This window comes from Prosthecobacter sp., from assembly GCF_044226605.1.
GTDB lineage: Bacteria > Verrucomicrobiota > Verrucomicrobiia > Verrucomicrobiales > Verrucomicrobiaceae > Prosthecobacter.
This window is the reverse complement of sequence record NZ_JBGAGS010000004.1, coordinates 115,344-173,014: the sequence shown is the minus strand read 5'-3', so window position 1 is coordinate 173,014 and position 57,671 is coordinate 115,344. Positions and strand designations below refer to the sequence as shown.

The 57,671-nt window shown below is 60.2% G+C and carries 46 protein-coding genes (1 of these 46 only partly in view); 21 read left to right on the top strand and 25 right to left on the bottom strand.

The annotated features are described in order from the left end of the window. Window positions 1-33 precede the first annotated feature (33 nt). From ACILSO_RS06765 to ACILSO_RS06750, 4 genes are read right to left on the bottom strand one after another with little or no spacing between them, the layout of a single operon-like run. A complete protein-coding gene (locus ACILSO_RS06765) occupies window positions 34-1,050 on the bottom strand; it encodes a carbohydrate kinase family protein (RefSeq protein WP_395736616.1) in 1,017 nt (338 codons plus the stop codon). 34 nt (window positions 1,051-1,084) lie between these two features. After that, on the bottom strand, window positions 1,085-3,052 hold the full coding sequence (locus ACILSO_RS06760) for a hypothetical protein (protein WP_395736615.1): 1,968 nt from the start codon (window positions 3,050-3,052) through the stop codon (window positions 1,085-1,087). Between the two features lie 14 nt (window positions 3,053-3,066). Then, window positions 3,067-4,176 (bottom strand): sialidase family protein, encoded by a 1,110-nt coding sequence (locus ACILSO_RS06755; RefSeq protein ID WP_395736614.1) that lies wholly within the window; start codon window positions 4,174-4,176, stop codon window positions 3,067-3,069. Window positions 4,177-4,195: 19 nt separating this feature from the next. Next, entirely contained in the window at window positions 4,196-4,975 is a 780-nt protein-coding gene (locus ACILSO_RS06750; RefSeq protein WP_395736613.1) for an ABC transporter ATP-binding protein, read from the bottom strand. 277 nt (window positions 4,976-5,252) lie between these two features. On the opposite strand from ACILSO_RS06750, the gene ACILSO_RS06745 reads away from it, so the two are divergent. The 8 genes from ACILSO_RS06745 (at window position 5,253) to ACILSO_RS06710 (ending at window position 19,318) form a co-directional block, all read left to right on the top strand. Further along, window positions 5,253-8,159: a tetratricopeptide repeat protein gene (locus ACILSO_RS06745; RefSeq protein ID WP_395736612.1), complete on the top strand. Its 2,907-nt coding sequence runs from the start codon at window positions 5,253-5,255 to the stop codon at window positions 8,157-8,159. 4 nt (window positions 8,160-8,163) lie between these two features. Next, window positions 8,164-9,108: a tol-pal system YbgF family protein gene (locus ACILSO_RS06740; protein WP_395736611.1), complete on the top strand. Its 945-nt coding sequence runs from the start codon at window positions 8,164-8,166 to the stop codon at window positions 9,106-9,108. 10 nt (window positions 9,109-9,118) lie between these two features. Further along, entirely contained in the window at window positions 9,119-9,976 is an 858-nt protein-coding gene (locus ACILSO_RS06735) for a MotA/TolQ/ExbB proton channel family protein (RefSeq protein WP_395736610.1), read from the top strand. A 51-nt stretch (window positions 9,977-10,027) separates the two neighbouring features. Then, window positions 10,028-10,456, top strand: a complete 429-nt coding sequence (locus ACILSO_RS06730) for an ExbD/TolR family protein (protein WP_395736609.1) — start codon at window positions 10,028-10,030, stop codon at window positions 10,454-10,456. 12 nt (window positions 10,457-10,468) lie between these two features. Further along, window positions 10,469-10,945, top strand: a complete 477-nt coding sequence (locus ACILSO_RS06725) for an ExbD/TolR family protein (protein WP_395736608.1) — start codon at window positions 10,469-10,471, stop codon at window positions 10,943-10,945. Window positions 10,946-11,022: 77 nt separating this feature from the next. Then, on the top strand, window positions 11,023-13,161 hold the full coding sequence (locus ACILSO_RS06720) for a prenyltransferase/squalene oxidase repeat-containing protein (RefSeq protein WP_395736607.1): 2,139 nt from the start codon (window positions 11,023-11,025) through the stop codon (window positions 13,159-13,161). Further along, complete coding sequence (locus ACILSO_RS06715) at window positions 13,052-16,282, top strand: site-specific DNA-methyltransferase (protein WP_395736606.1); 3,231 nt, start codon at window positions 13,052-13,054, stop codon at window positions 16,280-16,282. Before ACILSO_RS06720 ends, ACILSO_RS06715 begins: the two co-directional genes overlap by 110 nt. 6 nt (window positions 16,283-16,288) lie before the next feature. Beyond that, on the top strand, window positions 16,289-19,318 hold the full coding sequence (locus ACILSO_RS06710; protein ID WP_395736605.1) for a DEAD/DEAH box helicase family protein: 3,030 nt from the start codon (window positions 16,289-16,291) through the stop codon (window positions 19,316-19,318). A gap of 130 nt (window positions 19,319-19,448) precedes the next feature. Here ACILSO_RS06710 and ACILSO_RS06705 read toward each other — a convergent pair whose 3' ends face one another. The 3 genes from ACILSO_RS06705 to ACILSO_RS06695 form a co-directional block, all read right to left on the bottom strand. Beyond that, the gene (locus tag ACILSO_RS06705; protein ID WP_395736604.1) at window positions 19,449-20,339 is read right to left on the bottom strand and encodes an N-acetylmuramoyl-L-alanine amidase-like domain-containing protein; all 891 of its coding nucleotides are present in this window, start codon (window positions 20,337-20,339) and stop codon (window positions 19,449-19,451) included. A gap of 7 nt (window positions 20,340-20,346) precedes the next feature. Continuing rightward, window positions 20,347-20,940, bottom strand: a complete 594-nt coding sequence (locus ACILSO_RS06700) for a TPM domain-containing protein (protein WP_395736603.1) — start codon at window positions 20,938-20,940, stop codon at window positions 20,347-20,349. 68 nt (window positions 20,941-21,008) lie between these two features. Then, a complete protein-coding gene (locus tag ACILSO_RS06695) occupies window positions 21,009-21,824 on the bottom strand; it encodes an SDR family NAD(P)-dependent oxidoreductase (protein WP_395736602.1) in 816 nt (271 codons plus the stop codon). Between the two features lie 15 nt (window positions 21,825-21,839). Between ACILSO_RS06695 and ACILSO_RS06690 the strand changes: the two genes are divergently transcribed. Then, window positions 21,840-22,196, top strand: coding sequence for a cupin domain-containing protein (locus tag ACILSO_RS06690; protein ID WP_395736601.1), 357 nt, complete (start codon window positions 21,840-21,842; stop codon window positions 22,194-22,196). Between the two features lie 3 nt (window positions 22,197-22,199). Next, on the top strand, window positions 22,200-22,691 hold the full coding sequence (locus tag ACILSO_RS06685) for a fused DSP-PTPase phosphatase/NAD kinase-like protein (protein WP_395736600.1): 492 nt from the start codon (window positions 22,200-22,202) through the stop codon (window positions 22,689-22,691). Window positions 22,692-22,744: 53 nt separating this feature from the next. Here ACILSO_RS06685 and ACILSO_RS06680 read toward each other — a convergent pair whose 3' ends face one another. Next, on the bottom strand, window positions 22,745-24,184 hold the full coding sequence (locus ACILSO_RS06680) for a Gfo/Idh/MocA family oxidoreductase (RefSeq protein ID WP_395736599.1): 1,440 nt from the start codon (window positions 24,182-24,184) through the stop codon (window positions 22,745-22,747). A gap of 118 nt (window positions 24,185-24,302) precedes the next feature. Between ACILSO_RS06680 and ACILSO_RS06675 the strand changes: the two genes are divergently transcribed. Continuing rightward, entirely contained in the window at window positions 24,303-26,138 is a 1,836-nt protein-coding gene (locus ACILSO_RS06675; RefSeq protein WP_395736598.1) for a sialidase family protein, read from the top strand. 9 nt (window positions 26,139-26,147) lie between these two features. Here ACILSO_RS06675 and ACILSO_RS06670 read toward each other — a convergent pair whose 3' ends face one another. Beyond that, a complete protein-coding gene (locus ACILSO_RS06670) occupies window positions 26,148-27,806 on the bottom strand; it encodes a sulfatase (protein WP_395736597.1) in 1,659 nt (552 codons plus the stop codon). Between the two features lie 205 nt (window positions 27,807-28,011). On the opposite strand from ACILSO_RS06670, the gene ACILSO_RS06665 reads away from it, so the two are divergent. The 6 genes from ACILSO_RS06665 (at window position 28,012) to ACILSO_RS06640 (ending at window position 36,374) form a co-directional block, all read left to right on the top strand. Then, window positions 28,012-30,444, top strand: coding sequence for a DUF1592 domain-containing protein (locus ACILSO_RS06665; RefSeq protein WP_395736596.1), 2,433 nt, complete (start codon window positions 28,012-28,014; stop codon window positions 30,442-30,444). Between the two features lie 29 nt (window positions 30,445-30,473). Beyond that, window positions 30,474-31,850 (top strand): DUF1552 domain-containing protein, encoded by a 1,377-nt coding sequence (locus ACILSO_RS06660; RefSeq protein WP_395736595.1) that lies wholly within the window; start codon window positions 30,474-30,476, stop codon window positions 31,848-31,850. Next, window positions 31,847-33,097: a hypothetical protein gene (locus ACILSO_RS06655; RefSeq protein WP_395736594.1), complete on the top strand. Its 1,251-nt coding sequence runs from the start codon at window positions 31,847-31,849 to the stop codon at window positions 33,095-33,097. Before ACILSO_RS06660 ends, ACILSO_RS06655 begins: the two co-directional genes overlap by 4 nt. 9 nt (window positions 33,098-33,106) lie before the next feature. Beyond that, window positions 33,107-34,366: a hypothetical protein gene (locus tag ACILSO_RS06650; RefSeq protein ID WP_395736593.1), complete on the top strand. Its 1,260-nt coding sequence runs from the start codon at window positions 33,107-33,109 to the stop codon at window positions 34,364-34,366. A gap of 223 nt (window positions 34,367-34,589) precedes the next feature. Further along, window positions 34,590-36,029, top strand: coding sequence for a PLP-dependent aminotransferase family protein (locus ACILSO_RS06645; protein ID WP_395736592.1), 1,440 nt, complete (start codon window positions 34,590-34,592; stop codon window positions 36,027-36,029). An 87-nt stretch (window positions 36,030-36,116) separates the two neighbouring features. After that, the gene (locus ACILSO_RS06640) at window positions 36,117-36,374 is read left to right on the top strand and encodes a hypothetical protein (RefSeq protein ID WP_395736591.1); all 258 of its coding nucleotides are present in this window, start codon (window positions 36,117-36,119) and stop codon (window positions 36,372-36,374) included. Between the two features lie 29 nt (window positions 36,375-36,403). Here the strand turns inward: ACILSO_RS06640 and ACILSO_RS06635 are convergent, their stop codons facing one another. Beyond that, window positions 36,404-36,853, bottom strand: a complete 450-nt coding sequence (locus tag ACILSO_RS06635; protein WP_395736590.1) for a hypothetical protein — start codon at window positions 36,851-36,853, stop codon at window positions 36,404-36,406. Between the two features lie 20 nt (window positions 36,854-36,873). Between ACILSO_RS06635 and ACILSO_RS06630 the strand changes: the two genes are divergently transcribed. Then, window positions 36,874-37,035, top strand: coding sequence for a hypothetical protein (locus ACILSO_RS06630; protein ID WP_395736589.1), 162 nt, complete (start codon window positions 36,874-36,876; stop codon window positions 37,033-37,035). Between the two features lie 39 nt (window positions 37,036-37,074). Here ACILSO_RS06630 and ACILSO_RS06625 read toward each other — a convergent pair whose 3' ends face one another. Beyond that, complete coding sequence (locus ACILSO_RS06625) at window positions 37,075-38,811, bottom strand: ABC transporter ATP-binding protein (RefSeq protein WP_395736588.1); 1,737 nt, start codon at window positions 38,809-38,811, stop codon at window positions 37,075-37,077. A gap of 70 nt (window positions 38,812-38,881) precedes the next feature. Here ACILSO_RS06625 and ACILSO_RS06620 point away from each other — a divergent pair, with 70 nt between their 5' ends. Next, complete coding sequence (locus tag ACILSO_RS06620; protein WP_395736587.1) at window positions 38,882-39,646, top strand: RDD family protein; 765 nt, start codon at window positions 38,882-38,884, stop codon at window positions 39,644-39,646. Here ACILSO_RS06620 and ACILSO_RS06615 read toward each other — a convergent pair whose 3' ends face one another. After that, window positions 39,647-39,997 carry a hypothetical protein gene (locus ACILSO_RS06615; protein WP_395736586.1) on the bottom strand — a complete coding sequence of 117 codons (351 nt, stop codon included), beginning with the start codon at window positions 39,995-39,997 and terminating at the stop codon, window positions 39,647-39,649. Between the two features lie 78 nt (window positions 39,998-40,075). Then, on the bottom strand, window positions 40,076-41,638 hold the full coding sequence (locus ACILSO_RS06610) for a glucose-6-phosphate isomerase (protein ID WP_395736585.1): 1,563 nt from the start codon (window positions 41,636-41,638) through the stop codon (window positions 40,076-40,078). Window positions 41,639-41,723: 85 nt separating this feature from the next. Here ACILSO_RS06610 and ACILSO_RS06605 point away from each other — a divergent pair, with 85 nt between their 5' ends. After that, complete coding sequence (locus tag ACILSO_RS06605) at window positions 41,724-42,095, top strand: Dabb family protein (protein ID WP_395736584.1); 372 nt, start codon at window positions 41,724-41,726, stop codon at window positions 42,093-42,095. A gap of 1 nt (window position 42,096) precedes the next feature. On the opposite strand, the gene ACILSO_RS06600 is transcribed toward ACILSO_RS06605, so the two are convergent. The 6 genes from ACILSO_RS06600 to ACILSO_RS06575 form a co-directional block, all read right to left on the bottom strand. Then, a complete protein-coding gene (locus tag ACILSO_RS06600; RefSeq protein WP_395736583.1) occupies window positions 42,097-42,843 on the bottom strand; it encodes a HesA/MoeB/ThiF family protein in 747 nt (248 codons plus the stop codon). A 274-nt stretch (window positions 42,844-43,117) separates the two neighbouring features. Further along, window positions 43,118-43,957, bottom strand: a complete 840-nt coding sequence (gene ispE / locus ACILSO_RS06595; RefSeq protein ID WP_395736582.1) for a 4-(cytidine 5'-diphospho)-2-C-methyl-D-erythritol kinase — start codon at window positions 43,955-43,957, stop codon at window positions 43,118-43,120. Between the two features lie 5 nt (window positions 43,958-43,962). Then, a complete protein-coding gene (locus tag ACILSO_RS06590) occupies window positions 43,963-44,628 on the bottom strand; it encodes a polyphenol oxidase family protein (RefSeq protein ID WP_395736581.1) in 666 nt (221 codons plus the stop codon). Between the two features lie 81 nt (window positions 44,629-44,709). After that, entirely contained in the window at window positions 44,710-45,156 is a 447-nt protein-coding gene (locus ACILSO_RS06585) for a MarR family transcriptional regulator (protein WP_395736580.1), read from the bottom strand. 231 nt (window positions 45,157-45,387) lie between these two features. After that, entirely contained in the window at window positions 45,388-46,929 is a 1,542-nt protein-coding gene (locus tag ACILSO_RS06580; protein WP_395736579.1) for an MFS transporter, read from the bottom strand. A gap of 126 nt (window positions 46,930-47,055) precedes the next feature. Next, window positions 47,056-48,777, bottom strand: coding sequence for an SUMF1/EgtB/PvdO family nonheme iron enzyme (locus ACILSO_RS06575; RefSeq protein WP_395736578.1), 1,722 nt, complete (start codon window positions 48,775-48,777; stop codon window positions 47,056-47,058). Window positions 48,778-48,948: 171 nt separating this feature from the next. On the opposite strand from ACILSO_RS06575, the gene ACILSO_RS06570 reads away from it, so the two are divergent. Continuing rightward, on the top strand, window positions 48,949-50,058 hold the full coding sequence (locus ACILSO_RS06570) for a YhcG family protein (protein ID WP_395736577.1): 1,110 nt from the start codon (window positions 48,949-48,951) through the stop codon (window positions 50,056-50,058). Between the two features lie 16 nt (window positions 50,059-50,074). Here the strand turns inward: ACILSO_RS06570 and ACILSO_RS06565 are convergent, their stop codons facing one another. The 6 genes from ACILSO_RS06565 to ACILSO_RS06540 form a co-directional block, all read right to left on the bottom strand. After that, window positions 50,075-51,055, bottom strand: coding sequence for a tRNA dihydrouridine synthase (locus ACILSO_RS06565; protein ID WP_395736576.1), 981 nt, complete (start codon window positions 51,053-51,055; stop codon window positions 50,075-50,077). A gap of 812 nt (window positions 51,056-51,867) precedes the next feature. Further along, entirely contained in the window at window positions 51,868-52,755 is an 888-nt protein-coding gene (locus ACILSO_RS06560; RefSeq protein WP_395736575.1) for a hypothetical protein, read from the bottom strand. 29 nt (window positions 52,756-52,784) lie between these two features. Next, window positions 52,785-55,730, bottom strand: coding sequence for a kelch repeat-containing protein (locus ACILSO_RS06555; protein WP_395736574.1), 2,946 nt, complete (start codon window positions 55,728-55,730; stop codon window positions 52,785-52,787). Between the two features lie 187 nt (window positions 55,731-55,917). Beyond that, the gene (locus ACILSO_RS06550) at window positions 55,918-57,036 is read right to left on the bottom strand and encodes an iron-containing alcohol dehydrogenase (protein WP_395736573.1); all 1,119 of its coding nucleotides are present in this window, start codon (window positions 57,034-57,036) and stop codon (window positions 55,918-55,920) included. Then, on the bottom strand, window positions 57,036-57,533 hold the full coding sequence (locus tag ACILSO_RS06545; protein WP_395736572.1) for a hypothetical protein: 498 nt from the start codon (window positions 57,531-57,533) through the stop codon (window positions 57,036-57,038). Before ACILSO_RS06545 ends, ACILSO_RS06550 begins: the two co-directional genes overlap by 1 nt. Window positions 57,534-57,553: 20 nt before the next feature. Beyond that, window positions 57,554-57,671, bottom strand: the 3' end of a protein-coding gene (locus ACILSO_RS06540; protein WP_395736571.1) for an aldehyde dehydrogenase family protein. Its footprint extends 1,313 nt past the window's final position; only the last 118 of its 1,431 coding nucleotides appear in the window; the start codon falls outside the window, past its right edge — the gene reads right to left on this strand; the stop codon is at window positions 57,554-57,556.

Sequence of the window (57,671 nt, the reverse complement as noted above, 5' to 3'; positions counted from 1 at the left end):
GCCACGCAGTCGGCGCGTCCTCGCATCACCCCCTCAGCCCATCTCCCGATACCCCAGCCGCTCCACCAGTGCCAGACACTCCGCCACTGGCTTCACTCCCTGCGAGGGCGTTGGGTCCGTGAGACACATCGCCGCGCTGCACGTGGCCAGCTTCAGGCGCTCGGAAATGGGCCACCCCTCATGCGTGCCGTGCAGATATCCGGCGGCAAACGCATCTCCCGCTCCCGTCGCTCCGGCGATGAATCCCTGCGGCAAATTCAGCGACGAATGAAAATGCACGCCGCCTTTCCTCTCTGCCACGAAGGCTCCCGCTTCAAAGTGGATCACCACCTCACGCTTCACGCCTCCCTGCAGCAGGATGTCCGCCGCCTTCTGCAGACGTCCCAGGTCCACCGACCCGCTCCTCAAATCCATTCCCGTGGCGCTGCCTGCCTCGATCTCATTGAGAATGAGAAAATCGGTGTAGGGCAGGGCGGCTGCCGTGATCTGCCGAAACTCCGGACACGATGAGCTGACCAAATCAACGCTCGTGAGCAATCCCGCTCCTTGTGCCGCCTCCAGCACCCGGCTCGCCACCGTCCGGCCATCCTCCAGCAGGCGGTCCATCTCGCTGAGAAGCATCAGGTAGCCGAGGTGAAAAATCTTCGCCTGTGTGCTGCTGAAATCAAAGTGCTCCTCCCCCAGCAGCGCGTTGGCGCCCAGCTGATGAAAAAACGTGCGCCTGCCGCTGCTCTTCACCGTCATCGCATCCGTATAGCTCGTGGGTGCCAGGTCCGTTTGCCGCAGATGTTTGATGTCGATGCCCGCCACCTCGCAATCGCGCAGGATCCATTTCCCGTTCAAATCCGCTCCCACGAGTCCGGCTGCAGACAGCGGATAGCCGCAGCGCATGGCGGCCAGATCTTTGAGCACGTTGTAGGGTCCGCCGCCATTGGAAGACGTCTCGCTCTGAATGAAAGCCAGCATGTCCTGCTCCGGCCACGCATCGATCAGCTTGACGTGGTCGATGATGAAATTGCCTCCGGCTAAAATCCCTCTGCGTGTCATCATATGGGGAAGGGGCGGTCAGAGAGTCGCAGCAGCCTCAGGGTTTGGTGCGCTGGTAGTACCCGGCGCTTTCATTCATGACAGTGCCGTCAGCCTTGGTGGTCCTGGACTGGAAGTCGATGCGGTCGGGCGAGACGATCCGCCGGGTGCCGCTGTACTGCAGTTCTGCAGGCGCAGCCCCGGCCTTTTTGAGCAATGAATAAGTCTGGGTTTTCGCGTCCCATTCCACCTCGGTTTGTTCGTCCGCCTTCAGGGCTGAGGAGCGGACTTCGAAGTATTTCTGCATGGCGGGATCGTAGTAAGTCATTACGGCGTCCACCTCCGGTTTGTTATTCGTCTTCGGCGTGCCGCTCGTGCTGAAGCCGGCAGGGAGATGAACCTCCCGCCAGAGGCCGGTGCCATCGTTCGTCCAGAAGTAGCGGACCGTGATCTTGTCCGCCTTGTCTTTGCCAGGCCCGGTGGTCCAGTGCATCGTCCAGTCTCCAATGAACGGTGCCAGGGCACGCATGGCATCGGTGCTCGGCCCGGTGGCTCCAGCCTTCGGCGTCTGGTACTCGTCTGCCAGCACGGCAGGGAAATCGTAGGGCAGGCCCGGCGTGAGCCGTTTGGCAAGGAGCAGCGCTTCGTCCCATCGATCATCACGGGAATGGTAAATCGAAACCTGCCGCTGGTCGGCTCGCTCAAGGGTGGCGGAAAAGGAGTGCGCTTTGAACTCGATGTGCGTGAGCCGGGCGCGGAACGGCGGCTGATCGCGCAGCTTAAAAAAGTCGGAGTAGATCACGTTTGGCGGCAGCTGCCCCGCGGCGGAAAGGGAGGGCGCCTGCGCACTCGTGCTGCTTGTTTGAGAAAAGAAGGTGCGTGTGCCCGTCGCGACTGCGGCGGTGAGCACGGATTTCGCCGAGGGCGGCGGCAGCGGGAGCGGCGGCACTTCCTTGGAGCTGCGGGTATAGCTGCCGCGCTTGGTGCTCAGCACCTTGCCGAGGGCGTTCTTCGTCACCGTTTTCCATTCGATCCGGTCTTCCGCCACAAACTTGGCCGTGTTGACGCGAAGCTCTCCGTTGGCACCCGCAGGCAGCGTGCTGGTGAAGGTCTGGCCCGCCTCACTCCAGGTGCTGCGCAGAGCCATGGAAGGGTCGGCTGCTGGGTCGGCAGTGAGGTAGCCCTGGGCCCTGGCATCGAAAACGATGCGGGCAATGTCGAGCGATGGAAGACTGCCGCCGCCGGGACGGTGAAAGGTCAGCTCCCTCCAGATTCCGGTGCCATCCGCCAGCCACTGGCAGTTCATCTGGATCGTCGCGGTCGGATCATCCTCCAAAGATCCCCTCCACGCGCCAATGTAGCGCCCCAAAACCGCAACCGCCGCTGACTTGGGCTTCGCCTTGGCCGCACGTTCCGCATCACCCAGCAGCACATCTTCCAGGGCTGCGGGAAACTCATAGGTCTCCCCCCGCCGCAGCCCCTCCGCGATGGCTTTGACCTTGTCAGAGCTGAAGGTGCCGCTGGCAAGATGCAGCTCTGAATCCACCCCCTGCAGCACGATCGAATACCCCGTTTCTCCAATGCCCAGATCCAGCACGATGGCACGAAAAGGATGGTCCTGGCCAAGTTCAAGCAGTCCGCTCGGCGGTTGATTTCTCCGCTCCGGAGCCGGCACGAACACTCCGAAGGGCCCTGTCGGAGTCGGCAGCGAGCGCAGCACGTTTACGGTTTGCTCCAGTCCAAGAAAGTCCACCACGCATTGGGGGAAGGCATAAAAGTGGTCGGACTTCAGCTGGGCGGCAAACTGCTGCTCCAGCGAGGGGCCGGAGCTGATGCACTCAAAGCTTCGGGTGCTGCCATCCGTGGAGCGCAGGGACAGCTTGTAACCGGTCAGGCTTGTGGAAACGCTGGAAACCTCCGCCACAAAAGGCCTGCTCTGCAGCAGCGTGAAAACACCGTCCGCAGCGGATGCCTGCCCATTCACGAAGATCGTGACGAGGGAGAAAATAAAGTCAGGCAGGCGCATGGGGCATCCTTTCTTCAGTACAAGATCACAAAACGTTCTCCCTCCGCGTAGGCGGTGCTGAAGCCCCAGACCGGCACGCCGGCTTTCACACCGCGTTCAGCCGTGGGCTTCCCCGCCGCATCCAGCACCACCCACCCCAGCTGACCGCCTTTCTGCCAGCCGGTGCCGATGCTCCAGCTCACCAGAGTCTCGCCGCGGGAATTCACCGCGAGCGCGGGGTGCCGGGCCTTTTCTTCAGAGACCGCCAGCGCTTCGGAGGTGGCATCCAGCAGCGCAGTGTACACCCGGCCTTCCGCTTCCCACGCCGCACGAGTTTTCGCCCCGGCTGCCACCACACTGGCACTGCTCATCGGGCACATGTTGATGGCCCACGGCCCGACATCCCGGTGCTGATGCGTCGCTCCGCCGTCCGTGGAAGTCATGAGCACGATGTCCCGCTGCCCCATGCTGCGCGCGGCACGGTAAAGGGTGAGCAGTTCGCCGCCGGGACTGACGAAAGTCTTGAGCGAGCAGCACGCGCAGACTCCGGGGTCATCCGCATTGGCAATCTGCGGCTTGGAAAAGGTTCCCCCGTTGTCCGTCGATTTGAGGATGAAGACCCGCCGGTTGATTTCTCCGGGTGCCGCGCCCGCCGGTGCACCATGCCACACCACAAACACCTCGCCCTTGCCGCTGGCGGCGATGGAGGCCCCGCCGTCCAGGCCCTGGGTGTCCGAGCGCAGGTCACGCTGGTTCTCAAACGATGCCCCCCGGTTCAAAGACCGGCTGTAATGCAGCGCAGCAGGCTGGTTCTTCCCCCCGGGCCCGTTCCACACCACATGCAGAGACTCGTCTTTCCCGACCGCAATCTGCGCCCCGCGGATCGTCCCCATCGCCACCGCGCTGCCCGCCTTGCTGTTGATCGTTCGCGGCTTGCTCCACTCCGGTGCGCCGGCCTTCTTGCTGGCGTAGCGCACATCACCACCCCGCGGATCTCCTTTCAAATAAACGAGGTGCAGCGTGCCGTCACGCGTGGCCACCACTTGCGGCTGCACCCCTCCCTCCGGCACACGTTCCAGGCCGACCTCCGCCCCTCGGGCAAAAAGCGGAATCAGCAGCAGCAGGGCAAGGATGCGTTTCTTCATGGCTGGAGTTCGGGTGGAATCAGGCAAGACGGAGGGAATAACGCTCGCCATGGCGGCTTAACTTCACCGGCGCTCCATAAATCTCGCTGAGGTTGCCGCTGTGCAGCACCTCTTCCTTGGTACCCGCCGCATGCACCTGCCCGTCCTTCAGCAGCAGGCAGTGGGAGATGCTGGGCAGGATCTCCTCCACATGGTGCGTCACCATGACGAGGGAAGGGGACTTCGGCTTCACCGCCAGGGATTGCATCCACTGCAGGTAATGCTCCCGTGCCACCGGATCCAGGCCCGCGCAGGGCTCGTCCAGGATCAGCACCTGAAATTTCGCCATCAGCGCGCGACAGATCAGCACCTTCTGCTTCTCCCCTTGGGACAGCGGCCCCCAGTACGCCTCCCGCAGGTAGGTGCACCCCACCTGCTTGAGCAGCCGCGCCGCCTCCCGCCGCACGCCTGGCGGTGGGATCTCGATGAGGTTCAGCTTGGCCTCACGTCCGCTGGAAATCACGTCGATCACCGGCTCGCTGCTTTCCAGGTAGGTCGTGAGCGTATTGGTCACCAGCCCCACCCGTCGGCGGACTTCGCGCCAGTCGTCATCGCCAAACACACTCTCGCCGATCCGCAAGGTGCCGCCCGTGGCGCTGTCGTAGCCTGTGATGAGGTTGATCAGCGAGGTCTTCCCGCACCCATTCGGGCCGAGGATGCACCAGTGCTGGCCGGGCTCCACCCGCCAGGAGATGCCTTTGAGAATGGGACGGCCGCGGCGGAAGGTGAGATCAGTGACTTCAAGAACAGGATTTGACATGCGGCCAGACTGTTGAATAACCAACGCGGAATGTCGAACGAGGAGTGGTTTTGTACGCTTCGTCATTCAACGCGGTCAGATTTTGTCCTTTTGATTTTTCTCCCGTGACAAAAATGACCATCCTGCTAATCTCATGTCTCTTTTTCGAAAAATGTCCGTCTTCCCAGCAGACCAATCTCACTGCCCAACCATGATCGATGTTTCGCGCCAGTCCGGGCTTGCGCGCGTCCGTCGTTTCCGTGCTCTTCGTATTGAGATGGAAAGCACCCTGCATACCATGAGACCTATTTTCTGCGCCGCCTTGGCTCTGGCCGTTTCCACGCCTGCGTTTTCCCAGGCTCCTCCGCCTGCGGCCCCCGCAGCTCCAGCCGCCCCCGGAGCCCTGAACATTCAGCAAGAAACCGAGTCATTGGTCAATGCCGCCGGTGCCTTGTTTGCCGAGGCCAAGTATCAGGAGGCCCTGGCCAAGCTCGCCATCGCCAAGAAGAACCTGAACAACAAGCCATTCGAAAGCATTCTTTTCACCGAAGGCGCCTGCTACTACAACCTCAACGACTACCCGAAGGCGATTGAGGCCCTGGAAGCCTACGTGAAGGAGTTCCCCACCGGTGGCGCGATCATCGATGTGCGCATGGCTCTCGGCCGTTCCTACATCGCCAGCAAGCAGGAAGCCAAGGGCATCGAAGTCCTCACGGACGTTGTCCGCAACTCCCCGGAGAAAAAAGCCGAGGCAGGTCTCATCATTGCCGACACTCTTAACAAGCAGGGCAAGCAGGAAGAATCGCTCAAGATCCTCACCAACGTCATCGAGGGCGGCATCCGCAGCGCGGAATCCATCCAGGCGGCCATGCTCGCCGCCAACATCTACGTGGCCACCGGCAAGCTCGATGAAGCCACCGCCCTGATGGACAAGGTGCGCAACTTCGCCTCCGGCGGCGACAGCATCGCCCAGATGAACAACATCTACCTCAAGCTCGGCGATGAGATGATGGAAAAGAAGGCCTACAAGGAGGCCCTCGGCGCCTACCAGCTTGTCCGCAAGAAGGCCGAAATCTCCCGCATTCAGGCTGATCAGATCGCCAAGCTGGAAGGCCAGCTCAAGACCGCCAAAGGCGTGCGCAAGGATGAGATCGAGACCAAGCTCAAGGCCAACCGCGAGATCATGGCCGAAATCGAGAAGCGCACCGACTACGACGCCTCCCTCTACTACCGCCTCGGCCGCTGCTACTACGAAATGGGCGCTCCCACTGAGGCTGGCCCGGGAGATCCTTCTCGCCTCTGGCAGGCCATCCTGGCGTTCGAGGTCATCGTCAACGAGTACAAGCAGTTCCCCCAGCGCGACAAGTGCATGTATGGCTTGATCACCGTCAATGCCGCCCTCAAGCGCATCAAGGAAGTGGGCGAGGAATGCACGACTTTTGTTGATCAGTTCCCGGACAGCGAAATGGTCGGTGAAGTGTCGATGATGAAGGGCATGATCCTTTATCAAAACAAAAAGCCTAAAGAGGCGATCGCCGCTCTCAAAGACGCCATGCGTGCCCCAAAGGCTGACAAGGAGCGCCTCAGCTTTGTGATCGGCAGCATCTTGTTCGAACTGCAGAGTTTCGACGAATGCCGTCAGAACTACGAAACCCTGATCCAAAACTACCCGCAGACGATTTACAAGGACGATGTCCAGTACCGCATCGCTCTGACCTACTTCTACCAGAACGACTACAAGAGCGTGACCAAGGCGCTCAAGACCTACATCAAGGAGAACCCCAAAGGCAACTACGTGGTGGATGCCCGTTACCGTCTGGCCTTCATTGACTTCCAGGGTGGCGACAAAAAGGCCGCCGAAGCGGAACTTCTGAGCATCGCCAAGGATGCTCCGAACGATCAGAACATCGGCCAGGTGCATGCCCTTCTCGGGGACATCTACAATCAGCGGACCGATTACGAAAATGCGATGATTCAGTTCGCCGCCGCCGTGGACAAGGCCAAGACTGACGATGTCCAGAATTACTCTCTCGACCAGCTGACCGATCTCTACGTCGGTGCAAACAAGTGGACGGAACTGGCAGAAACTTGGCAGCGCTACTACAACACCCACAAGGACAACGAAGACCTTTCGCTCAAGGCCATCCTCTGGATCAGCCGTGCACAAATCAAAGATGGGAAGATTGAGGATGCCAAGAAGCTTCTGGCCGAACACATCAAGACTCGTATTCCAAATGTCGCCAATCAGCAGGTCGAAGGTCTGATCCAGCAGCTGGTCACCATCAGCGCACCGAAACGCCGCCGCCCTGTCGCTGCCGCCGCTCCCGCACCAGCACCAGCACCAGCGCCCGCAGATGGCTCCAAGCCTGCCGAGCCCGCCCCGGCCGTGGCCGCTGCTCCACCTCCCGCTCCTGAGCAGACTTTTGAAGAAGTTGAAAAGCAGCTTGAAGAGCTTCTTTCCCCTCCGCAGGCCGCCATGAACGGCACCGCGCAAATGCGCATCCTCTTCGCCAAGACCTGGCTGGCCAAGACCATGAAGCTCCCGGAAAAGGCGGAGAAGTACTTCAACATCATCATCGAAGTGGCCAAGCCCGACGACCTCAGCCCCATGCTGCTGGCCACCGTGGGCGACAGCGCCCGCAAGAAAGGCGACCTTGCCAAGGCCGAGGCCTGCTACACCCGCCTGAACGATCTCTTCAAGGACAGCGAATACGCCGACGGCGCCGCCGTGGGCAAAGGCGAAATCGCATTTGAAAAGGGCGAATACGACAAGGCGCTGGAGCTCTTCCGCGCTGCTCTCTCCGACTACCCCGGCAGCTCCCGTGTGCTCGATGCCACCCAAGGCGAAGCCAAGACGCTCGTTAAGCTCAAGAAGTATGACGAGGCCAAAAAGATTTTTGAGCAGATCGCCAACACCAAGGAATGGCGCGGCCATGCCACCGCCAATGCCCTCCGCATGCTGGGAGACATCGAAGCTCTCCAGGGCAAGCACGCGGCTGCCATCGCCTACTACCAGCGTGTCTTCATCGCCCACCAGAAGTGGAAGGACGAAGTGGCCAAGGCCTACCTTAACTGCTCCAAATCCTTCATTGCCCTTGCCGAAAAGGACAAGGCCAAGGCAACGCTCCAGGAGATGCTTGATCGCAAAGATCTTCAGGAACAGCCGGAGGTCAAAGAGGCTGAAAAGCTCATCGGCACCCTGTAATTTTATGCGAACCCAACCCACGACCTCCATGCGCTCGTTCGCCCGTTTCATTCTCGCTTTCGCTTTCGTCGCCGCCAGCTCCGCCTTTGGCCAGGCCATCGTGCTCAAGGACGGCAACCGCGTCTTCTCCTCCGAATTCTCCATCCAGCCGGACGGCAAGATCGTCCGCACCGTCCAGATCGGTGAAAACAAGGCCACCAGCGTTCTCGACAAGAAGAACATCGAGTCTCTCGAGTGGCCCTATCCCGCCGAGCTCACCGAATCCGCCGACCTCCTCGCCAAAGGCAAGACCGATGAAGCCATCGCGGTGCTGAAGAAGGGCAAGGACTTCTTCGAACACTTCGAAGGCATCGAGGGAAACTGGTATGTGGACATCTACTTCGCCTACATCGAAGCCTTGAATCAGGGCGGCAAGTTTGACGACGTGGTGAAATCGCTGCCCGCCCTGCGCGCCCTCAAGCTCAGCGACGCCCAGAAAATGCGCCTGCGCATCATTCAGCTCGACATCGAACGCCAGACCAGCACCGACTACATGGGAGTCATTGTGGAGGCCCAGGGCATTCTCAAGGAAACCGACGACTCGGCCATCTGCGCCTCTCTTTGGGCCATCATCGCCGACGTCCACACCCGGAAAAAAGAATGGGAAAAGGCGCTGCTCGCCTACCTGCGCATTCCCGTTTTCTACGGCACCCAGATGCAGCGCGTTCCGGAGGCTGAGCTCAACGCCGCCAAAACCCTCGTCAAAATGAAGCGCTATGAAGACGCCAATGCCTTCTTTGCCCGCATCATTGAATCTTATCCCGGCTCCACGGTGGCAGATGCCGCAACAAAGGAAAAAGCCGCGATTGCCGGAATGAAAAATGTGGACGAGGAAGCCGCCGCGGAAGGCGATGCCAAGCCAAAGGAAGGTGAACCCGCCAAAACCACTGAGACAAAACCCAAAGCCTGAATAATCTCCCATGCAAACCAACACTGCCACCACCATGACCCGCCATATCTCCAACGGCCCTGCCCGCGCGTTCCTTTGCGTCCTGCTGGCCCTCGGTGTCTTCACCTCGTTCAACATTTTCGCTCAGGAGCCCGCGCCCGCTGAAGGTGCCGCCGGCGGCGAACCCGCGCAGCACTCCCTGATCGACCGCTTCATCGAAGGTGGCTGGGTCATGTACCCCATCACCGCCTGCTCCATCGCTCTCGTCTGGCTTACCGTTGACCTCTGGATGCGCACTGGCATCAAGAAGATGGCCCCTCCTGCCCAGGTCGCCCAGGTGCAGGACCTCTTCCGCGCCGGTGACTACGTCGGTGCCTACCAGTTCTGCAAAGGCAATCCCTCCGCCTTCACCAACACCACCCGCGTCGCCCTCAGTTTCCTCGGAGATGGTCATGACGCCACGGAAGGCGCTCTTTTCTCCGAGCTCAACAAGGCCAATGCCTCCATCCAGACCCGCATCAACTACCTCTCCGTTATCGGTGTTTGCACCCCCATGATCGGTCTCACCGGCACGGTGACCGGGATGATGAGCGCTTTCGCCACTCTGAAAACCAGCGGTGCAGGGGACCCCGCCAAGCTCTCCGGTGCTATCGGTGAGGTGCTCATCGCTACCGCCTCCGGTCTCTTCATCGCCGTTCCTGCCTTCATGTTCTTCTACTTCCTGCGCAACCGCCTCCAGGTTTCCATGAGCGGCCTTCAGGAAATCTGCACCTCCCTCTTCCGCAAGATGCCCTACTCCCACCTCAAGGACGCTCACGTCGGCGAGGAAGAGTTCTACGCTGCCATTCCAAACTGGGTGGCCGGCGAAGGCGCTGCAGCAGCGGCATGATTCCCCTCGGCATTCTTTTCCCTTCTTATCAACCCTTGACCTTCTAACAATATGGGCGGCGGCGGCGGCGGTGGTGATGGCGAACCGGAGTTCCAGATTGCTCCGATGATTGACGTGCTCTTGGTGTTGCTCATTTTCTTCATGAGCATCACCTCGGCGCAGGTGTTGAGCATCGACAAGGAGATCCAGCTCCCCGTCGCTGAAGACGCCAAAAAGAAGGAAAAGAATGTCATGAATGAGGCCGCGATCAATGTTCGCTGGACCAATGGCAAGGCCCTCATTCTCTTCGAAAACAGCACCTACGAAAACACGGAGCCCCTGGTGGAAAAACTCCGCGGTCGCAAGGAGTCCAACGCCAAGTACCGCGTCGTCATCCGGGGAGACAAGCGTCTCCCCGCCATCGAAATCCAGCGTGTGATGAGCGTCGTCGCCCAGGCCGGCATCGACGACATCTCCTTCTCCGCTCTGAACAAACAATAATTCTTCCGACTCATGTCTCACGGCCCCAAAAAGCCCCGCGAAATCGAACAGGAGCAGCTCGCCGTCGGTTTCCAGATCGCGCCCATGATCGACGTGGTGTTCGTCATCATGCTCTTCTTCATGGTCATGGTGGGTTCGGTCAAAGTCGAGCGCGAGCTCAAGAGCCAGCTCCCAGGCCTCGCACCACCCAGCGCAGACGCCCCTCAGGAGCTGCCCGACGAAATCACCGTCGGCGTGGAAGAATCCGGTGCCGTCACCCTCAATGACGAGGAATTCGACACCGGTCGTCCCGACAAAAAACTGCCCACCTTCACAGACACCCTCAAGCGTCTCAAGCAGGAGGCAGACAACCGGAACGCCAAGGTCATCGTCACCATCCAGGCTGAAGAGCAGGCCACCTACGAGCGCGTCATCGATGTGCTCAACGCCCTCGCCGTCGCCAAGGTCGCCAACGTGACCTTCACCGTCGGCAGCGATCCCGGATTCTAATTTTCTTTTTTTCATTGGGTCCCCCCAATAAACGGCACGGCTGTTCCGTCGTGCCACCCTGAAGAATTATCTCGCTCATGAATCCCTCGCAGCCCGGCAGCCCGCAGAATCCCCAAAACCCACAGCAGCCCCAGCCACAGCCCCCGCACCCCGGAGCCACACAGCCGCTGCCCCCAGGTTACGCGCCGCCCCCCGGTTATCCGCCGCAGATGCCAGGCTACCCTCAGGGCTACCCCATGCCGCAGGGTTACCCACCGCAGATGCCCGGCTATCCTCAAGGCTACCCCATGCCCCAGGGCTACCCGCCGCAGATGCCCGGCTATCCTCAGGGTTACCCCATGCCGCAGGGCTACCCACCGCAGATGCCCGGCTACCCGCCAGGCTACGTGCCCACCATGCCGATGCCGGCCATGATGCCCCCGCCCGCGCCAGCCACCGGCGCGGTTACGGCCTCCGCTCCAGCCCCCGCCCGGCCTGCCAGCACCGCAGTGCCCGTCGCCATGCCCGTTCCCGCTGCCGTGGCCCCCGCCATGCCAGCCCCTTCCGGCGCAGCTCCCGTCATGCCCGCGCCCAGCGCGCCCATCGCAGCCGCCGTCCCGGCACCCACCGACGACGCCGCAGCCCCCGCCTTCGAGCATCATGAAGGCGAAGTCTATCACCCCCCGGCCCTCACCCACATCGAGACTGGCCCTCCGCCCAATAAATTCGTCCAGATGTGGCGCAAGGCCGGAGCCAGCTCCCTCCTCCTGAGCATCCTCATTCACGCCGGCCTCGGCGTCCTCGCCCTCTTCATCGTCTTCCAGACCGGCGTCATGGACAAGCAGGTCGACTTCCTCCCCGGCGGCGGCACCGCCCAGGGCGCCAAGGCCAGCGCCGATCTGCAGCACAAAGTGCAGCAGAAGAAGCGCAGCACCATCAACAAGGCCATGCCCATGAAAAAGCTGGTCAGCACCAGCATGAGCTCCACCATCTCGCTGCCGGAAGCCCCGCCCGACGCACTGGACATGCCCGACGTCAGCGCCATGATGGGCGGCGGCGCTTTGGGAGCCAGCGGCGGCTTTGGTGCCGGCGGTGCCGGTGGCGGCTTTGGCAAAGGCATGGGCCTCGGCGCAGCCAATGGCTTCGTCACCCTGCCACCCTCCATGCGCAGCCGCTGCTCCACCCAGGAGCGCTTGGAAAAACTCCGCCAAAACGGCGGCTCCCCCGAGTGCGAGGCCGCAGTGTCCGCCTCCCTCGAATGGCTCAAGACCAAGCAGAACCCAGACGGCTCCTGGGGCCGCAACAGCAAGTGCGCCTTCACCGGCCTCGCCCTCCTCTGCTACCTCGGCCGCTGCGAGACCCCCGAGTCCCCCTTCTACGGCGACAACGTCACCAAGGGCATCATGTTCCTCCTTGAAGCCCAGAAGAAAAACAAAAACAAGCTCTTCAGCCAGGCCGAAAAAGGCAATGCCCCCGTCTACGAGCACGGCATCGCCACCTACGCCCTCGGCGAGATGTACACCCTCGCACGCCTTGGCAGCAAATCCCTCCCCGGCATGCGCGAAGCCTTCGAGCAGGGCGTCAAAATCATCATCGACAATCAGCAGGACAGCGGCTCCTGGGTTTACGACTCCGAGACCGGCTTCTACGCCGGCAAAAAAAGCCGCGAAGACCTCTCCGTCGCCGGCTGGCAGTTCCAGGCCCTCAAAGCCGCCAAAAACACCGGCCTCAAGATCGACGGCCTCCACAGCGCCATCACCAAGATGACCAAATACCTCGAGGACAAGCAGACCAAGGACGGCGGCTTCGGCGTCGCCAACCGCGACGCCCACTACAATCAGTGGTCCCTCTCCGGCGTCGGCATCCTCGGCCTCCAGACCATGGCCAAAGGCAAGACCACCCCCATCAAAAAAGGCATCGCCTTCCTTCGCGACTTCATCACCGCCGAGCCCCTCGACTGGAACAAAAACTGCAACCTCTACTGCTGGTACTACTACACCCAGGCCTTCTTCCAGCAGGGCGGCGACGACTGGAAGTTCTACAATCAGCAGTTCCTCCCCCAGATCCTCTCCGCCCAGCAGCCCGACGGCTCCTTCAAGCGCGGCCGCCCCAACTGGCCCTCCGGCGATGCCGCCGACGAAATCTACCGCCAGTGCCTCTGCACCCTCCAATTGGAAGTCTTCTACCGCTACCTCAAAGTCGGCGACCGCGAAGAAGCCAACTTCTTCGACAAGTAAGGGCAGGATAAGGCAGGGGCTTGTTCCCGAACTGCCACTCTTAACAGGCTCGTCACGAGCGCGGCGCAAAAAGACGCAGATCTCCCACCTCCGCTCCGCAGCGCCTAGCCCGTGTGGTTTTGGCGAAGAAGGTTGCGTCGCGCTCGATTCCTTCCTGCGGCATATCCAATCCGAGATTTGGCATGTGGTTGGGCAAATGGATGACGCAGGACTTTTCATCCTGCCTGCGGAACGCCTTGCCATTTCCCAGCCTCTCCGCTTTGATCCCTCCCAACTCATGCCCGATACCCTCAATCCCCGCTCCGGCCCCAAAGAGCGCCGTTTCTTCGATGCTATCCGCGATCTCTTCGTGGGGGCGAAGGTCGATGGCGAGTCCGGCTACATCAATCTCATGCAAATCAAAGCGGGCTACTTCGAGCGCATGGTCGAGCCAGCTCTGCACAAAGATGTCGGTGAAGCGGTGAAAACCTTCCCGGATTTCCGCGAGGAGCTGTTTGACAAGCTCAATGCGTTCTTCTCCCGCTATTTCAGCAAGAGCGGCTCCATCTGCTTCGCCTACACCCCGCAGCACATGAGCGTGTATGAGAAGGTCTATACCGATGAACAGGACGTGGTGCTGTTCTGGAAGACTCACATGCTTTACTATGTGAAGACCGACCGCCTCTTCCGCGATCTCAAAGCGGACATTGACGGCACCACCTTCTTCTTCGACTGCACAGCGCTCCAGCACAAGAAATCCAATGAGAAGAGAGAGCTCGTCTATGCCTTTGAGAAGATCGAGAATGACGGCGTAGTTCGCCTCGTCGTCACCTATTCCGAACGGGGGCGCATCACCAAAACTGAAGACATTCTCAAGGCTCTGAAAAAGGAAGGCAAACTCGTCAAGGAAGCCGTGCTGGAAAAGGCCATGCGCGTCTTCGCGCGCCAGAGCGAGGTGGACTTCTTTATCAACAAGGATGCCCGTGGCTTCCTGCGCGAGCAGTTCGACCTCTGGATGTATCAATACGTCTTCAAGGACGAAACGCACTGGGACGTGCGCCGCATCGCCCAGCTCCAGGCACTCAAGAGCATCGCCTTCCGGCTCATCGACTTCATCGCCCAGTTTGAGGATGAGTTGGTGCGCATCTGGAACAAGCCCAAGTTCGTGCGCGGCTCTCACTACGTTATCACGCTGGATCGCATCGCTGAGCGCGCGGGCGGCCTGGACTTGCTGGGAGACTTTCTCAAGCACGCCAGCATGAAGGACCAGGTGCAGGAATGGCAGACACTGGGTATCGTAGGCGCGGACTTCGATGCCAAAGCCATCCTGGAAGGTAAAGGCAAGGACCGCAGCCTCGCCGCCTCATGGCGCTCCCTGCCGCTGGACACCCTCCATTTCGGCAAGCCGCTGGAACTCCGCCTCCTCAGCCTCTTCGACGATCTCGACAACCAGCTTGATGGCCGCCTCATCAAAAGCGAAAACTACCAGGCGCTCAATACGCTCAAGGAAAAGTTTAAGGGGCGGGTGAAGTGCTGCTACATTGATCCGCCGTATAACACGACAACGGAAACATTGCCCTATGCCGACAACTTCCGGCACGCGTCATGGTTGTCGATGATCTATGACCGCCTGGACATGGCGAAAAGTTTCCTCGGCCCCAAAGGCGTGATCTATTCAAGTATTGATGCCAATGAGCGCAAAGCACTCGAAGGCGCGATGGAAAAAGTGTTCGGTGCTGCAAACCGAGTGGAAGAAATTATCTGGGTGCAAAACACCACCAAGAGCCAGTCGCCGACTTACTCGAACAATCACGAATACGTTGAAGTCTTTGCCCGCGATCTGGAAGCCGTAAAACAGGACGTAAGGATGTTTCGCGAGCCGAAGCCCGGCTACGCGGAGCTGATGGATCTCGTCGAAAAGATAAATCCGGACTATCCCAGCATCGAAGAAATAGAAAAAGCGATCCGCGCCGTATTTGAAGAGCACCGGTCATCTTTCCGTGAAGACTTGGAAGAGCAAGGCATCGAATACGATAAAACCCTCGACTTATGGAAAGGGCTCTACAACTACAGCAATGCAGAGTATCGCGACGCAGACGGCAAATTGGTTGCCGAGAAAGACGCGAAAGCCAAGAAGGCCAAGATTTGGATCTGGCGTGAAGACAATCCATCGATGCCACTCGTTTCAGCAGGCTCAAAGAAAGCGAGTGTGCGTGACCCGAATGATCCGAACTTCCGGTTCTACTCACCACCGCATCCCAAAACCAAGAAGGGATGCACCGTTCCTAAACGTGGCTGGGTTTGGGCGCGCAATCCACTCAAGGGTTTCTCGTCATCATTCAAAGAGATGGATGACGATAACCGCATTGTGTATGGGCCTGATGAGAAAAAGATTCCGCAATCCAAGAAATTTCTCCACGAGGTCGAAACCAACGTCAGCAAGTCTGTAGTGATGGATTATACTGACGGTGAAAAACAGCTCACCGAACTGACAGGCAGCACAAGGAGCTTTCCCAACCCGAAACCGACCACACTCGTTTCGAGGTTTATCCTTCAGACGGCAGACGAGGGTGAATGGGTGATGGATTTTTTCGGCGGCTCTGGCACGACTGGTCACTCTGTCGCAGAAGCGTACCACACTGACCGCATTCGTCGAAAATTGCTGATGGTAGAAGCTGCCGACTACTTCGATACCACACTGCTGCCTCGCATGAAGCGAGTATTTGCTGCGATCACTTGGAAAGGCGGAAAGCCGCTCGCCTTGAATGGAGCTGGAATGTTTTTCAAAGTAGCAGCCCTTGAACAATACGAGGAAGCCATCGCCAGAGCAGTCTATGCCGCAGAAGAGGGCGATCTTTTCCGCAACACCAAGACTGACCTCTATAGCCAGTACGTCTTCTTCCGCGACGAGAAGATGGCGCGAGCCATCGAGCTGGATTACGCCAAGGACGAGGTGAATATCCATCTCGACCGGCTGTATCCCGACATTGATCTGGCCGAGACGCTCTCCTGCGTCACCGGCAAGTGGATCAAGCGGGTGACTGCGGAAGAAGTGGAGTTCGCCGACGGTAGCAGGCAGAGCCTGACCAAGCCGGACTGGCGTCTGCTCAAACCGCTCATCTTCTGGGGGGCCATCGTCTAGCACGCCATGCCGCTCAAATCCCTCGAACATCTGGCCGAGAAGGTCGCCTTTGAGGCCCTGCCGCCGAACTGGAACACGTTCGAGCTGGCGCGCTTTTCCCCCGGCAAGAAGCTGTGGGACTACCAGCAGAGTGCGCTGCGCAAGGCGCTGGCGGTGCTCTGGCAGTACTATGATGACTTTGCAGACTTCGCTCCCGGCGAGGTTGCCACCGTAGCTGCGAAGCGCTGCGAGCGGCTGGCAGAGCTGTACGAAGACAAGATGCATCTCACGCCCAAGGAGCGCCGAAGCCTGAATCTGGACCTGAAGAAGGTGAAGCGCCCGTTGCTGGAACTCATCCATGACTTCTTCCCACTGAATGAGGAGGAGCCGATGCTGGACTTCCAAAGCCTGTGCAATCGAATGGGCTTCTGGATGGCCACGGGCAGCGGCAAAACCATTGTGCTGGTGAAGCTGTTGGAACTGCTGCACCTGCTGATGCGGCGCGGAGAAATCCCGGTGAACGACGTTCTCTTCCTGACCTGCCGGGAGGATTTGATCGAACAGTTTCAGAAAACCGTGTGGGACTACAATCACGCGCCAGACTGCCCCGTCCATATCGAGCTGCGGGAGCTGCGCGAGTATCCCGAAGCGAAGCGTGAAAGCCCCGGTGGTCTGCTGGGGCGTGACTCCACCTTGCGGGTGTATTTCTACCGCTCCGACAACGTGAGCGATGAGCACAAAGAGCGCATCGTGGACTTCCGCAACTACGACAACAACGGCCGCTGGTATGTACTGCTGGATGAAGCGCACAAGGGCGGTGCTGAGGACAGCAAGCGCAAGCACATCTACAGCATCCTGAGTCGGGCAGGCTTCCTCTTCAACTTCTCCGCCACTTTCACCGACACGCTGGATGTGGCTACGACGGTCCACAACTTCAACCTCGCGGAGTTTATCAGCCGTGGCTATGGCAAGCACATCGCCATATTGAAGCAGGAGCTGGACGCCTTCCAGAAGCGCGGGACGGGGGACTACAGCGACGAGGAAAAGCGCAAGGTGGTGGCGAAAAGCATGCTGCTGGTAGCCTTCACAGCAAAGAAGGTCCGCGAATTGCGGAAGGTGGCTCAGGAGTCCACGCTCTACCACCACCCCATGCTGATGGCGCTGGTCAACAGCGTGAACACCGAGGATGCCGACCTAAAACTCTACTTCGAACAGATTCTCGCAATCGGGCGTGGTGATGTGCCTGCCAAGGTCTGGAAGGAAGCAAAGGCGGAGCTGTGGGAAGAACTGAGAGACGAGCCTGAGTTCCTCTACGAAGACAAACGCACGGTGCAGATCGCCAAGGAAGAACTGGAAGCGCTGACGGTAAACGACGTGTGGCGCGACGTGTATAACTGCGAGTCTGAAGGCGGGGAGATCGAGGTGCTCGCCCGCCCCGGCAACAAGCAGGAGATCGCCTTCAAGATGAAGACCTCGGCAAAGCCCTTTGCCCTCATCAAAATCGGCGATGTGTCTGGCTGGCTGAAGGAGAAGCTGACGGGATTTGACTACATCGAGACACTCGAAACGGAGAGCTTCTTCAAAGACCTCAACGCGCTGGATTCGTCCATCAATATCCTGATGGGTTCACGCAGCTTCTACGAAGGCTGGGACTCAAACCGGCCGAACGTGATCAATTTCGTCAACATCGGCATGGGTGATGATGCGAAGAAGTTCATCATGCAGTCCGTGGGCCGTGGCGTGCGTGTGCAGTCCTGGCAGGGAGCACGGCGGCGTTTTGAGGAGTTAAGCGAGGAGTTCGAGAACAAAGACCTCTTCCGCCGCATCAAGCCCGCGACGGTCTATCCCGAAACACTCTATGTGCTGGGCACGAATCGCGATGCGCTGAACGTGGTGCTTCAGGAACTCAAAAAGGAGAAGCCGGACACTCAGCAGCTTCTGCAGCTGGAGGTGAATCCCCAGGTGGCGCAACGTCTGCTCTTGGTCCCGCAGTATCGCGAGATGGGAACGCCGCTCATTGAAGAACGTGTGCCGTCGAAATTTGAAGTCAAGGACACGGACTTTGATCTGCTGGAAGCCTACAACGATCGGGCGTCAGATGATCGCGTGCTGCTCCTTACGCATGGGGGCACGCCGAAGAAGCTCCAACACTTCCGCAAAAGCATGGCGGACTCAGACACCTACTTCCTCAAGCACAGCAACCGGGAGTATCGCAACATGGAGGTCATGGTTGGTCGTGTAATGGATTACTTCGGCCTGCGGCAGAAAGAACTGGAACGGCTGCGGGAAATCGGTGAGTCCGACATCGTACACTTTAAGCACATGGCGGTGGACAAGGAGCACGCGGCGGAGATTCAGCAGCGCGTGGACAAAGTGCTTTTCTCACAGACACCCGCAGGCCAGCAGCAACGCAAAGACATTGAGACGCGCTATCAGCAGGGAGAGTTTGACTTCGGCGAAGCCGCACGGCTGATGGAAGACGCTGGTCTGACAGGCAGGCAGAAATACAACGAGGATCTCGCGCTCGAATACATCACCAATCATTACTACCTGCCCGTGATGTATTCGACAGGGAGGAAACTCGAGTACATTCGCCACATCATCGACACCGAGAGCGAGGTGTTTTTCCTCAACAAACTGCGTGAAGCTGTCAAAAAACAAGACTGCCCCCTACGTGATCTGGAATGGTGGATGTTCAGCAAGCTGGACCAATACATCGACACTCCTTTCATTCCCTACTACAATCCGAAGGACAACCGCGTTGCCAGGTTTATTCCAGACTTCATTTTCTGGGGCCGCTCTGACAAGCGCTACACGATCCTCTTTGTGGATCCCAAAGGCATGGAACAAATTGATGCCGAGCGCAAGATCGACGGCTTCAAGCGCCTCTACGAGAATGCCGACGGAACACCGAAACTGTTTCGGCATGGTGAAATTGAAGTCCAAGTGCGCCTCTCTTTGTTCACCAAAGATCGCAACCGAAGCCCAGAAGGCTCCTATCGCCGCTTTTGGATGGACAGTGTGAAGCAGCTATGCCGGGAAGCATTTGTTGGGTAAGCATGTGGACTGCAGTGCAGTTTGGCCCGCGTAGCCTTCCTATCTAATCCGTTTTTGCTGGGTTATTAGTATTCTTGGCAATAGCACTTTCCCCAGTCTATTGCGGCGGGGGATTGGTCCCGCCGAGCCCTCACCTCGGCCTTCCCACCACGATCCCCGCATGGCTCTTGACCGAGTACAAATACTCATGAATCGTCTTATCAACGACCACCTTCTTATACGTCGCTGACGCATGCATGAACCGGCAGGCCCCATCCCCCGTCCGTAGCGCCAGGCCCACGTGCGAGCAGTACACATGCGCGCGATTCGTCACGATCCCGATGATATACCCGCTCTGAATCTTCCCCTCGCACGCCGCCACCTGATCCTTCGGAATGAAATCAAACGGCACCTTCTCCAGCCTCGCCTCCAACTGCCTCAGTTGCGGCACCAGGGCAGGGGACGCCCTCAAATAACGATACAGCTTCGGATTCAGCGACATCTCATCATTCGCTCTACCCGTCAGCCTCACCACCGGCCCCACCTCCCGCGTCACATAGCGAATGTTCCCCCGCGCCGCATTGTCCGTGAACCACTCATCCAGATAGTGAATCCGGTCCAGATAGTTCCCACGGCACACCCCGCCGCGATACCGCGTCTCCTCAATCTCCCGCAGCAGATCCGACGGCCCATAGGCGCTCTTCCGCCTCCCAATCATCCGCGCCAGCCCCAGCGACACCTCAAAAAACGTCCAGCAGTCCAACCCCAGAAAATTCACCGAAGGCGACTCCACCCGGTCATCAATCTCCAGCGTCCAGCCCACATACGGCGTCCCCCGCAGCGCCAGCCCGAACTGCGCCACCCGCGCCCCCATCGGCAGCGCCGCCCAGTTCTCCGCCATCGCCCGCGCCACCACCTGCTGGAACTTCTCCACCCCTTTGAAAGTCACCGACTGCGGCAAATGCTCCGCAGCCCGCAGCAAAGAGGAAGAAGAGCCCCCGCCCAGGAGGCCCAGAAGTAACCAGTCACGACGTGTCAGCATAACCCTATCAATACAGGTTTTCCGCCATACCTAAAGCCTCTTCTCCCGCCGCACACGCATTCAGCCACAGCGACTCCTCCACCAGCCCGAACTGCTTCGGCAGCAGACGGCACATCTCCACCAGCTGCCGGTCCAGCTCCCGCGCAAACGACTCAATCGCCTGCGCATACCGCTTCCGCCGCAGCGGCTGCTCCGCCGCCTGCAGGCACGACTGCAGCGGCACCTCCTGCAGAAACGGCTCCAGCCCATAGCCCACCATCGTGATCGCCTGGTCAGAGCCCGTGTCCACCAGCAGCATCACCAGCCGGTTCTCGCCCCCTTTCTCCACCGCGCTCGACAAGCTCCCGCGATTAAACAGCCAGAACGCATACGGCACCAGCGGCGCCTGCTGCGGCACATCCATCAGCACCACCGCCACCCCCAGCTGTGGAAACCGCCGCTCCACATCCTCAATCACATGCAATGCCCGCCTGTGAGCCAAAGGCCCCAGCACCCCCGCAGTATCCGCGATCGGCCCCTGCAGCGCCGGCGCAATCCCAAACGTCCGGTCCGCCAGTTCCAGCGAAAACCCGCACTGCCGGCAGGCAGCGTCAGTTTCCATCGCAGGAGCTCGGCAGGCAGGACAGCGCACACCTCACTGTACAACGCAACGCACCCGCTCCGCAACGATCATTCCTTCGCCATGCGCCTCTTCAGCATCCACCGCAAAAACCTCCTCGGCACCAGCCTGAACAGCCTTCCCGCAATCGAAACCCCCAGCCCCGGAAACACACAAGCCCGCCCCTCCTCCAGCGCCCTCAGCGCCTCCCCCACCACCTGCTGCGGCGGGATCCGCAGCAGCCCCTGACCCTCCCGGTTTGTGTCCCCCCCATCCTCACGCTTCGCCGTCTTGCTAAAATTCGTCGGCGTCGGCCCGGGGCACACACAGCTCACCGTGATCCCCCTCGGCGCCAGCTCAACCGCCAGCGCCTCCGAAAAACTCGTCACATACGCCTTCGAAGCCGCATACACCGCCAGCTCCGGCATCGGCAGCGTGCTCGCCAGCGAGCTCACATTGATGATCCCCCCCGGCCGATCCATCCGCGTCAGCATCCCATGCGTCAGCATCGTCAAGCCCGTCACATTCAAATCAAGCTGAGTCCGCGTCTTCTCCTCCGCCGAACTCATGAAGCTCCCATAATCCCCCATCCCCGCATTATTGATCAGCAAATTCGGCTTCACCCCGTTTGCCTCAAGGAACTCAAAAACATTTCGGATACCCGAATCTTTTGCCAGATCCGACACACAAGTCAGCACCTTCAACCGCTCCGGCAGCTCCCTTTTCACCCCCTCCAGCGCCTCCGCCCTCCGCGCCACCAGCACCAAAACCTCCGCCCTCGGCGCCAGCTGCCGCGCAAATTCCGCCCCCAGCCCCGAGGACGCCCCCGTGATCACCGCCCGGCACTTTTCCAAAGAAAATCCATTCGCTTCCATTAGGTGCAGCATTACCACACTCCCTGCATGACCATCAACCAGCTTTCCACGCAGAATCCCTTCACCACCAAGGACGGCAGCACCATCCGCAGCATCCTGGACCGCACCAACGCCCCCGTCCAAAACCAAAGCCTCGCCGAAGCCGTCGTCCCCGTAGGCCGCCCCACCGAACGCCACTACCACAAGCTCAGCGAAGAATTCTACTTCATCCTGGAAGGAAGTGGAACCATGGAGATTGATGGAGAAATGCGTGGCATCACGTCCGGCGATGCCATCCTCATTCCCCCCAACTCCTGGCACCAAATCACCGCCACCCAAACCCTCCGCTTCCTCTGCTGCTGCGCCCCGCCCTATTCGCACGAGGACACCTATTTCGAATCATAGCCCATGCCCTCACCGATCCGCCCGTGGTACTGGCCTGAGCGAGGCCAGCCTGAACGCACCGAGCCCTTCACCTGGATTGTCGAAGGCGTCATCGCAGCGTCTTGGTGGCCGGATCCGTATGTGTTTGATCTTTATGATGAGCACGGCATACGGGCCGTGGTGAACTGCTGCGAGTTTGACAACCGCGAGGACGTGCCGCCTCACCTGGCCTACCATCACATTCATGTTCCGGACTATGGTGTGCCTACGGATGAACAGATCGAGCGCTTCATGACGCTGATGGACGTGCACCAGGCTGCCCGTGAGCCCGTGGTGGTGCATTGCGTGGCAGGCTGCGGCAGGACAGGGCAGTTTATCGTGGCATGGTGTGCCAGAGCGGGCTTCATCCCCGCGGGCAGCGATCCGGTGCAGTGGATCCGTGCCCGGCGGAAGTGCTGCCTGGAAACCCGCGAGCAGGCAGACTGCGCCAAGCGGTGGATGAGGAAGTTTTGCTGAAGCAGAGGCCTCTGGACGGCAAAAAGCGCAGTCCAGAGGCGCGATGTATCCTTTTATGCCAGCTTGTAGCATTCTGCCCACTCGGCGCGCGGAGCCGGGCCTGCGAGGCGGGCATTGGCGGCGTCGTTGTTGATGAAGCGCTTGGTGGCGGGGTCGAACTGGAGATCGACGTTCATGTATTCGGCGATGGTGCCCAGATTGAGCACCTGGGTGAGCAGGCCGCCGACGCTGAATGGGGACTCGGTTTTGCCATTGCCCATGCAGGCCTGAATGAAGCTCTGGAAGTGGTTGTACTTCGGCGGGTGAAGGGCGAGGGCATCTTTAAACTCGATCATCTTGCTACGCGGATACACGAGGGAATGACGGTCGTGGGAGCCGCGCTGGACGAGGTAGTCGCCCTGCTTGCGATGGAGGAGGGAGCCGGTGGCGCCGGGATTGGGGATGACGACTTTGCCATCGGGGCCGGGATCGCCGAACTTTTCAGGGATCTCGATTTTGGTATCGCCGCCAGCTTTCCAGTGGAGCTCCACGGCGGGGAGTTTTTCGCCACGGGCGGGGAATTCAAAACGAATGTCGGAGCTCAGCGGATAGGCTACCTGATTGTAGTCCGCGAGTGCGAGCGGGGTGATGCGGGTGGGCAGGCCGAGCTTGAGGTGGTCATGGGCGAAGTCGATGATGTGCGCGCCCCAGTCGCCAAACATGCCGCCGCCATACAGGTGGAAGCCGCGCCAGTTGAAGGGGTGGTACATCTTGCTGAAGGGCTTCACCTCCTGCGGGCCGCACCAGAGGTCCCAATTGAGCGACTCGGGCTTCGGCTCTTCCGCTGGATAGCCTTTGACGAGCGCGCGCTCGGCGGCGTTCATGAACCAAAGGGAAGGGGACTTCCAGGCGTCGATCTTCACGATGTCATCGACGATGCCCGCCGCGAGCATCTGCTTGAACTGCTCGGCTCCGGCGGAGGTATGGCCCTGATTGCCCATCTGCGTGACCACCTTGAACTTCTTTTCCGCACGCATGAGGATTTCCGCCTCTTCAAAGGTGTGTGTCAGCGGTTTCTCCACATACACGTGCTTGCCCAATGCCATGGCATGAATGGCGGCGGTGAAGTGGGTGTGGTCTGGGGTGACGACACTGACGGCGTCGATGTCCTTGCCCATCTTGTCGAGCATCTCGCGGAAGTCGCTGAAGCGTTTCACGTCCGGGAATGCCTTCAAGTTTTTTTCCAGGCCCTTGGCGGCGACGAAGTCCACATCGGTGAAAGCCACCGGCGTGGAGGCGCCTCCCTCGGTGAGGCCGGGAATGACACTGCCGGCACGCCCACCGATGCCGATGCAACCCAGATTGATGCGGCGGCTTGGCGGGAGCTGGGGATTGTCGGCAGCGCGAGCGCTGGTGAGGTAGGCTGGGATGAAATTGAAGCCAAGGCCTGCGGCCACGGATTGTTTGACGAAGTTACGGCGGGACGAACTGGGGGAATTTTGAGGTGTTTTCATGGTGGTTCGGAAAAAGGACCAGATCATCATGCTAGATGTCCGGATGGAAAAACGCCAGTATGAAAGCGTTCTCGCAGGTCTAATTGAGCGCACCTGCGCGTTTCGCACCACCCATCTCATGATGAAACACCTGCTGCCACGTGCCTTTTGGGGACTGTTTTTGTTCGACGTTATAGCGATCACAGTGGCAGGAGCCGCCGATCCGCCGCGCATGTTGTTTTTGGAAGATGCCGGACACGATGCCACTGCGCCCAGCGGCACTCGTTCTGGTTATGCGATCCTACGCCGTGAGGATGGCAGCTTCTGTTTTTACAATCCCTACACGCCAAGGGCCGAGCCTCTGCGCCTGCCAGACGGCAAAGGTGAGAGATACACGCTGCTGCCAGCGCTGCCGGAGAGCCTGGCCAAGTCCAAAGCTCTCGTCACCAGCGGCATCCTCAACAATGCTCAAACTTTGCTGGCTGCCGATGGCACTGTACGCAGTCTCACAGTGAAGTCGGAGCGCCTTTCCAAGGAAGACGCTGCACGCATCGGCCTGCCGATGTATCTCGACATGTGGTATCAGCAAGGGAATGTGGATGCGGTGGGTGCTCCGGTGCGTACCTGGCGTGGCTATAATGGCTCGCAAATGGAATACCAGCGACTGGCCAGCGGACGGCTGCTGGTCCCGCATGGCAGCTTTCTTCCACACTCGAAAGCGGCTCCGCCCACGGGCCGCCACGAGACGGTGATCGAATATTCGGACGATGGCGGAGCAACGTGGCAGCTGAGCGCTTCGCGGCTGACCTCTCCCTGTTATGATGGCTTCAACGGTGCGAACGAAGGTGCCTGCGAGCCATGCTTTGAGGAAAGGCGCGATGGCTCCATCTGGATGCTGATGCGGACGCAAGCTGGCTGTCTTTACGAGTCCTTTTCCAAAGATGGAGGCAGCACCTGGTCGGTGGCCGCACCTTCGCGCTTTCGCACTTCCACGGGCCCTGCGAATCTGCTGCGCCACCGGGACGGGCGGCTCGTTTTGACCTGGAACAACTGCGAGCTGCCACCGAAGCACGATGGTGTGGGAGTCTACGGCGGGCGCGACGCATTGCACATTGCGATCTCGGATGATGACGGCCGCACGTGGCAGGGCTTTCGCGAGATCTACCTTGATCATCGCCGCAATGACAATCCCGCTGCTTCGGGAGATCGCGGCACGGCCTATCCGCTCGCGGCCTTTGATGAGCAGGGGCGCATCATCGTGCTGGCAGGTCAGGGCAAAGGCGGGCGCAATCCCATTGTGGTCGATCCTGCCTGGATCACCGAGACCGCGGCTGAGTCGGACTTCAGCGACGGGCTGGCGCAGTGGAGCACCTATCAGCACATCGGCCCCGCAAAACGCTGGTGGCGTGCGCGCCGCACTGGCTGTGAGCTCATCGAAACACCGGACGAAAAAGGCTCCCGCAGTCTGCATGTGCGCCACGCCGCCTCCACGGAGGCGCCCAGCGAGCCTGACACAGCGGTGTGGAATTTTCCCAATGGCTGGCGTGGTGAACTCACCGCACGCATCCGCCTTCCTGGCGGATCGCAGGGCGCGATCTTCTCCCTCAATGACCGCTTCTTTGATCCCTCCAACACACTCGGTGAAGACGCCGCGGTGTTTCAGGCAAAGGTGACCACGGGCGAGGCAAAGCCGGATGAGTGGCACACGCTCTCTATGCGCTGGGACCTCGCACGCGGCCAGTGCGAATATCGGCTGGATGATGCGCCGGTCTCCACGCTGCCGCTGCACTCGCGCACGCTGAATGGCGTCAGCTATCTGCGCATCCGTGCCGCTGCCGCCACGCCGGATGCTCAAGGCGTGATCATCCGCCACGTGAAAGCCCACATCGACGATCCCAACGCCCCGGTGGTCACTCGCGAGGATGTGGACGCATGGCAGCAGGAGTATGTGAAATCAATCGTGCCGCGCTGGTGAAGGCGGGGGTTACTTGGACATCTTGCGCTGCTGCCTGCGTGTCAGCGGAGCCGGTGCGGGATAGGGGGTGCCAAATTCGCCAAAGGGCTGCGCGAGCGGGGCGAGTGCTTGTTTGAGCTTTGCTTTCATGTCCGCGAGCACGGCGGCATGCGCCGGGTCGGCGGCGAGATTTTGAGTGTCCTGCGGTTCGGGGCCGCTCTTCATTTCGAAAAGCTGATCGGCATCAAACTGGAAGGGGAAGTCGTCGATGGACTTCATGTAGTTGTTGCCTTGCGTGTGCCAGCGCCAGGAGTTGCGGGCAAACTGCCACTGCTCGGGAGTGAGCGTCTTTTTGAACTTCTCGAAAAACTGCTGCGCCTTGGGTGTCAGGCGCGGGAAGTCTCCGGTGCGCTCTGCTTCGGCGATCTTTGCCTCCACATCGGGCGGATAACGCAGGGCGACGTATTTCCAGGCGTCGGTCACCACCGCGCGAGTGTGGCCGTTTTCGAGCAGCAGGGCGTCGCGCCAGGGCGCTTTGTCATCCGCGAGCACAGGCAGGATGCTGCGGCCATCCAACTTCATGCTGGCGGGCGGAGTGATGCCGCAGGCGTCGAAGATCGTCGGTGCAAAGTCGGTGTTGGCCACGATGCGGCTGCAGACGGAGCCTGCCTTGAAGCGCTGCGGCCACAGCATGAGCAGCGGCACGCGCGCTCCGCCTTCATAGAGGGTTTCTTTGCCGCGCTGGTTGTTGTCTGAAAAGACAATGACGAGCGTGTTGTCCAGCAGCTTCAGCTCTTCGAGGCGCTGCACCACCGCGCCGATGCCGCAATCAAGCCAGTGCATGCCAAACTGCTGCGCCGTTTTGGCCCCGGCGGCTTTGGCGGTGTCGTAGATTTCATTGCGCGAAGGCATCGGCACCTTGGGCGCTTCTGGCAGCAGGCCGCCCTCCGTGACGCGGCCATACTTGGCATAATCTTCCAGCAGAAGCTGCGGTTTGATGGGCAGGTGCAGCAGATGCGTGGAGAGATACAAAAAGAAGGGGCGCTGCTGGTTCTCGCCGATGAAGTTCAGCGCGCCCTGCACCTCCGCCTCCATGTTGTGGCTGAAGTCTTCGCCGTACAGGTCGATGCCCCTGAACTGCGAGGTGCGGAAGTCGATGGGCGCAGCGACGGAATCAAACCCACGTTCTTTGATGCGCCCCGTCAGCCACGCGCTGCGCTGCTTCAGCCAGGCATCTGCTTCGGAGCTAAAGACGCTGCCATCCTTGCCCTGGTAGCGGGCGTATTTCTCCGCCTCCAGGTGATATTTGCCGACGAAGCCGGTGCGGTACCCGGCCTTCTGCATCACGTTGGGCAGATTGGGCAGATCGGCCTCCAGCGAGATGTGGCCGCCTGCTTCATCATCCTCGGCGGCGTCAGCGTCCGCCGACGGGTGCTGCGCGCGGGAGGCGTAGCGCCCGCTGAGGCAGGTGTAGCGGCTGGGCACGCAGAGCGGAGTCACGGCATAGGCTCGGGTGAATTTCACCCCACGCTCTGCGATGCGATCCATGTGCGGCGTGAGACCCGTGCCGCCGTAGCACTGGCCCATGTAGGCGAAGTCCACGTTATCAATGACAATGAAGAGGACATTCGGGCGGGTCTCCGCTGCGACGGATGAGACAAGAAACAGAAAAAGGAAGAGCCATCTCATGGGGGTATGGGTGTGGGGCTGGGCGGCTTCTTCAACGAGCGCGCCGCCGCCTTGTTTCAAAGGTGTACACAGGCCTGCCTTCGGCGCTGTTTTGCGCCCGGCGGGCCGCGTGGGCCAGGGGCGGCCGACATGCCTTTACCCCCGAGAATTCGTGGGTCGTGCATAAAGGCGGTACGGGCTGCGTTTGTTTCACACTGACCTCCCTATGACCCGTTTTGTTTTCAGTCTTTCAGCCATCCTCGGCCTTGCCGGTGCCACCCGCGCAGCAGAGCCGTTTGACGTTTTTTTGGACAAATACTGCATCAACTGCCATGGCCCCAAGAAGGAGAAGGGGGATCTGCGGATCGACCAGCTCTCGCGCGATTTCAAGTTGGGGGCGGACAGCCACCACTGGGCGGAGATGATCGAGCAGGTGAACTCCGGCGAGATGCCGCCGAAGAAGGAGAAGAAGCCGACGCAGGAGGAGATCTCCGCCTTCGTCACCAGCCTGGACTCGCGGCTGAAGGAGGGCAGGGCCGCACGCATGGCGGCGCGGCCAGCGGTCGCGCATTACCGCATGAGCCGGAAGGAGTACCAAAACACGGTGTATGATTTGCTTGGCGTGCGTTACGATCCTTCCAAGCCGGGGGAGCTGAACGAGGACACACGATGGCATGGCTTTGAGCGCATCGGCTCTGAGCTGACGCTTTCGCCATCGCACGTGGACCGCTACTATCGCGCGGCGGAGCAGGTGCTTGACCGCGCCTTTCCTGCTGCCGCAACCAGCGAGCCTCGCCTCGTGCGCAAGACCGCGGCGGATCTGCGCTACAACGGCGGGAAAGATCAGCAGGCGGCGCTCGACCGTTTTGGCATCAAGCGGCCGCTGCGTTATCTGCTTTTCCCGGGCACGGTGCAGAATGCGCTCTCGCCAAACTGGTTTGGCAGGACGGGGCCGGAGCACAGCGGACTTTATAAAGTGCGCATCCAGGCCAGCGGCATCCGCCCGCCCGATGGCCAGCCGGCGCATCTGAGCATCGGCAAGAAGACGGGAGAGGAAACGGTGGACGGACTCATCGAGTTTGATCTCACCGCACCGGAGGACAAGCCGCAGGTGTATGAGTTTGAGGTGTTTCTTGAAATGCCAGTGTCGCTGGATTTCTGCGTGGTGGCCACCGATGTGGTGGACCGCCGCAGCGGCGCCGCCTTTCGCAATGCGCTCGGCAGCCGGGGTGGCTACATTTTCACACACAGCAGCGAGACTCTGCTGCTCAACCCGAACGCTCCGCAGATGTTCGATGACAAAGGGAATGGCGTCTTCTCGACGGTGCTGCTGGACTGGATCGAATGGGAAGGACCGCTCGTAACGCCTGCGGAAAAAGCGCGGCGTGCAGGTCTGGTGCCCGAGGACAACGCGACGCCTGAAGTGGTCGCCGAGCATCTGCAGCGCTTCGCCGAGCGCTCCTGGAGGCGGCCCGTGAAACTGGAGGAGCTGGAGGATTACCTGAAGTCCTACCGTGACGAACGCGAGGCGGGCGAGAAGATGGCAGACGCCTACCGTGTGGCGATGCAGGGGGTGCTGACCTCACGAAACTTTCTCTATCTCGTCGAGGGCGATCCAGCACCACGCGAACAACTGACCGAGTGGGAGCTGGCCACGCGGCTTGCGTATTTTCTGTGGAGTTCGATGCCGGATGATGCCCTCTTCACTGCGGCCAAAGGCGGCACGCTGAATGGTGAAGGGTTGAAAAAGGAAGTGGGCCGCATGCTGACGGACAGCCGGATCAACCGCTTCATCGACGATTTTTCACGGCAGTGGCTGCAACTCCATCGCGTGGGCATGTTCCCGCCGGACAAGAAACTCTACCCCACCTACGATGCGTGGCTGGAGACGAGCATGGGCGAGGAGCCGGTGGAGTTTTTCCGCGAGATGCTGGTGAAAAATCTGCCCATGAATGCCTTCCTGGATTCCGACTGGACCATGGCCAATGCGCGGCTGTGCGATTTCTACGGACTGCCAGAGCCAAAGACGAATGGTTTCCAGCGCGTGGCGCTCAAGCCTGAAGATCATCGCGGCGGCCTGCTCACCATGGGTGCATCGCTCGGGCTGACTTCGGATGGAACACGCCACCGTCCGGTGCATCGCGGTGTCTGGCTCAGCGAAGTGATCTTGGGCAAGACGCCCCCGCCACCTCCCGCCAACGTGCCTGCCATCGAGCCTAATCCGCCGACCAGCGCCAAGGCCACTCTGCGGGACAAACTGGAGGCGCACCGCGATAATGCGAACTGTGCCGCCTGCCACGCAAAGATCGATCCCCTCGGCCTCGCCTGGGACAACTACGACGCCATCGGCCAATGGCGCACCCATGAGAAAGTCGCCGCAGGAACAGGCGCCGACCCTCTGATCAATCCTGCCGGTGCCATGCCTGACGGCCGCGCCTTCAAGGACTCGAACGAGTTCAAGCGTCTGCTCATCGAAGACCGGGACAAGTTTGTGCGCGCCTTCATTGAACATCTTTGCACTTACGGCCTGCGCCGTGTACTCACGATTGATGACGAGGACGACATCAACGCCATCGCGGCCGAAGCGAAGAAAGACAAGTCGGGCGTGAAAGACATTGTGCGCGCGGTGGCTTTGTCTGACCTCATGCGCAAACGTTAACAAATTCTGTCACTCCACCACTCCATCCTATGAGCAACTACCTCTCCCAATCCTGGCTGATTGACCGTCGGCATGCCTTGCGTGCGCTGGGCAGCTTTATCTCGCTGCCTTTTCTTGAGTGCATGGTGCCGCTGCGGGCGGCGGAAGCTGCCACGGTGGCACCGAAGCGCAGCGCTTTCATCTATCTGGCGAACGGCGTGCATTCGCTGAACTACCAGATCACCACGCCGGGGAAGGACTACAAATTTTCGCGCTCGCTCGCGCCATTGGAGAAGCATCGGCAGGTCGTCACGCCCATCAGCGGGCTGCATCATCCGGGCAGTCTGAGTCATCACCATAATTGCATCAACATCTGGCTGACAGGAGGAAAGCTGGGGCCTTCGGATCGCAACACGATTTCCGTGGACCAGAAGATGGCGGAGATCACGGCGCAGCATACGCGTTATCCGTCGCTGGAGGTGGCCATCACCCAGGAGTCGCTGGCATGGACGGCAGACGGCGTGCGTCTGCCGGCGATGCGGCGCTGCAGTGAGATTTTTGCGTCCATGTTTGCCGAACCGAAAGGCGGCGTGGCAGCGCAGCGGCGTGCCCTGCGCCGCAAGGGCAGCGTACTGGATGACAATCTGGCGGAAGTGCGCCGGCTGGAGAAAAAGATGGGCACTGCGGACAAGGGACGCATGGAGCAGTACCTCACTTCCGTGCGCGAGGCGGAGATCCGCACGCGGCGTGCGGACGCATGGCTGGACACACCGCTGCCTGTGATCTCCGACGCAGATCGCAAGCGCACCGATCGCGACATTCCCGACACCAAGGCGGGTGATTATTTCCGCACGGTGTATGACCTCATGGTGCTCGCGTTTCAAACGGATGTGACACGCGTGGCCACCTTCAGCCTGGGTGGCGAGGGGCAGGCCATCGCCATTCCTGAAATCGGCATCACGGAGTCGCGCCATCAGCTCAGCCACCACGGCGGCGACCTGGGCTACATGGAGAAGCTCACCAACTACGACACCTTTGCCATTGAGCAGTTCAGCTACTTCCTCACGCGGCTCGAAGAGACCAAGGACCTTGACGGCAAGTCCCTGCTCGGCTCCACCATGTCTCTCTTTGGCAGCGGCATGTCCTATGGCCACAGCCATGGCAATGCCAATCTCCCGCTCGTGCTTGCGGGTGGCTCGGACCTCGGTTTGAAACATGGAAGCCACCTCGACTTCAACCTGAAGGCCGCCGGCTTCCAAGGCTACGCGCTGGGCGCGGACGGCGGACTCACCACCGCGCACTACCAGACCTGCAGCCGCCCGGTGAACACGGATGCCCACATGAGCAACCTGCTGCTCCTCATGGCCCAGCGCATGGGCGTGGAGACGGACACGTTTGGAGACAGCAACAAGGTGATCGCGCTATGATGAAATACGTTCTTGGGTCTTTGTTCCTGGTTCTGGGTTTGTGTGTCAGCGCAGAGGAGCCTTTCCGCCCCGAAGCCGGGAAGTTTCCAGCGGTTGAGAAGGCGCACACCTACCGGGGTGAACTTGTGTTTGTGGATCACGCCAATCGGCGCGGCAGCCTGCGTGTGCAGGGGGCGGGCGGAACGTATTTCCGCAATGCTCCGCATCCCTTCGCGCTGCTTCCGTATGCCGTCGTGCGTTATCACGGCGCGCCGGCGGATCTGAGGGACATTCCGCTCGGCACCGTGCTGCATGTGAAGGCTTTTCTCCCGCCAGACCCCAAGCTCTCCGCCGTGCCGGTGCTGCCGGTGGACAACAAGGATAAGATCGCGGGCTACAGCGGCACCGGTGTGGCACCGGCCGAGAATCATGTGCTTCTGCTCGAAGACGAAGCCAGCCACTGCCAGCGCGAAGGCCTGGTGTGGAAGCTGAAGGATGTGGACATCAAGAACAACGAAGGCATGATCGTGGCAAGCTGCGAACCCAAGGACGGCGGAAACGCCAAGCCGACGACAGAAAACCTGACCTTCGATGCAGCCACGCGGATCTGGCGCGGCCGCGAATGTCTCAGCGTTGCTGATTTGGTCGCGGAAGGCCTCTGGCCTGCGAGTGGCAAGAAATCGCTGGATGGCCAGGCCGTACAGCTTGGCATCACCTGGAGGCCCACGCCGGATGGTATCTTCACCCGCTTCCACATTTCGGACCTCTGGCTGGATGATTCCGCCATGCAGCGTGCCACGCTGGTGCAGACTGAGACGCACAAGGCCTTCATTCGCAGCCGCTGGATGCCCGCCTTGGTGGACAACGTCGAGTATGGCAAGTTTGGCCGCGCCACGGTGACGGCGACTTTGTTTGGAGGCATGGACACCTCCCTCTACGCCGATTTTCAGAAAGGCGGGCAGGTGCTGGCCAACGGTGCTGAGAACACGCTGAAGCATGCTGGCGGAGCCTATGGTCCGGCGCACATGGCGTCCAAAGGGACACTCCTTAACGTCACGAAAGCAGCAGTGGAGCCGCCTCTGGGAAGCAGCGGCATCCAGATCCAGTTTGAGACGGATCTCGTCATCGAAGGACTCCGCCCTGGCAGAGTCTTCCGCGTGCGGCCCGCGGGCTGGCCCCAGGTGCAGGTGCCCCGTGAGGAGTATGTGGGCGACGGCTCCAACGCGGAGGACCGCTTTCCGACACCCATCATCTTTCCCAAGTACTGAGACGAGCGCATGAGATTCATCCTGCTGAGTGCCGTTTTAGGCCTGCTCACCCTCGACGCAGCCGGTGCTGACGAAGCGTTCCGACCTGAGGCGGGGAAGTTTCCGCCGCTGGAGAAAGCCCATTCCTACCGGGGCGAGCTGGTGTTTGTGGATCACGCGAACCGCCGGGGCAGCCTTCGTGTGGAGGGAAGCGGGGTGTTCCGCCGGAATGATCCGCACCCTTTTGCCATGCTGCCTTATGGCATGGTGTGCTATCATGGAGCACCGGCGGACCTGCGGGACATCCCGCTTGGCACGGTGCTGCATGTGCGGGCCTTCCTGCCGCCGGACCCGAAGATTTCCGCAGTGCCGGTTCTGCCAGTGAACAACAAGGAGAAAGATGCAAACCACAGTCGTGGCACTGGCATCGCCCCCGCTGAGAACCATGTGCTCCTTCTCGAAGATGAGGTCAGCCATTGTCTGCGCGAGGGCAACGTCTGGAAGCTGAAGGAAGTGGAGATCAAGAACAACGAAGGGATGATCCTCGCAAGCCGGGAGGCGAAGGCAGGTGGAGATGGCAAGGGCAGCGAGGAAAGTCTGAGCTTTGATGCCGCCACGCGAATCTGGCGCGGCCGCGAATGTCTCGACGTCGCTGATCTGGTGGCGGAAGGACTCTGGCCTGCCAGCGGGAAGAAATCGCTGAACGGCCAGGCCGTGCAGCTCGGCATCACCTGGAAGCCCACGCTCGGCGGTGTGTTCACCCGCTTTCACATCTCGGATATCTGGCTGGATGACACAGCGGTGCAGCGTGCCGCCCACAACCAGACCGAAACGCACAAGGCCTTCATTCGCAGCCGCTGGATGCCCGCGTGGGTGGACGCCGTGGAGTATGGCAAGTTTGGCCGCGCCACGGTGACGGCGACGTTGTTTGGCGGCATGGATGCCAGTTTATACGCTGATTTTAAAAAGAGCGTCCCTGCACTGATGAATGGTGTGGAGAACACCCTGAAGCATACCGAAGGGGGCACGGCAGGACCTGCGCAAATGGCCGCGCGAGGCACCATCCGCGATGTCACCCAGGTGCCTGGAGAGGTGCCTCTGGGCAGCAGTGGCATCCAGATTCGTTTTGAGACGGACCTTATCACCGAAGGCATGCGTCCTACAAGAATTGTGCGCGTTCGTCCTGCCAGCTGGCCGGATGTACACCTGCCGAGGGAAGAGCACCTCGACAGCGGAAGCTTCAGCCTCGAAGACCGCTTCCCGACACCTGCCATCTTTCCGAAGTATTGAGGCGTTTCGGGGATCCGCGTTTTAGACCAACTCTCAAAATCTTGTCACATTGCCCGGACGGCGGAGCGGCCCCATTGGCCCCATTGGCCCCATTGGCTGCGTTGGTCGCTTGCCTGTTATTTTCAAATAGCAGACGGCGCTCCCGCCTTGCCACTGGGGCCGCTGCGCTCGACGGTCAAAATGACAATCTTTCCGAGAACTGGTCTAAGTCATTGCAGCCGCTTTGAACCTGCTGTCTTCCTTCCGTGTGACGCAGGAGCCGCTTTTCAAACAAGTCGCAAATACGGTGGAGAAAATGATCCACGATGGAGTGCTGCGGCCGGGCGAGCGGACGCCCTCTCTGCGGGCGGTGTGTGATCAACATGGCGTGAGCATGAGCACTGCGGTGCAGGCGTTTGTGGAGCTGGAATCGCGGGGGCTGGTGGAGCCGCGGCACAAGTCGGGCTTTTTTGTGAAAGCGCCGCCCAAGGTGATCATGGATCTGCCGGGACCTCCGCGTGTGCCGATGTCCGGGAGTCTGGGCAACCGCCATGCCAGCCTGTTTGATGCGGTGGTGGCAGGCAACGTCATCGCCCTCGGGGGCGCGGTGCCGAGTCCGGAGATCCTTCCTACGGCGAAGCTCAACCGCATGCTTTCTGAGAAAGCGCGGAATGCCGGCGCCCGTGGCGTGATGTATGATCTGCCGCCCGGCTCAGAAATGCTGCGACGTCAGATCAGCAAACGCATGACGAAGGGCGGTGCGGTCGTCGCGCCTGCAGACATCATCACCACCTGCGGAGCCACGGAGGCGCTGATGCTGTGCCTGCGTGCCGTGACCAAGCCGGGGGATGTGGTGGCGGTGGAAACTCCGACTTACTTTGGCATTCTGCATGTGCTTGAAGCGCTGGCGCTGCGGGCGCTGGAGATACCCACCGATGCCCGGACCGGCCTGAGGCTGGATGTGCTGGAGAGCGTATTGAAAAATCAGCCAGTGAATGCCTGCATCGTTCTCCCAGCCTTCAGCAATCCGCTTGGAGCCTCCATGCCGGACGATGCCAAACAACGGCTGGTGGGCATGCTGAAGGCGAGGGAGATTCCCTTGATCGAAGATGATGTGTTTGGCGAACTGCCTTTCGGGCCCAAGCGAGGCCGCACCTGCAAATCGTTTGATGACTCGGGGCTGGTGCTGTTTTGCAGCTCCTTTTCAAAAACACTGGCACCGGGATATCGGGTGGGCTGGGTTGTGCCGGGGAGATACTACCATGCGGTGCGTATCGCGAAGCTGACACACACCATGGCGACGGCCACGCTGCCCGAACTCGCGATCGCCAGCTTTCTGGCGGATGGAGGGTATGACCACTGGCTGCGGAGCGCGCGTGCCATTTACAAAATGAACGTCATGCGAATGCGGCGTGCGATCCTGGAAGAGTTCCCGGCAGGAACGACGGTCACGACGCCGCAGGGTGGATTTCTGGTGTGGGTCACCATGCCCGTCACGGTCAATGCGCTTGAGCTTTATGACCGCGCTCTGGCCAAAGGAATCAGCATCGCGCCCGGGCAGTTGTTTTCCTTGGAGCCACGCTACGCAAACTGCATTCGCATTTCCTGCGGAGAGCCGTGGTCTCCGCGGATTGAGGGAGCCGTCCGGACTCTGGGCAGTCTGGCGAAACGGCAGGTGAAATGATATCTGCCGGCGTTCAGCCATCTGTACTGTTCGTCAATTTGACCATCTGTATCTTTTGGCTTCTTGGGCGCGTGCGAGTGTGGCGGCATGAACCCTCCATTAACTCCCTTGTTTGCAGTGATGAGTCCCGAAGGAATGCTTGGCCTTAAGGTGATCGGTGTGCTCGGATTGATCGCCATTATTCCTGCCGGTGTGATCTTGTATCGGAATCAAGACCGGTGGTTTGGCCGCAGCAGCGACACTCCGAGCGAAACCAGCGGCAGCCTGGTTTACGGTCTGGCGCAGACGTGGCTGGTGTATGTGGGCCTGCTGCACCTCATGCTGTGGCTTGCCTTCGGCCTGTAAGGTGGAAACCAACGAATCGGCGGTGCAGATCAGCGCCGGTCGATATCCCAGCCGCTACGACCGAACTCGTAGGGTTCGTCGAAGCGGCCCTTGCCGGGGGTCCAGGTGGTTGGGAAAGCCAGCTTCACGTCTTCGTGATATTTCGAAGGATGCTCGGAGAACTGAAAGGGGACACCGGGCGAATCTAGAATCTCTCTAACCGGAGTGCTGAGCACCGTGGGCTGCACCTCCCATTTTTTGCCATTCGGGTAGTAGAACATGCGCGATGAGCGCTGAAAGTAGGCCTCATACCGCGGATAGTACACATAGTTTCCCGAGTTCCCGAGCCGCGGAGCGTGGGCAGACAGTCCGCCTGGATAACCGTAGCCCGGAGCGGCAAGACCGAACTTCGCATTGCAAGCCGCAAGCAGGAACACCAGGCAAAGCATGAAGAAGTGGCGGAATGTCAAAGACGGGCCGTTAGCAGGAGTGGAATTCATGCCTGCTCTTTAGCGGGAATTTGACGCCGGGCAATCGGGAGGTGGGCAGCATCGGCACTGATGGAACGGACCGCCCGATGTACTTCCTCTTTGGAACCGATGGCAAGATCATTCAAAAAGGCACGACTGCCATGGGAGGTGCCGCCGGGGCGAAGCTGGTGAAGGAATGGACGGGCAAATAAGCCTGCTGTCCCGCGCCTTTTCCGACCAGCCACGCAGGTTCACGCCGCATTTGCTCCTGCCGCGATGAGGGAAGTGCGGCAAAGACGCGCATACATCCCCTCCTCGGCGATCAGTTCGTCGTGGGTGCCCTGCTCGATGATGCAGCCGCGCTCAAGAACGTAAATGCGGTCGGCGTTGCGCACGGTGCTGAGGCGGTGTGCGATGACGAAGCTGGTGCGGTGGGCCATGAGATGCTCCAGAGCTTCCTGGATCTGGCGCTCGGTCTCGGTGTCCACACTGGCAGTCGCTTCATCGAGGAGAAGGATGGGGGGATTGCGCAAGAGCGCACGGGCGATGCTGATGCGCTGCTTCTCACCCACGCTGAGCTTCACGCCGCGCTCGCCCACGTGTGTGTCGAGCAGGTTGGGCAGGCGTTTGACGAAGGCATCTGCATTGGCGCTTTTCAGCGCCTCCCAAAGCTGCTCGTCGGTGGCATCCCGGCGTCCAATGACAAGGTTTTCGCGCACGGTGCCATTGAACAGGAAGCTCTCCTGCGTGACGTAGCCGATGTGGCGGCGCAGCCAGGCTTTGTTGAGTTCATGCACCGGAGCGCCGTCAATGGTGATGACGCCCTCATCGTACTCGTAGAAGCGGGTGAGGAGATTGATCAGCGTGGATTTGCCGGCACCGGTGGGGCCGACCAGCGCGATGGTCTGGCCGGGATGCGCATCGAGCGAAACACCATGCACGGTGGGGGTTTTGCCTGCATAGCTGAAGCCCACGTTTTCATAGCGCACATGGCCGGAGATGGATGCGAGCTCGCGTCCTCCCGTGGTGTCGGCCTCGGGTTCGGCATCGAGGATGTCAAAGACGCGCTCTCCGGCAGCACGCCCGGTCTGCAGAATCTGATTGAGCTGATGCAGGCTTTCGATGGGGTCGTAGAAAAACTTCACCAGAAGCAGGAAGGCGGTGAGATCCCCGGTCTGGATTCTTCCGGCCATGAGCTGGCGTGCCCCCACCCAAAGCACGATGACCATGCCGACGCTGGTGAGGAAATTCATGCCGGGACGGTAGATGGACCAGATGCGCATGACGTGGAGCGTGGCCTTGCGCAAGGCATCGCTGGCGTTGTTGAAGCGGCTGTGCTCCTCGCGCTCCATGGCATAGGCTTTGATCTGGCGCATGCCGGAGACATTGTCCTGAAGCAGGGAGTTCATGGCGCTGCTGGCCTTGCGGACCTTGCGGTGGCGGTCACGCGAGGTACGGGTGTAGATCAGCGCGCCAGCCATGAGGAAGGGCAGGGGGATAAGCGCATAGAGGGTGAGCGTGACATCCGCCTGCAGCATGAAAACACCGACGACAATGATCTGGAGGATGGAAATGAGCCCCTGTTCGATGCCATCAATCAGCACGCGCTCGACGGAGGGGATGTCCTCGGAGACCGTCGTCATGATGTCGCCGGAGGGCCGGTTGTCGAACCAGCGGAGCGGGAGGGTTTGCAGGCGCTGGTAGATATCGCTGCGGAGGTCATAAATGACCTTCTGCTCAAAGGTGTTGTTGAGCTGAATGCGCAGAGAATTGAACAGGTGCTGGGCAAAATAGGCGGCGAGCGCCCAGAGGGCGAGGGGTGTCAGGCGGTCCCATTGTTTTCCAGGCACCACGACATCCAGAACTTCGCGGGTGATGTGCGGAAACACGATGACCATCATTGTGCCGGTGATGGCGCAGGCGATCTGGGCGGAGCCGAGCCAGGGGTAACGACGGAGGTAGGAAAAGACGCGGGCGATGGTTTTCAAATGGGAAGGGAGCTTGATGCGGGCTGGTTAGCAGCTATCTAGCATACGACCTACAGCAAACGGCATATTCATGAAATACCATCTGGCACGCGGCGAGGAGCAACTCGGCACATTCAACGACCTGGATGTGAGCGCCGGATTGAGGGCTGGCAGGTTCAAGCCCACGGACCTCTGCTGGACGGAAGGCATGGCGGACTGGAAGCCGCTGGGAGACCACCTGCAGGAGTTGAATCCGGAGGCCTCCCCCCCGGTCCTGGAGCCAAGCGCCATCTCGGCCCTGCGCGCCGAAGTGCGGATGGACCGCGTCATACGCCTGGAACTGGCTTCACGCGGGCAAAGACTGGCGGCGAAGCTGATCGATTCTGTGCTTCTGCTGGCACCCTTGTGGATTATTCTGACGATGTTTTTCAATCCGGCATTTATTGAGGAATACCGGAAGCTTGAGGACAATCCCACAGAGCTGATGAACTCCATTCAGCGGCGCTCCGAAGAGGTGCGAACCTCAGGGAATGTGGTGCTGCCGGTGGCGAGCCTGGTGTTTGACACCGCCGTCATCACCAACCTGGTGCTGCTGAGCCTCAGGGGCCAGACCATTGGCAAACTCATCCTGGGAATCCAGGTGGTGCGGTTTCCAGAGGGGTTTCCTGCCGGCTTCGTGAAGGCTGTGCTGCTGAGGAGCCTGGTTTTTGGCATTCTGATCTTTGCAGGGATCGTTTCCTTCGGCGGGCTGGGGCTGCCTCTGCTGCTGGCAGACGCGCTTATGATCTTCCGTCAGGACCGCCGCTGCCTGCACGATCTGATCGCCGATACTTTGGTGACGAAGCGCAACCGCTGATTAGTTGGCAATGCCCGGCTTGCTGTTGTGCTGGTGCCGGTCGAACTCCCTGGCGTTTTCCCGCTGTTCCGGCGACTGGGTGCGCTGCTTTTCACGGAAAGTGTAGGTGGCACCAAGCACGAAGCAGGACACGTCCACCACCAGAATCGCCATGGCAACGACGATGCCGTAACGCTTCAGGGCTTCATCGATGACTTTGTTCCGATTGACTGAAAACGTTTCCGATTTGGAAAACATGGACTGAAACAGCCGCCGCCAGCCTCGTGGCTCCCGAGCAATGCTGAACGACCAGATGAACAGGGCGGTCAAGATGACGCAGGCAATTTGGTAGTGGATGGGAATTTCGCGCATGAAGTGGTTGCCGCGGACAGCAGGCTTCGCAGGGGCGATTTATAGAATGCCCTCGATATGTGTGCAATCAGCGATTTATCACGGTGCCGCAAATTGATCCTGCGCGGGGGTGTCACCCACATGGATGATCCGAGCCTGGGCGTTTGCCGCCAGATGATTGAGCATGTGGAAGGCGTCCTCCGCGTCGATTCCGAGTTTGGAAGCCACTTCTTCCGCAGAACGGCCGGTGCCGGAGAGAGCGGAGCGCACCTGGGCGAGCTGAGTGAGGAAGTCAGTGGCGGCCTTTTTGCCGGCCTCCACCCCCGGCTGGTGGTAGGCATTAATATGAACCAGGCTGGCGTAGAAACTGACGGCGCGCTCAAACAAGGCAATGAGCATGCCGAGACTGAAGGCATTGAGTTCCTGGATGTGGAGGGTGATGGACTCACGCCCCTTTTCCGCCAGGGCCTTGCGGGTGCCGCGGAGGAATCCCTGCAGGTAGTCGCCAGTGGTGAAGCCTGGATCGACTTCGATGGAGGCAGCCTCCCGTGACCTGCCCACCTCAATGAAGGTGGCAAAGAAGTTGTTCACCCCATCGCGAAGCTGCTGCACGTAGGCATGCTGGTCGGTGCTGCCCTTGTTGCCATAGACGGCGATGCCCTGGTTCACCACAGCACCGGAGAGGTCGTGCTCTTTTCCAAGGCTTTCCATGACCAGCTGCTGGAGGTACTTGCTGAAAAGAACGAGGCGGTCCTTGTATGGCAGCACCACCATGTCCTTCAAACCCTTGCCTTTGCCGGCATGGTACCACATCAGGGCGAGCAGCATGGAGGCATTCTCAATGGCGGGCCGTTGACGGGTTTCCACATCCATCGCGGCGGCTCCGGCCAGGAACTGCAGGACGTCCACGCCCTGCAAAGCGGCGGCCAGCGTGCCCACGGCGCTCATCAGGCTGGTGCGTCCGCCCACCCAGTCCCACATGGGGAAGCGTGCCAGCCAGCCCTGCGCGATGGCGTGCTTGTCCAGCTCGCTGCCCACGCCCGTAACGGCCACGGCATGCTTGGCGAAATCGAGGCCCGCTGCTTTATAAGCGGCTTCGGCTTCGAGCATGCCGTTGCGGGTTTCCTTGGTGCCGCCAGATTTGGAGATGACGATGGTGAGGGTCGTGGCCAGCTCCGCTCCGATCTGTGCGATCACGCGGTCAATGCCGTCTGGATCCGTGTTGTCGAGGAAGGAGATCGCCATGGGCGGGTTGGCGGGGGTGATGGCGTTCGCCACGAGCTGAGGACCGAGGGCCGAACCGCCAATGCCGACAACCAGTGCACGGGTGTATTTCTGGCCGCTGGGCGCGGGAATGGCGCCGGAATGCACATTGGCGGCGAAGCGCAGCGTGGCGGAAAGCGTTTCACTGATCTCGTGCTGGAGCTCGGCGTTGGGAGCCAGCCGCGCATTGCGCAGCCAGTAGTGCCCGACCATGCGCTGCTCATCCGGATTGGCGATCGCTCCGGACTCGACTTCGATCATCGCCTTGTAGGCGGCTTCAATACGGCCAGCCATCGTGGTGAAGATATCGTCCTCAAAAGCCATGCGGCTGATGTCGATGGAGAATCCCAGATTTGAGTAACGAACGAAGTATTTCTGAAAACGGTCCCAATGGCTCATGAATCATTTGGAGCATGCGCGATGCCACGACGCAACCTGTTTGAGCCGTTGACGAAAAGAGCTCTCTGCGACACTCTCGCGGACCATGAAATCCGCCCTTTTTGCCATTGCCATTCTCCTTACAGCCATGACCACCCTCGCCACCGCCGCCGACGCCCCCTACCGCCACGTTGTGTTCTTCAAATTCAAAGACAGCGCCACGCCGGAGCAGGTCCAGGAGATTGAAAAGGCCTTCATCGAGCTGGTGAAAAAGGTCAACACGGTGACGGGTTTTGAATGGGGAACCAACGTGAGCCCGGAAGGACTCAATGACGGATTCACCCACTGCTTCCTCGTGACCTTCAAAGACAAGGCGGGACTGGAAGTGTATCTTCCCCATCCTGAGCATTCGGCGTTCGTGGCCAGGCTCAAGCCCGTCCTCGACAAGGCCTGCGTGCTTGACTTCGTGGCGAAATAAATCAGGCGCACACCGCGCAGTCCCGCCGTTTGGGCAGTCGCACTTTGCGGAATTGCATGGTGGAGAGATCCATCGAAAGCAGTTCTCCGCAAAGTGTCTGACCGATGCCGGTGATCAGTTTGATGACCTCCATCGCACCAATGCATGCGGCGGTGCCTGAAACAGCGCCGAACACCGGAAACTGACGTTTCCAAGTGTCTGGCACTTCGGGAATGTAGCAGGCCAGGCAGCCTGTCTGTCCGGGGATGAAGGTCGTGACACTGGCCTCCAACGAATGCATGGCGCACTCCACCATGGGCTTTCGTGCGCGCATGGCGGCGCTGTTCAATGCCAGTCGTTCCTGAAAGAGTGGAGCCGCGTCCACTACGATGTCCGCCTGCTCCACCAAGGCGGAAGCATTGGCCTCGGACACGTTTTCGGGCACGCCCAGGTATTCACCATGGGGATTGAGTTCCCGGAGGCGGCGAAGGATGGAATCCATCCGCGGTTTGCCGATATGATCATGCGTCTGTAGCAGCTGCCGGTTCAGGTCTGAGGGCTGGAGGTTTCCGCCGTGGGCGAGCACGAGTTTTCCCACGCCCGCCGCCGCCAGTTCCAGGGCCACCAGGCCGCCGAGGCCACCCACGCGAGAGATCAGCACGGAGGCTGCTTTCAGTTTTTGCTGGCCTTCCTCTCCGACTCCGGGCACCCACATCTGCCACTCGTAAAGTGCTCGTTCATGGTCGGTTAGCTGGGGGAGGTCAGGCATAGGGGCAGAGATGAACGAAAGGGGCGGGCTGGCTTGAGCAAAAATAATTTCATCTTTTTTCAACACTCCAGACACTACCCCTACTAACACCAGTGACAGTTGATGCGGGGATTTCAGCCCTCCATTAACTGGGTCTTGAGAGTGATTGGTTGTTAACTAAAACCCCTGCTTCACCGCAGGAAAAAGTTGAGGTTGATTTAACCAGAGGCCGGGCGGAATCGGGAGCCGCCCGGCCTCAATCATTTATGGGTGAGAGATTCAGCAGGGATCCGTCTCAGGCACCTGTCATGGTGGACTGAACCCATGAAGTGCCGCCACACCATTCGCGGGCTTTTTCCGCCAGTTCCAAGGCCTGCGGAGGCGTTTCCGTGATGGCAAACATGGTGCTGCCAGATCCGGACATCAGCGCTGCACGGACTTCTCCCTGCTCCAAGAGCCAGGTTTTCAAGGTGGGGAGCAAGAGATGCTTTTCAAAGACCGGGCGCTCCAGATCGTTCGACATGGCTCCCCAGGGGCAAAGCTGGGGTGAGTAGAGAATGCCAGGAAGCTCCTTCGAACCCGCCCAGCGTTTGTAGGCCCAGGGTGTCGGTATGGGGAAGGGGGGCTTGATCAAAACGAGCGGCAGCTGCCAGGGGAAATCAACCGGCGTCACCTGCTCGCCCCGGCCTGCGCCATCGGCAGCGGGTGTGTCCAGGATGAAGCACGGAATGTCTGAACCGATCTGAGCACCGATCTCGATGAGATCCGCTTGCGTCAGGGGAGAACCTGCGAGCTTGTTGGCCGCCGTCAAAATGGTGGCGGCATTGCTGCTGCCGCCGCCGAGACCGGCGCCTGCCGGGATCTTTTTTTCAAGATGAATCCGCCAGGAGGACTGCCTGCCGGTGCGGCTTTCAAAAGCACGCAAGGCACGCATGGCCAGGTTTGATTCATCCAGAGGCACGGTGGGGTCGGAACAGGTCAGCGCGACGTCCGTGCCTTTGCCGCGGAGTTCAAGCTCGACGGTGTCTCCAAGCGCCAGCCGGCAGAGGCGGGTCTGCACCTCGTGGAAGCCGTCGGGGCGTTTGCCGAGGATGCGGAGCCAGAGGTTTATTTTGGCGGGAGAATGAAAAGTCATGATGATCAGGCGGTGCGGCCGAGCAGCGCCAGCATGCGCCCAGTGCGGCCTTTCTCCATGCGGTAGGAATAAAAGCGGCGCAAATCCAAAGACGTGCACAGGCCGGTATCGTGAATCTGCGAAGCGGGCACGCCCGCATCCAGCGCCTGCTGGCGAATCTGTGCAGCGAAATCGATCTCGTAAGCAGGAGGGCGGATGCAGGGGCTCAACTGAACGGTCAGATCCGCGGGATTTGAGCCGAAGTGCTGCTGCATTTTCTCGATGGCGTTGGTGGTGATTCCCGACTCGGAGCCTTTTTTGCCGGAGTGAACAATGCCGAAGGCGCCGGTGCGCGGATCCGCGAGATAGACGGCGCAGCAATCCGCGACGTAAATGCCGATGACGAGACCTGGAACATTGGAGATGATGCCGTCGGTTCCTGGAATGACGGCATTCGAGGGGGCGTTCAGCACCGCGACTTCGCAGCCGTGGACTTGTTCAGCGATGGCCAGGGCAGAAGCGGAGAAGCCCATTTCTTCAGCCTGGGAACGGTGCCAGTCCCAGAGACGTGCCACCACCACGGAGCGCTCGTCATCCACATCGATGTCAGGATGTCGCAGGGTGAAGCGATGGGCAAAGCCGGGCAATGCTTCGAGGGCAGGGAAGGTCATCCACGGCTGGGAGGTGTTCATGGCAGGTCTGTTCTGCCATGAAAAAAACAAAGGCGCACGAAAAACGTGCGCCTTTGGGAAAAGAACCGCGTGGAGAAACGCTTAGCGAACCACCGAAGTATCGAGCGAGCGATAGGAGTTCATGAAGCTGTCCGCATCTGCGGAGGAGGTCTCGCTCATGGCATCTGCAATTTGATTTTGCAGTTCGTCGCGCAGACGGCTGACGAGTTCGATGCCACGGGAAGTGATGCGGACGAGGACTTTGCGGCGGTCATCCACAGCGTGGGTGCGCTCCATGAGGCCGAGCTTTTCAAGACGATCCACGAGGCCGGTGGCGGCAGCGGTGGAGTGCCCCATTTTGCGCGCGATGTCCGTCATGGTCAGTTCCTTCGATGTCGCCAAATAGCCAAGCAGGAAGAACTGAGCGAAAGAGATGTTATCTCGGTTCAGCTCACGGGAGAGATTAAGCAAAAACTCGCGCTGACTGAACAGGATGAAATCTGCCAGTTTGGCGTGGTCTTTAGCGGGGGTTTTGGTTCCGTTAATCATGGGAGGTGGTCCTTAGAGCTATGGTTTCCGAGAAAATCTCGAACTTCGATTAATGTAACAAGTTCTAATGGTAGGATCAAGATAAAATCATAGAATCCATAAATTTTTACTCAAGCGCGACAAGAACTTCTTATTTGTGAGAGTTTAATATAAACTTATTATTAGCGATGAAAGACTCTTTGGCAAACAATCTTTCATTAGAGGAGATTCGTCAATGACCCCAATTGGGGGTTACTGCAGGGAGCGGCCCTTGGTCTCGGGTGCGAACCATACCAGAACCATGCCAACCAGGTAGATGCAGGAGAGCACGGAATAGGCATGCGCCTCCGCGTGCAGTCCGCCGGAAGAACCTCCAAAGAAGGCAGTCAGATTGGCCAGCTGCAGTGCGCCGACGGCGGCAATCAGGCGGCCGAAATTGAAGCAAAAGCCCTGGCCGGTCGCACGCACGCTGGTAGGGAAGAGCTCGGGGAAGTAGAGAGGAAAGAAGCCGTAGAACGAAGCCGTGATGCCACCGAGCAGGAACGCGGTGACGATGAGGGAGGTCGGCGCAGAATCTCCGGTGAAAGGCTTGTTGAACTGGAAAAATGCCAGGGCGGAAGCCAGGGCGGTGATGCAAAGCAGCGTGTAGGTGATGCGGCGGCCCAGCTTGTCTGCAATAAGAGGGGTGATCAAGGTGACAAGGATGGCACCCAGCGCCGTGGAGATGACGATGTAGTCGATGATGGGGATCTTGGATCCCTGGGGAGCGAGGGCGGAAGCCCAGCGCGCGGCCTGCTGGGCGGAACCCCAGGTGCCCAGAAGAGCCACCGCAGCCAGACCGGCGCCAATGAGCAGATTGCGCATGATGGTGCTGCGTTCCGAATCGTTCACGCCGCCCGCGGCATGGGAGCGGTGCATGTACTGGCGCACGGGATGCAAGTATCCCCACAGCGCCACAGCCAGCCCGACGAGAGTGATGGCTGAAGCCGCAGGAGTATTGATCCAGGCGGCCCTGATGGGACTCCAGACATAGATGATGACCAAGGCGGCGGCGCATGCCACGAGGACGCCCATAAGATCGATCGTCGCCCAGTGCGAAGTGCTGCCAGCCTTCTTTTCCTCCTCCCACTTATGGGATTCAGGCACGAAGACGAGGATGAAGAAATTGATGAGTGCAGGGAGCGCGCTGCTGACAGCGATGAAGCGCCAGGCGCGGTTATGCAGGAGGTATTCGGTGTTTTCGGGAGAGAGGCCCATGGCGTGAATCCAGCCCGTGACGACTTCCAGGCTGGCGTTCAGCTTGAGGCTGATGAGGCCGGTGAGCAGGAAGCCGATATTGGAGGCAGCACCGATCATGCCAGCGATCCAGGCGCGGTTTTTGCCGCCCCAGATTTCATTGACCAAAGCCACACCCAGAGCCCACTCGCCGCCCATGCCGAGAGAGGCGATGAAACGCAGGCCGGCGAAGTGCCAGGCCTCGGTGACAAAGGCGCAGAGGCCGCTGAAGATGGCATAGGTAAAGATGGCCAGCGTCATGGCCTTCACGCGCCCGAGCTTGTCCCCCAGCCAGCCGAAGAGAACCCCGCCCGTGGCTGCGCCGACAAGGAAGACGGAGATGATGACCGTGAACCACTCCACATGCTGGTTGGTAGGCGCACCGGGCAGGAGATCCTGCAGCGCGGGCTTGCCGATGAGCGGGAACAGGCCCATTTCAAAGCCGTCAAAGAGCCAGCCGAGGAAGGCTGCGATCAGGGCGGCCATGGCACCGTTGTTGGAGGATTTGGGCTGAGACATGTGGGAGTGAGGGAGTGTGTGGGAGAGATGAGGGAGGAGCTTGAACGTGGCTAAATGCCGCGGGTGATCAAAAAACAGGCCGCTGGGGTTCAGCGGCCTGTGGGAGATCAGCAAAAAGACATGCGGTTATTCTTTGGCGACGCCGTTGTTCCAAGCGGCGTACATTTCTTCCACGGTGGGAATCTCCAAGGGGCGCACGATGCGGAAGCCAAGCCAGGTGGCGTCTGTCAGATACCAGATGCTCTTCGGCAGCTGGGGGTCCTGCTGCTTCCAAAGGGGATCTGAAGCCTTGCGGGCGGCGCTGCGGCAGAGCTCAGGATCGTCGTCATAAGTGCCGCCTTTGGCCACGTGCGGATAGGGGGTCTTCGAGCGCACCCAGTCGTTGCCAAGGATGGCCGCAGCAGGGGTGGTGGGGGTGTACTGGTCCAGGCACCATTCGCAGACGTTGCCGTAGATGTCGTAGAGGCCCCAAGGATTCGGCTTCTTGGCACCGACTTTGGAATACTGGAAGTTCGGGGCGTTGTCGAAGTACCAGGCGTATTCCTTGAGCTGGGCTTTGTCATCGCCAAAGAAATAGGCGGTCTTGGTGCCGGCACGGGCGGCGTACTCCCATTCGGCTTCGGTGGGCAGGCGATAGAACTGGCCGGTCTGGGCGCTGAGCCACTGGCAGTACTTGTTGGCGGCATGCTGCGTCATGCAGATGGCGGGCATGTGCTCGCGGCCCATTCCGAAATCCATCGGCTGGTAGGGGGGAGTGGGCTGAGAGATGAGGTCTTCCGGCTTGTCGGTCGGTTTCCACACCTGGCGGGAGCCGTCCTTGTTGCGGCCAATGCTGGTGAGCTGGAAGGGTTCATATTCGTCCCAAGTGACTTCGTATTTGCCCATCCAGAAGGGCTTCATGGTCTTCTTCACCTGCGGGCCTTCATCGTCGCCACGGCCAGCTTCGCTTTCGGGGCTGCCCATGGTGAATTCACCGCTCTTGATCACCACCATGCTGAAGGGGACGCCGGTCTTCGGAATCTTCGAGTCGTAGGCCTTCATCTCGGCCTCTTTCTTTTCCTTGGAGGTCTGCACGATGAAGGCGTGAATCTTCTTCACCAGCTCCATGTTGTCCGGGTTGTTGGAAGCCGGTCCCTTCTTTTCCTTGGCGGTGAGTTTGAGGTCATCCGGCCAGGGTGCGCCCTGCTGGATCCAGAGCTTGAGGTAGTTGATGTCCTCCTTGCTCAGAGGGCCGCCGCTTTTCTTCGGAGGCATCAAATCGTCGTCATCAGCCGCCAGGGTGGTGGAGTGGTAGATGGCGCTCTTGAGGTCAAAGGGCTTGATGTTCGGGGCGTTTTCGCCGGTGGAGAAGGCTTCCTTCTTGGTGGTGATGATCCAGTCACCCTTGGCCTTGTCCGCATTGTGGCAGGAGACGCAGTTCTGCTCGAGGATGGGCTGGATGTGCTTTTCAAACTTGATGCGCGGGGTTTGCTCCAGCACCACGCCAGAGGGCCATTCTGCACCCTGTTCGATCCAGGTCTTGATGACTTCGATCTGGGATTTTTCCAGCGCACCTTCCTTTTTCGGCGGCATGGCGGTGTCTTCGTCAGAAGCGAGCAGCAGGGTGGTGTAGATGGAACTCTTCTTCAAATCGCCCGGGGTGAGACCGGGGCCGTTCTCATTGCCCTTTTTGATGTCTTCCAGCGTGTGCATGCGGAAGTCGCCCTTGTCTTCTTTTTCGCCATGGCAATGGGTGCAGGCTCCTTCGAGGAGGGGCTTGATCTGCGTGTTGAAGTCAACCTTCTCCGCAGCGCCGAGAAGCGCGGGAGCCAGGGCCAGGACAGATAGGAGGGGTCGGGGAGAAAACATGGGTTGTGCGAATAGCATAGGCTTGGGGGGATGTCCAATACGAGGAAAGGTCTTGGAAAATACGGGACCTTGAACTTTTGCCCTAATTGAGGCGGAGGTCTTAGCGCCGAGAAATGAATGGCAGCAAAAAGTTGCGATGTCCCGGGGGGCACTCTTATGATTTAAACACAGATGACAGCAGCTCACAAAAAGGCAGCGGAAGCTGGTCAGGAGGAGGGCCTGAATACACTTCCAGCCCGGCTCTCGGAACCGCCAGAAGGCTATTCCGGCTGGCTGGCCGATCTAAAGGACCGCATCCACACAGCCCAGCAGCGGGCCTCCCTGGCAGTGAACCGGGAACTTGTGCTGCTCTACTGGCAGATCGGGCAGGACATTCTGGCCCGGCAGGCTGCCCAAGGCTGGGGTGCGAAGGTCATTGAACGCTTGTCTCAGGACCTCGGTGCCGCTTTTCCGGAGATGAAGGGGTTTTCTTCCCGCAACCTCAAATACATGCGAGCTTTCGCTGAGGCGTGGCCTAGCGAGGAATTTGTGCAGCAAGCTGCTGCACAATTACCGTGGTTTCATCTTTGCACCCTCATTGACAAGCTTAAAACGCCCGAAGCACGCGAGTGGTATCTGCGCAAAGCCGTCGAGCACAACTGGTCCCGAAACATCCTGGTAATGCAAATTGAATCCCGCCTGCTGGAACGCAGCGGCGCGGCCGTGACCAACTTTGCTCTCAGCCTGCCAAAACCGCAGTCTGATCTGGCGCGGGAATCTCTCAAGGACCCGTACCGTTTCGATTTTCTGGGACTGACGGAGGAGGCGCAAGAAAGGGAAATCGAGGGTGCGCTGGTGAAGCACGTCACCAGCTTTCTGCTGGAACTGGGCGCGGGCTTTGCCTTTGTGGGGCGGCAGGTGCTGCTGGATGTCGGAGGGGAGGAGTTCTTTCTGGACCTGCTGTTTTACCACCTCAAACTGCGCTGCTACGTGGTGATCGAACTCAAAGCCGGTAAGTTCAAGCCGGATCAACTCGGACAGCTGAGCTTTTACCTGACTGCAGTGGATGCCCAAGTCAAACACCCGACTGATGGACCCACTATCGGGCTGCTGTTATGCAAAAGCAAAAACCAGGTGGTGGCTGAATACGCCCTGCGTGACAAATCGCAACCGCTCGGGGTGGCAGAGTATCAGTTGGTGGAGTCACTGCCGCCCGAGCTGTTGAGCAGTCTCCCGAGCATTGAGCAGATCGAACGCGAACTGGCGGGCACTGGGTTGCCAGAGCGTGAGCGGATGGACTGACACCGTTCGCGTTGCTTCACGCCACCTCAAACGCCCTCGCGCACACTTCCATAATTCCCGCGCGTGTGGTGCAGCGGCGCATTTGATTGAGGAAGGTGTCAGGATCGGCGAGGCCCCAGGCGAAGAAGTTGAGGTGCTTTTTGATGCGGTTCACCATGTCCAGCTCGCGGGTGTTCGGCATCGTCACGCATTCGTAAAGCTCTTCGACGTAGCGCAGGCGGTCGGCGGGGGTGGGTTCGAAGACGGGTTCTCCACGCACATGCTGGCGGATCTGGTCAAACATCCAGGGATTGCGGATGGCACCGCGCCCGAGCATGTGGCCGCGCACGCCGGTCTGCTGCGCGACGGCGGCGGCATCGAGGTGGGAGTTGATGTTGCCATTGGCAAGAACGGGGCAGGGCAGGGCGGCGGTGGCCTGGCCGATGAGATCGTAGCGCACGCCCTCGCGGTACATCTGCAGCACGGTGCGGCCGTGAATGGTCACCAGGTCCACGCCGTGCTTGATGAAGAGAGGGAGGAGGGCGTCGATGGTTTCCGTGTCGTCGAAGCCGAGGCGTGTTTTGACGGTGAACTTGATGGAAACAGCGTCCCGCAACGCACCGAGGATGCCCTCGATGCGGGGCACGTCCCGCAGCAGGCCGCCACCGGCGCATTTTTTGTAAACGACAGGGGCAGGGCAGCCGAGGTTCAGGTCCACGGCGGCGATGTTGTAGTGTTGAAGCTCCTTCGCGCTGCGGACCAGGGAAGGGATATCGTTGCCGATCATCTGCGCGATGGCCGGTCTGGCGGTGGGGTTGTGAATCAGCGAGGCGAGGATGGGCTTGTCCAGGTGCGAGTCTGGGTGCACGCGGAAGTACTCCGTGTAATACACGTCCGCCCCGCCGTAGCGGGCCATGAGCCGCCAGAATTCCAGATCGGTGACATCCTGCATCGGCGCCAGCGCCAGCAGCGGCTCAGGCCGGGCGAGGAGTTGGTCGAGATGGGCGTTTGGGGTCACAGCCGTCTCTTAAACACGGATGCGGCGGATGTTCATGGGAAAAGGTGGGCAAGGGCGCATCCAAACCGTTCGACGAAAGGGGTTTTGGGGGTTTTGGGGGTTTTGGGGGTGCGTTTTGGATGGAGGACATTTTTTCGCAGGTGCGAGTTGCCCGCCCAGGGTTCGTGGAACTCGTGAAAACGCGCTGCCCCAAACCGGTTTTGATGGTTTCGGAGGTTTCGGAGGTGCCTTTTGGAAGGAGGACATTTTTTTTGAGGAGGCAGGTTGGGGCGGCTGGCTTCCATTCCATGGCAAGTTTTTCCTTCATAGGTCCTGTGATGTCCCGATAGGTCATGGTATTCTTTGGTTTGCCACGGGCCTGCTTTTTCTCCTGGTGGCAAACAGGGAATGATGTGCCTGGATGAGCAAGGCGGTATTTCATCCTTTGAGGCTGGTACACCATGGGGCATGGTTGATCATGGATGCTGGCCTCTAGTTGATGACCAGTAAACTTAGACCAACTGCAAAAGCCGCTCCTCTTAAAAAGAGACATCAAAACCAACGAAACCCCTTCGGAATTGGGTCTGGGGAGGTTTGTTTTTGGCACACCTGCAGGACAGGATGCTCTGGATGAGGTGAACCATCTCGGACCACTCTCAGGCTCTATGATACCACCGAGTGAACGAGGGAGCGTGAAGGATCAAGATGATCCCTTTCTCTCATACCGAAGCTTGGTCATCAATCATCAGCCCTGATGCCCCGCAAAAAAAACAGGACTCTCCAAAAAGAACCCCCAAAACCTCCGAAGATGGGGGGCGAAATGGCAGAACCGGTCACGGATAGCTGATCTGCACGCGGTAAAATTTGCGGGTCGAAACTGCGTCGGGGTCGGTCACCGTGCGGGTCTGGCCGTTGTCCTGGATGGTGGCTCCGGTCAGGGGCAGCCAGTTTTGGAAATTGGTGCTGTATTGCACGGTGTAGGTGCGGTCGGAGAGGCGGGGGCTGAGGGTGATGGTGCGCCCGCCTGTGCCGCCTGAGGTGGTGAAGAAGCGTGCGGCGTGGTCGGTGGGGTTCAGGCCGGCGGTGTATTTGAAGAGGTTGTTCTGCCCGGTGCCGCTGGCGTCCGCCGTGGCGATGCCGAGGGGATTGTTCACGCCGAAGTACTGCGCTTGCCAGGTGTCCGGGATGCCGTCGGCCGCGTAGATTCCGAGGTCGTCCGTGCCGGTGTTGACGATGGTGAAGCCAAGGGTGCCGGCGATGCCGCGAAAGCTGCCCTGCACGGTGGCGGCGGTGTTTTGGTAAACGTTTGCCGCGGTCGCCAAACCGCTGCTGCTGATGCTGGAAATGGGACCGCTGACGACACTCCAGCTGAGATCGTTGCCGAGCAGGGCGGTCGTGGTGGCATCGTCCAGAGTCGCGGTGGCGGTGAGCTGCTGGGTGGTGGTCTCATTGAGAGTGGTCTGGGTGGCTGCGAGCTGCACCGCCGTCACCTCCGTGAGCTGGGCGATGTAGCCGCTTTTCAGCGTCTCTGCCGGAGCCGCCGCGGTGGAGATGCCGCCGAACCCGCCAAGGCTGGCATCGCCACTGTAACTGGCGCTGGTGGCATGCCCGCCGCCAGCGCTGAGGCTGTCTGCCGTGATCGTGTAGCTGGTGCTCGATCTCGGCGCGGCGTGAGCAGGCACCACGGCCAGGAGCAGGAAGAGAAGCGGGAGGTGTCGCATGATCTTGGAAGGGTGAGTGTTTGAATCAATCAAGGCCTGCGGTAGAGATAGTAGGACTGCGGAGGCGTGTAGCGATAGCCTTTGTCAGAAGGACTGCCAAAAAGCACGCCACCGACGTTTGAAGTCCCGCCCCACATCACCATTTCGCTGCCAGTCCAGACGCTGGAGCCAAAGGTGGCGGCAGGAGCGCCTGAAGAGGAAAGGCTGCTCCAGGTATCCGTGGCCGGGGTATAGATGCCGCCGGCGTAGCTGGTCGTCGGTGTGCCGATCCCGCCCCAGAGGATGAGGGAGCTGCCAGTCCAAACGGTGGAGGCATTCTGGAAAGTCCCGGTGGGGCCTCCGGTGGCGGCGGAGGCCTGCCAGTAGTCCGCTGTCGGAGAGTAGAGGTAGAAGCTGCCACCGGAGCCGGTGCCGGAGACAGATCCGGGCGCAAAGGCGGCAAGTCCGGTGCCAACCCAGAGCGGGAGCACCGCCCAGGGTGTGGGAGTGTTCAATGCCATGGGAGCTGCTGCCATCGTCAGCCAGGTGTCAGATGCCGGATAGTAAAGTCCGCCGTTCATGAGGGTGGGGCTGAAGACCATCATCTCTTTGCCGGACCAGGTGACGGAAGGCACGGTGAAGCTAAACGAGGCGTTGGGTGCATTGGTGGTGGAGAGGCTGCTCCAGGTGTCAGAAACCGGATCGTAGCGGCTGCCATCGGTGACCTGCATGGAAAGACCGTCGGAAGTGCCGCCCCACACGATCATTCGATTGGTGGGAGCACCCGCCCAGACCAATCCCGGCTGCGCGCGTGCGGAGGGAGCGGAGGCGGTGGTCATCGGCGTCCAAGCATTGGTCTGCGGATTGTAGCGCGCGCCGGTGTTCAGCGTGGTCATAATGGGGGCGTTCCCATACATCCCGCCCCAGACGATCATCTCCGTGCCCGTCCACACCGCCGAGTGTCCGAAGCGGCCGGAGGGGGCATTGGCTGCAGGCAGGGGCGTCCACACACCGGTGGCGGGGGTGTAACGAGCGCCGTCGTTGTAGGTGAAGTCAATGCCATTGGCGGGGGCTGAAAAGCTGCCTGCCGTGCCACCCCAGACGATGAGATCCGTGCCCGTCCAGACGGCGGTTTGCCCAAAACGTGGGGCGGGGGAGCCATTGGCCAGCGTTGTCCAGGTGCCGGTGGCCGGCTGGTAGCTGCCGCCGTTTTTGAGGAACTTCGAGGTCGTGCCAAAGTCCGGTGTTTGCACGCCTGCCCAGACGATGATGCGGTCGCTGGCGGTCGTCACCGTAGCCTCGGTGCGGTAGGGCGGGGCATTGCTGGCGGTCACGCTCTGCCAGGTGTTTGCCACGGGGTCATAGATGCCGCCATCCTGGTAGAGATTTACCGACACAGGAGGCGCGCCACCGGATGAACTCTGCCCGCCCCACACGATCATCTTGCCACCCAGCATCACGGCTGAGTGGCCTGTGCGTGCCGCAGGTGCGCCTGCGGTGCTGACGCTCGTCCAGCTCGAAGTGGTGGGATTGAAGCGATAGCCGGCATTGCTGTAAATGGACGTGCCGTCATAGCCGCCCCATAGGATCATTTCATTTCCCGTCCAAGCCGTGGTGAAGCCCGTGGTGGGGAGGGCGGGGTTTCCCGGCACACGCGGCAGGGTCTGCCAGGTATCCGTGGCGGGGGTGTACTTGCCGGCCGACGGCAGCGTGGAATCTCCCACGGTCTGACTGCCCCAAACGATCATTGAAGACCCCGTCCAGACTCCCGACCAGTAGATTGAAGGTCCTATTTCGGGCGGATTGGCCGCCATGCTGGACCAGGTGTTGGTGGCCAGATTGTAGCGCTTTCCCACGCCCCCGCCGCCTGGGTAGCTGAAGCCGAAGGTCAGGGGAGTCATGCTGCCACCCCAGATGAGCAGATCCGTCCCCGTCCAGAACGCCTGGGCGCGGCTGCGACCGTCTCCAAAAGGAATGCTGCCATTGGGGGCCATCGCAGTCCATGTATCGGTGGCCGGGGTGTAAATGCCGCCGGTGGCCAGCACCGTCGCCGGTGTACCGCCGGTGCTTGAGGTTGAGGCGGTGGTTTGCCCGCCCCAGACGATCATCTGCGTGCCCGTCCATACCGCACTGTGGTAAAAGCGCTGCTGGGGTGCGCCCACCGTGGAGATGGGGATCCATGCGCCGGTGCTGGGATTGTAGCGCAGGCCGCGATTGATGGCCTTGTAGGCGGGGGGCATGCCCGTGTTGGTGTTATCGGGCACCACGCCGCCCCAGACCAGCAACTCCGTGCCGGTCCACACGGCGCTGTGCCCGGCCACGGCGTCTCCGCTGGGCATCGGCGTCCAGCTTTCTCCCAAGGTGGTGCTGGAGGGATCCCGCACAAAGCCCTGGGCCAGCAACGCGGTGCTGGCGGGATCATTGGAAGCCACGATGCCGCCGCTGGGTACTCCGGACACGCCGCCTGCGGCGAGATTGGCGGCAGCGGCACCGGGAGCCAGCTGCGATGTTCCCACAGCTCCTGGCGCCAGCATGCTGCTGGTGATGGCTCCGTTGGCCACACCGCCTGCTGTCATGGCATAGCCTACCGCGGCGATGCGCTGGTCGGGTGTCAGCAATTGAAATCCATTCACCCCATCATTGAACCACACGCGCAGGCGCACATCGGGATTGCCAAAGACACTGGCTGGCACGGTGGTCATGTTGGCGAGCGTGGTGTCTCCCAGAAGCACTGAGTAAAGGCCCTTGGTCACCGCCAGTGTCACGGCGGCTGCCGGCTGGGCACCAGCGGTGCTGGTGCCATCATTGCTCCAGAAGGTGGTGCCGCCACCCGAATTGACCAGAGCAAATTTGAACTGGCCTGAGCCATTGAAATTAACGGATCCCACGGCCACCCGTCCCTGATAGTTGAGCAGCCCGGGTACCTGCGCATGAACGGCACAGACTGCCAAGATAAGCCAGAACAGAACGGCGGGGAGAGAGGAACAAGCACGCATAGAATCGTTTGGTGAAGAGGAAAATGGCGCTGCAGCGACTCCAGCCCACCCGCAAAGGTGAACTGAACTTCATCATCAGGATTCCGCAGTATGTGGAATGCCTCCCGCGTGTCGAGGGAATTCTGGAGAATCCCTAAGCAGGAAGCCGTCGGCTCACTTTAGACACCGAGACGGGCAAGCAACTCGGTTAAAGCGCGGCGCGGTACAGTGAAACAAATTCCTCCACACTCGGGACGCGCGGATTGAACTGCGCGGTCCATTGTTTGGCGGCCATTTCGGCAAGTTCCTGCAGGTGCTCTTCCTTGGCACCATAGTCGCCGATGTTGCGGGGCATTTTGGCTTCCCACAGAAGCTCGCTCACACGGTCGGCGAGGTCACCGTCGAAGTAGCTTTTGTAAATGGCTGCGATCTCGGGGTCGTGGGAGTTGAACCGGATGACGTGCGGCATCATCACGCCCACGGCTTCGCCATGCACGACGTGAAACTTGGCCGTGAGGGGATTGGCGCAGGAGTGGGCGGCACCGAGCATGCTGTTCTCAATGGCAATGCCCGCATAGGCCGCGCCGAGCTGCATCATGCCACGTGCTTCGATGTCCTTCGGATCGCGGAGCACCCGGCTGAAGCCGCTGTGGCAAAGGCGGAAGCCCTCGCGGGAATACAGGGAGGAAAACGCGTTGCGCTTGTTGGTCACGGCGGTCTCCAGCACGTGGGTCAGCGCATCCATGCCGGTGCACACGGTCACGCGGTGCGGCTGTGAGACGGTGAGCTCGGCATCCAAGATGGCCACCTTCGCAGCGGCCTTCGGATCTCCGCAGGCCATCTTCACATGCGTCTCCGCATCGGAGATGAGCGCAAAGCTCTGGCATTCGCTGCCGGTGCCGGAGGTGGTGGGGATGGCGATGAGGGGCAGCATGGGCTTGGTGGCCTTGCCCACGCCCCAGTAGTCGTGCATGCGCCCGCCATTGGTGAGGATGAAGTTGCAGCCCTTCGCGGTGTCCATGCTGCTGCCGCCGCCAAGGCCGATGAGGAAGTCTGCCTGAAACTCGCGTGCTGCCGCCACGCAGGCGTCCACATCTTCCGTGCTGGGATTTTCCCGCACTCCTCCAAACACACGGGCCTGCAGCCCGGCCTCCACGAGGAAGGAGACGGCGCGTGTGACGTAACCCGCCTTGACGATGCCCGGGTCGCTCACCACCAGCGCACGCTTGCCGCCAAGGTCACGCGCCAGTTCTCCCACACGCGCGAGCGTGCCGGTGCCGTAGATAAGCCGAGTGCGGGGCTGGTAGTCGAAGGGAGCGAGGGACATTAGTTTCTGTCTTGGTGTGCCGTGGGGCGAAACTGCGTGGAGCGGTGCCAGCCTTGATAGGATTGTAGAATACCGATGATAACCAGGCCTATAAAACCGAAGTGGAATCTGCCGCTACCCGGCATGGGCATGAAGAAGTTTGCCACTGCCGTGAGGAGGCCGAGGCAAGCGGCAACGGCACCGGCGACCATCATGAATCTGCCCGCCCGCGCGATGTCTGGCACGTCAGACACCTTTTTACACTTCTCGCACTGGAGCTGCAGCCCCAGATCCATTTTGCGGCCGGCCAGCCGGCTTCTGCAATGCTTGCAACGAAAGCGAAAGGTAGGTGTCGGCTCCCGGCCGATCAGTTCAGCCACCGAATACCAGAAATCCTGCTTCTCATGGCGAGCCATGGCTGTGGGCGGCAGGAGTCCGGCATCGACATCCGCGCGGATGCCTTCGAGCGCATACGCTCGAGGCTCCGCATTGAAGGATGCTTTGACCAGATAGCCCATGGCACGCGCGGGTGTTCAAATCACGCGCAGTCAATCGACCGCCGCTTGTACAGGAACTCGAACATGTTCCCCTCATGCGGCTGGTCCCAACTGATCTTCATGGTGCTGATCGGCCCGATGTTGAGGCGATCGATGTCT

Coding starts and splice junctions, on each gene's coding strand:
- ACILSO_RS06760 (WP_395736615.1), bottom strand. CDS start 3,052: ATGCGCCTGCCTGACTTTATTTTCTCCCTCGTCACGATCTTCGTGAAT.
- ACILSO_RS06715 (WP_395736606.1), top strand. CDS start 13,052: ATGCCGCCGACGAAATCTACCGCCAGTGCCTCTGCACCCTCCAATTGG.
- ACILSO_RS06670 (WP_395736597.1), bottom strand. CDS start 27,806: ATGAGATGGCTCTTCCTTTTTCTGTTTCTTGTCTCATCCGTCGCAGCG.
- ACILSO_RS06705 (WP_395736604.1), bottom strand. CDS start 20,339: ATGCTGACACGTCGTGACTGGTTACTTCTGGGCCTCCTGGGCGGGGGC.
- ACILSO_RS06675 (WP_395736598.1), top strand. CDS start 24,303: ATGATGAAACACCTGCTGCCACGTGCCTTTTGGGGACTGTTTTTGTTC.
- ACILSO_RS06710 (WP_395736605.1), top strand. CDS start 16,289: ATGCCGCTCAAATCCCTCGAACATCTGGCCGAGAAGGTCGCCTTTGAG.
- ACILSO_RS06740 (WP_395736611.1), top strand. CDS start 8,164: ATGCGAACCCAACCCACGACCTCCATGCGCTCGTTCGCCCGTTTCATT.
- ispE (WP_395736582.1), bottom strand. CDS start 43,957: ATGACTTTTCATTCTCCCGCCAAAATAAACCTCTGGCTCCGCATCCTC.
- ACILSO_RS06685 (WP_395736600.1), top strand. CDS start 22,200: ATGCCCTCACCGATCCGCCCGTGGTACTGGCCTGAGCGAGGCCAGCCT.
- ACILSO_RS06650 (WP_395736593.1), top strand. CDS start 33,107: ATGAGATTCATCCTGCTGAGTGCCGTTTTAGGCCTGCTCACCCTCGAC.
- ACILSO_RS06720 (WP_395736607.1), top strand. CDS start 11,023: ATGAATCCCTCGCAGCCCGGCAGCCCGCAGAATCCCCAAAACCCACAG.
- ACILSO_RS06730 (WP_395736609.1), top strand. CDS start 10,028: ATGGGCGGCGGCGGCGGCGGTGGTGATGGCGAACCGGAGTTCCAGATT.
- ACILSO_RS06750 (WP_395736613.1), bottom strand. CDS start 4,975: ATGTCAAATCCTGTTCTTGAAGTCACTGATCTCACCTTCCGCCGCGGC.
- ACILSO_RS06755 (WP_395736614.1), bottom strand. CDS start 4,176: ATGAAGAAACGCATCCTTGCCCTGCTGCTGCTGATTCCGCTTTTTGCC.
- ACILSO_RS06590 (WP_395736581.1), bottom strand. CDS start 44,628: ATGAACACCTCCCAGCCGTGGATGACCTTCCCTGCCCTCGAAGCATTG.
- ACILSO_RS06545 (WP_395736572.1), bottom strand. CDS start 57,533: ATGGGCTATCTGGTCAAAGCATCCTTCAATGCGGAGCCTCGAGCGTAT.
- ACILSO_RS06555 (WP_395736574.1), bottom strand. CDS start 55,730: ATGCGTGCTTGTTCCTCTCTCCCCGCCGTTCTGTTCTGGCTTATCTTG.
- ACILSO_RS06700 (WP_395736603.1), bottom strand. CDS start 20,940: ATGGAAACTGACGCTGCCTGCCGGCAGTGCGGGTTTTCGCTGGAACTG.
- ACILSO_RS06570 (WP_395736577.1), top strand. CDS start 48,949: ATGACAGCAGCTCACAAAAAGGCAGCGGAAGCTGGTCAGGAGGAGGGC.
- ACILSO_RS06745 (WP_395736612.1), top strand. CDS start 5,253: ATGAGACCTATTTTCTGCGCCGCCTTGGCTCTGGCCGTTTCCACGCCT.
- ACILSO_RS06765 (WP_395736616.1), bottom strand. CDS start 1,050: ATGATGACACGCAGAGGGATTTTAGCCGGAGGCAATTTCATCATCGAC.
- ACILSO_RS06605 (WP_395736584.1), top strand. CDS start 41,724: ATGAAATCCGCCCTTTTTGCCATTGCCATTCTCCTTACAGCCATGACC.
- ACILSO_RS06550 (WP_395736573.1), bottom strand. CDS start 57,036: ATGTCCCTCGCTCCCTTCGACTACCAGCCCCGCACTCGGCTTATCTAC.
- ACILSO_RS06575 (WP_395736578.1), bottom strand. CDS start 48,777: ATGTTTTCTCCCCGACCCCTCCTATCTGTCCTGGCCCTGGCTCCCGCG.
- ACILSO_RS06585 (WP_395736580.1), bottom strand. CDS start 45,156: ATGATTAACGGAACCAAAACCCCCGCTAAAGACCACGCCAAACTGGCA.
- ACILSO_RS06680 (WP_395736599.1), bottom strand. CDS start 24,184: ATGAAAACACCTCAAAATTCCCCCAGTTCGTCCCGCCGTAACTTCGTC.
- ACILSO_RS06735 (WP_395736610.1), top strand. CDS start 9,119: ATGCAAACCAACACTGCCACCACCATGACCCGCCATATCTCCAACGGC.
- ACILSO_RS06655 (WP_395736594.1), top strand. CDS start 31,847: ATGATGAAATACGTTCTTGGGTCTTTGTTCCTGGTTCTGGGTTTGTGT.
- ACILSO_RS06665 (WP_395736596.1), top strand. CDS start 28,012: ATGACCCGTTTTGTTTTCAGTCTTTCAGCCATCCTCGGCCTTGCCGGT.
- ACILSO_RS06610 (WP_395736585.1), bottom strand. CDS start 41,638: ATGAGCCATTGGGACCGTTTTCAGAAATACTTCGTTCGTTACTCAAAT.
- ACILSO_RS06660 (WP_395736595.1), top strand. CDS start 30,474: ATGAGCAACTACCTCTCCCAATCCTGGCTGATTGACCGTCGGCATGCC.
- ACILSO_RS06560 (WP_395736575.1), bottom strand. CDS start 52,755: ATGCGACACCTCCCGCTTCTCTTCCTGCTCCTGGCCGTGGTGCCTGCT.
- ACILSO_RS06600 (WP_395736583.1), bottom strand. CDS start 42,843: ATGCCTGACCTCCCCCAGCTAACCGACCATGAACGAGCACTTTACGAG.
- ACILSO_RS06640 (WP_395736591.1), top strand. CDS start 36,117: ATGAACCCTCCATTAACTCCCTTGTTTGCAGTGATGAGTCCCGAAGGA.
- ACILSO_RS06615 (WP_395736586.1), bottom strand. CDS start 39,997: ATGCGCGAAATTCCCATCCACTACCAAATTGCCTGCGTCATCTTGACC.
- ACILSO_RS06690 (WP_395736601.1), top strand. CDS start 21,840: ATGACCATCAACCAGCTTTCCACGCAGAATCCCTTCACCACCAAGGAC.
- ACILSO_RS06620 (WP_395736587.1), top strand. CDS start 38,882: ATGAAATACCATCTGGCACGCGGCGAGGAGCAACTCGGCACATTCAAC.
- ACILSO_RS06635 (WP_395736590.1), bottom strand. CDS start 36,853: ATGAATTCCACTCCTGCTAACGGCCCGTCTTTGACATTCCGCCACTTC.
- ACILSO_RS06580 (WP_395736579.1), bottom strand. CDS start 46,929: ATGTCTCAGCCCAAATCCTCCAACAACGGTGCCATGGCCGCCCTGATC.
- ACILSO_RS06725 (WP_395736608.1), top strand. CDS start 10,469: ATGTCTCACGGCCCCAAAAAGCCCCGCGAAATCGAACAGGAGCAGCTC.
- ACILSO_RS06695 (WP_395736602.1), bottom strand. CDS start 21,824: ATGCTGCACCTAATGGAAGCGAATGGATTTTCTTTGGAAAAGTGCCGG.